The sequence below is a fragment of the Erwinia persicina NBRC 102418 genome (assembly GCF_001571305.1).
Taxonomy (GTDB): domain Bacteria; phylum Pseudomonadota; class Gammaproteobacteria; order Enterobacterales; family Enterobacteriaceae; genus Erwinia; species Erwinia persicina.
Window position 1 is genome coordinate 113917 of record NZ_BCTN01000011.1, and the last position, 45637, is coordinate 159553.

38 protein-coding genes and 1 pseudogene (1 of these 39 cut by a window edge) are annotated in these 45637 nt (G+C 57.5%); 22 read left to right on the top strand and 17 right to left on the bottom strand.

Translation table 11 applies throughout. The features are described 5' to 3' along the window. Positions 1 to 130, top strand: partial view of a hypothetical protein gene (locus EPE01S_RS23480; protein WP_157076020.1) — the 3' portion only. It extends 89 nt beyond the left edge of the window; 130 of the gene's 219 nt are visible here — the last part of the coding sequence; the start codon falls outside the window, past its left edge; it ends in the stop codon at positions 128 to 130. Here the strand turns inward: EPE01S_RS23480 and lldD are convergent. The 4 genes from lldD to EPE01S_RS13680 all read right to left on the bottom strand — a co-directional run bounded on the left by lldD (position 101) and on the right by EPE01S_RS13680 (position 6360). Then, positions 101 to 1246 carry an FMN-dependent L-lactate dehydrogenase LldD gene (gene lldD / locus EPE01S_RS13665; RefSeq protein WP_062746020.1) on the bottom strand — a complete coding sequence of 382 codons (1146 nt, stop codon included), beginning with the start codon at positions 1244 to 1246 and terminating at the stop codon, positions 101 to 103. The genes EPE01S_RS23480 and lldD overlap by 30 nt on opposite strands. Continuing rightward, positions 1243 to 2013, bottom strand: coding sequence for a transcriptional regulator LldR (gene lldR / locus EPE01S_RS13670; protein ID WP_062746022.1), 771 nt, complete (start codon positions 2011 to 2013; stop codon positions 1243 to 1245). The genes lldD and lldR overlap by 4 nt, the downstream gene beginning before the upstream one ends. Beyond that, entirely contained in the window at positions 2010 to 3662 is a 1653-nt protein-coding gene (gene lldP / locus EPE01S_RS13675) for an L-lactate permease (protein WP_062746024.1), read from the bottom strand. The genes lldR and lldP overlap by 4 nt, the downstream gene beginning before the upstream one ends. A 499-nt stretch (positions 3663 to 4161) precedes the next feature. Next, positions 4162 to 6360 carry a TonB-dependent siderophore receptor gene (locus EPE01S_RS13680; RefSeq protein ID WP_062746026.1) on the bottom strand — a complete coding sequence of 733 codons (2199 nt, stop codon included), beginning with the start codon at positions 6358 to 6360 and terminating at the stop codon, positions 4162 to 4164. A 346-nt stretch (positions 6361 to 6706) separates the two neighbouring features. Here EPE01S_RS13680 and EPE01S_RS13685 point away from each other — a divergent pair, with 346 nt between their 5' ends. The 8 genes from EPE01S_RS13685 (at position 6707) to EPE01S_RS13720 (ending at position 15272) form a co-directional block, all read left to right on the top strand. Continuing rightward, a complete protein-coding gene (locus tag EPE01S_RS13685; protein ID WP_062746030.1) occupies positions 6707 to 7648 on the top strand; it encodes a siderophore ABC transporter substrate-binding protein in 942 nt (313 codons plus the stop codon). Further along, a complete protein-coding gene (locus EPE01S_RS13690) occupies positions 7649 to 8608 on the top strand; it encodes an ABC transporter permease (protein ID WP_062746032.1) in 960 nt (319 codons plus the stop codon). It abuts the gene before it with no gap. Beyond that, positions 8598 to 9563, top strand: a complete 966-nt coding sequence (locus EPE01S_RS13695) for an iron chelate uptake ABC transporter family permease subunit (RefSeq protein ID WP_062746034.1) — start codon at positions 8598 to 8600, stop codon at positions 9561 to 9563. Before EPE01S_RS13690 ends, EPE01S_RS13695 begins: the two co-directional genes overlap by 11 nt. Then, entirely contained in the window at positions 9560 to 10318 is a 759-nt protein-coding gene (locus EPE01S_RS13700; RefSeq protein WP_062746037.1) for an iron ABC transporter ATP-binding protein, read from the top strand. The genes EPE01S_RS13695 and EPE01S_RS13700 overlap by 4 nt, the downstream gene beginning before the upstream one ends. A gap of 304 nt (positions 10319 to 10622) precedes the next feature. Beyond that, on the top strand, positions 10623 to 12122 hold the full coding sequence (locus tag EPE01S_RS13705) for a sodium:solute symporter family protein (RefSeq protein WP_255210147.1): 1500 nt from the start codon (positions 10623 to 10625) through the stop codon (positions 12120 to 12122). A gap of 17 nt (positions 12123 to 12139) precedes the next feature. Continuing rightward, complete coding sequence (locus EPE01S_RS13710; RefSeq protein ID WP_062746043.1) at positions 12140 to 12916, top strand: glucosamine-6-phosphate deaminase; 777 nt, start codon at positions 12140 to 12142, stop codon at positions 12914 to 12916. Continuing rightward, positions 12909 to 14069: an N-acetylglucosamine-6-phosphate deacetylase gene (locus EPE01S_RS13715; protein ID WP_062746046.1), complete on the top strand. Its 1161-nt coding sequence runs from the start codon at positions 12909 to 12911 to the stop codon at positions 14067 to 14069. Before EPE01S_RS13710 ends, EPE01S_RS13715 begins: the two co-directional genes overlap by 8 nt. 66 nt (positions 14070 to 14135) lie before the next feature. Then, complete coding sequence (locus EPE01S_RS13720) at positions 14136 to 15272, top strand: ROK family transcriptional regulator (protein WP_062746048.1); 1137 nt, start codon at positions 14136 to 14138, stop codon at positions 15270 to 15272. Between the two features lie 296 nt (positions 15273 to 15568). Here the strand turns inward: EPE01S_RS13720 and yddG are convergent, their stop codons facing one another. The 5 genes from yddG to EPE01S_RS13740 all read right to left on the bottom strand — a co-directional run bounded on the left by yddG (position 15569) and on the right by EPE01S_RS13740 (position 18622). After that, positions 15569 to 16477, bottom strand: a complete 909-nt coding sequence (gene yddG, locus EPE01S_RS13725; RefSeq protein ID WP_062746050.1) for an aromatic amino acid DMT transporter YddG — start codon at positions 16475 to 16477, stop codon at positions 15569 to 15571. Positions 16478 to 16602: 125 nt separating this feature from the next. Continuing rightward, the gene (gene mdtI / locus EPE01S_RS13730) at positions 16603 to 16932 is read right to left on the bottom strand and encodes a multidrug/spermidine efflux SMR transporter subunit MdtI (RefSeq protein ID WP_062746052.1); all 330 of its coding nucleotides are present in this window, start codon (positions 16930 to 16932) and stop codon (positions 16603 to 16605) included. Then, positions 16919 to 17263, bottom strand: a complete 345-nt coding sequence (gene mdtJ / locus EPE01S_RS13735; RefSeq protein WP_062746054.1) for a multidrug/spermidine efflux SMR transporter subunit MdtJ — start codon at positions 17261 to 17263, stop codon at positions 16919 to 16921. The genes mdtI and mdtJ overlap by 14 nt, the downstream gene beginning before the upstream one ends. 90 nt (positions 17264 to 17353) lie before the next feature. Beyond that, positions 17354 to 17449: a protein YdgV gene (locus tag EPE01S_RS24220; protein WP_478279649.1), complete on the bottom strand. Its 96-nt coding sequence runs from the start codon at positions 17447 to 17449 to the stop codon at positions 17354 to 17356. Positions 17450 to 17815: 366 nt separating this feature from the next. Then, the gene (locus tag EPE01S_RS13740) at positions 17816 to 18622 is read right to left on the bottom strand and encodes a LacI family DNA-binding transcriptional regulator (RefSeq protein WP_306304611.1); all 807 of its coding nucleotides are present in this window, start codon (positions 18620 to 18622) and stop codon (positions 17816 to 17818) included. A gap of 151 nt (positions 18623 to 18773) precedes the next feature. Here EPE01S_RS13740 and EPE01S_RS13745 point away from each other — a divergent pair, with 151 nt between their 5' ends. The 5 genes from EPE01S_RS13745 (at position 18774) to btsR (ending at position 24359) form a co-directional block, all read left to right on the top strand. Next, the gene (locus EPE01S_RS13745; RefSeq protein WP_084344205.1) at positions 18774 to 19892 is read left to right on the top strand and encodes an ABC transporter substrate-binding protein; all 1119 of its coding nucleotides are present in this window, start codon (positions 18774 to 18776) and stop codon (positions 19890 to 19892) included. A 79-nt stretch (positions 19893 to 19971) separates the two neighbouring features. Further along, positions 19972 to 21024 (top strand): FecCD family ABC transporter permease, encoded by a 1053-nt coding sequence (locus EPE01S_RS13750; RefSeq protein ID WP_062746056.1) that lies wholly within the window; start codon positions 19972 to 19974, stop codon positions 21022 to 21024. Then, positions 21021 to 21809 carry an ABC transporter ATP-binding protein gene (locus EPE01S_RS13755; protein WP_062746059.1) on the top strand — a complete coding sequence of 263 codons (789 nt, stop codon included), beginning with the start codon at positions 21021 to 21023 and terminating at the stop codon, positions 21807 to 21809. Before EPE01S_RS13750 ends, EPE01S_RS13755 begins: the two co-directional genes overlap by 4 nt. A 148-nt stretch (positions 21810 to 21957) precedes the next feature. Further along, positions 21958 to 23643 carry a sensor histidine kinase gene (locus EPE01S_RS13760; RefSeq protein ID WP_062746062.1) on the top strand — a complete coding sequence of 562 codons (1686 nt, stop codon included), beginning with the start codon at positions 21958 to 21960 and terminating at the stop codon, positions 23641 to 23643. Further along, a complete protein-coding gene (btsR, locus tag EPE01S_RS13765; protein ID WP_062746066.1) occupies positions 23640 to 24359 on the top strand; it encodes a two-component system response regulator BtsR in 720 nt (239 codons plus the stop codon). The genes EPE01S_RS13760 and btsR overlap by 4 nt, the downstream gene beginning before the upstream one ends. Before the next feature lies 1 nt (position 24360). Here btsR and yjiA read toward each other — a convergent pair whose 3' ends face one another. The 3 genes from yjiA to EPE01S_RS13780 are packed head-to-tail and all read right to left on the bottom strand — an operon-like array spanning position 24361 to position 27748. Further along, on the bottom strand, positions 24361 to 25320 hold the full coding sequence (yjiA, locus tag EPE01S_RS13770) for a GTPase (protein ID WP_062746069.1): 960 nt from the start codon (positions 25318 to 25320) through the stop codon (positions 24361 to 24363). A gap of 13 nt (positions 25321 to 25333) precedes the next feature. Beyond that, positions 25334 to 25537, bottom strand: coding sequence for a YbdD/YjiX family protein (locus tag EPE01S_RS13775; RefSeq protein WP_062746071.1), 204 nt, complete (start codon positions 25535 to 25537; stop codon positions 25334 to 25336). Between the two features lie 57 nt (positions 25538 to 25594). Next, entirely contained in the window at positions 25595 to 27748 is a 2154-nt protein-coding gene (locus tag EPE01S_RS13780; protein ID WP_062746073.1) for a carbon starvation CstA family protein, read from the bottom strand. A gap of 427 nt (positions 27749 to 28175) precedes the next feature. On the opposite strand from EPE01S_RS13780, the gene EPE01S_RS13785 reads away from it, so the two are divergent. The 3 genes from EPE01S_RS13785 to EPE01S_RS13795 all read left to right on the top strand — a co-directional run bounded on the left by EPE01S_RS13785 (position 28176) and on the right by EPE01S_RS13795 (position 33307). Then, positions 28176 to 30251 carry a DUF4034 domain-containing protein gene (locus EPE01S_RS13785; RefSeq protein WP_062746075.1) on the top strand — a complete coding sequence of 692 codons (2076 nt, stop codon included), beginning with the start codon at positions 28176 to 28178 and terminating at the stop codon, positions 30249 to 30251. Between the two features lie 155 nt (positions 30252 to 30406). Beyond that, on the top strand, positions 30407 to 31687 hold the full coding sequence (locus EPE01S_RS23945) for a lysozyme inhibitor LprI family protein (protein ID WP_255210148.1): 1281 nt from the start codon (positions 30407 to 30409) through the stop codon (positions 31685 to 31687). A 276-nt stretch (positions 31688 to 31963) separates the two neighbouring features. Then, the gene (locus tag EPE01S_RS13795; RefSeq protein WP_062746077.1) at positions 31964 to 33307 is read left to right on the top strand and encodes an EAL domain-containing protein; all 1344 of its coding nucleotides are present in this window, start codon (positions 31964 to 31966) and stop codon (positions 33305 to 33307) included. Positions 33308 to 33332: 25 nt separating this feature from the next. On the opposite strand, the gene EPE01S_RS13800 is transcribed toward EPE01S_RS13795, so the two are convergent. The 3 genes from EPE01S_RS13800 to EPE01S_RS13810 all read right to left on the bottom strand — a co-directional run bounded on the left by EPE01S_RS13800 (position 33333) and on the right by EPE01S_RS13810 (position 38210). Next, complete coding sequence (locus EPE01S_RS13800; RefSeq protein WP_062746079.1) at positions 33333 to 36422, bottom strand: efflux RND transporter permease subunit; 3090 nt, start codon at positions 36420 to 36422, stop codon at positions 33333 to 33335. Next, complete coding sequence (locus tag EPE01S_RS13805) at positions 36419 to 37522, bottom strand: efflux RND transporter periplasmic adaptor subunit (protein WP_062746081.1); 1104 nt, start codon at positions 37520 to 37522, stop codon at positions 36419 to 36421. Before EPE01S_RS13805 ends, EPE01S_RS13800 begins: the two co-directional genes overlap by 4 nt. A 73-nt stretch (positions 37523 to 37595) precedes the next feature. After that, positions 37596 to 38210, bottom strand: coding sequence for a TetR/AcrR family transcriptional regulator (locus tag EPE01S_RS13810; protein ID WP_062746083.1), 615 nt, complete (start codon positions 38208 to 38210; stop codon positions 37596 to 37598). Between the two features lie 90 nt (positions 38211 to 38300). Here EPE01S_RS13810 and EPE01S_RS13815 point away from each other — a divergent pair, with 90 nt between their 5' ends. The 3 genes from EPE01S_RS13815 (at position 38301) to EPE01S_RS13825 (ending at position 42883) form a co-directional block, all read left to right on the top strand. After that, positions 38301 to 39809 carry an efflux transporter outer membrane subunit gene (locus tag EPE01S_RS13815; RefSeq protein ID WP_062746085.1) on the top strand — a complete coding sequence of 503 codons (1509 nt, stop codon included), beginning with the start codon at positions 38301 to 38303 and terminating at the stop codon, positions 39807 to 39809. Continuing rightward, on the top strand, positions 39806 to 41014 hold the full coding sequence (locus EPE01S_RS13820; RefSeq protein WP_062746087.1) for a multidrug effflux MFS transporter: 1209 nt from the start codon (positions 39806 to 39808) through the stop codon (positions 41012 to 41014). Before EPE01S_RS13815 ends, EPE01S_RS13820 begins: the two co-directional genes overlap by 4 nt. Positions 41015 to 41296: 282 nt before the next feature. Continuing rightward, positions 41297 to 42883: a methyl-accepting chemotaxis protein gene (locus EPE01S_RS13825; RefSeq protein ID WP_062746090.1), complete on the top strand. Its 1587-nt coding sequence runs from the start codon at positions 41297 to 41299 to the stop codon at positions 42881 to 42883. A gap of 49 nt (positions 42884 to 42932) precedes the next feature. Here EPE01S_RS13825 and EPE01S_RS13830 read toward each other — a convergent pair whose 3' ends face one another. Beyond that, positions 42933 to 43733 (bottom strand): isocitrate lyase/PEP mutase family protein, encoded by an 801-nt coding sequence (locus EPE01S_RS13830; protein ID WP_062746092.1) that lies wholly within the window; start codon positions 43731 to 43733, stop codon positions 42933 to 42935. Positions 43734 to 43824: 91 nt separating this feature from the next. Here EPE01S_RS13830 and EPE01S_RS13835 point away from each other — a divergent pair, with 91 nt between their 5' ends. Then, complete coding sequence (locus EPE01S_RS13835) at positions 43825 to 44715, top strand: LysR family transcriptional regulator (protein WP_062746094.1); 891 nt, start codon at positions 43825 to 43827, stop codon at positions 44713 to 44715. A 598-nt stretch (positions 44716 to 45313) separates the two neighbouring features. Then, positions 45314 to 45453, top strand: a pseudogene (locus tag EPE01S_RS23950) (IS5/IS1182 family transposase); the annotation flags it as partial. Here EPE01S_RS23950 and EPE01S_RS23815 read toward each other — a convergent pair. Further along, positions 45450 to 45637: hypothetical protein (locus tag EPE01S_RS23815; protein ID WP_218007820.1), on the bottom strand; the 188-nt coding region annotated here is incomplete at its 5' end. The pseudogene EPE01S_RS23950 and the gene EPE01S_RS23815 sit on opposite strands and share 4 nt — an antisense overlap.

The following is a 45637-nucleotide window of genomic DNA, read 5'->3' on the forward strand; positions in this document are numbered from 1 at the left end:
TGAACAGCGGCGGCTGCCAGCCGGATCTGCCATCACTATCCCGCTGCGGTGTCAGTGCGAACGTGCCGACGACGGTGCCTGTCGCCAGGCGATTTTTGGCTTAAGCCAGCCCGTTCTCCACCAGTGCTGAACGCGATATCTCCGCGACGGACTTCATCCCGGTCAGCGTCATCGCCACCCGCATCTCTTTTTCAATCAGCGTCAGCAGGTTTTCGACGCCAGCCTGACCGGCCGTTGCCAGCGCATAAAGGTAAGCACGGCCTAACAGCACGGTGTCTGCGCCCAGTGCAATCATACGCACCACGTCCAGACCGTTGCGGATGCCGCTGTCGGCCAGGATGGCAATATCGCCTTTTACCGCATCGGCAATGGCGGGCAGCGCACGGGCGGTAGAGAGCACGCCGTCTAACTGGCGACCACCGTGGTTGGACACCACAATGCCGTCGGCCCCGAAGCGCACGGCATCGCGCGCATCGTCAGGATCGAGGATGCCTTTAATGATCATCGGGCCGTCCCAGAACTCACGGATCCACTCCAGATCGCTCCAGCTTATAGAGGGATCGAAGTTATTCGCCAGCCAGCCAATATAATCTTCCAGCCCGGTGGGCTTGCCGAGGTAGGCGGAGATATTGCCCAGGTCATGCGGCCTGCCGTGCAGCCCGACGTCCCACGCCCATTGCGGGTGGGTCACGGCCTGGCCGTAGCGGCGCAGGGCGGCATTCGCCCCGCTCATCCCCGAATGCGCATCACGGTAGCGCGCGCCGGGGGTGGGCATATCCACGGTAAACACCAGCGTGGAGCAGCCTGCGGCTTTCGCGCGTTCCAGCGCGTTACGCATAAACCCGCGATCTTTCAGTACATAGAGCTGGAACCACATCGGGCGGGTGATGGCCGGGGCCACCTCTTCAATCGGGCAGACCGATACGGTGGAGAGCGTAAACGGAATGCCCTTTGCCGCTGCGGCCTTCGCTGCCTGCACTTCACCCCGACGGGCGTACATGCCGCACAGCCCGACCGGGGCCAGCGCCACCGGCATCGACAGCGTTTCGTTAAACAGCGTGGTGTGCAGGCTCAGGTCGGACATATTGTTCAGCACCCGCTGCTTTAGCGCGATGCTGGCCAGGTCCTCAACATTACGCCGCAGCGTATGTTCGGCATAGGCTCCGCCATCAATGTAGTGAAACAGAAACGGTGGCAGGATGCGTTTGGCTGCGGCGCGGTAGTCGGTTCCGGCTGAAATAATCATCGATTTTCGTCCCTTGTGATATCGGTATCGTCATCCGGCAGGCGGGTGCTGCGCCGCTGCCGGGCTTCATTTTCATGCAGGTTTTTCAGGGTGGTCTGCACAAAACCAAGGTGGTGTCTGGCCGCCTGACTCGCCCGCTCCGGGTCCCCGGCAAGGATCGCCAGCAGCAGCGCCTCATGCTGCTCTGTCAGCCGGGCAAAAATGGTCGGGGCGGTGTACATACGTTCACGGCTGTGGGCCACGGAGGATTGCAGCAGATCGAAGAAGCCGCGCATGGTCTGTAACAGCACCACGTTGTGTGAGGCTTCGGCAATCGCCAGGTGAAAGCGCACATCGGCCTGGGTGGCCATCTCCGGCGACAGGCTCTCCTGCTGCTGGATGGCGTCAAAGCAGCTTTGCAGCTTCTCTTTGTCGGCGTCGGTGGCGCGCAGTGCGGCATACCAGGCGGTGCTGGCTTCAATGGCGTGGCGGGCTTCCAGAATATCATTGCGATAGTCCGGATCGTCGGCCACCAGCGCCTTCAGCGGCTGGACGATGCGCTGTTCTGACCACGGTGGCGGCGCATCGCACAGGTAGTAGCCGCCGCCGTGACGGCTGTACAGGATGCCTTCCCCCACCAGTTTCTGCAGCGCTTCGCGCAGCGACGATCGCGACACAGCCAGTTCTTCGGCCAGCTTACGTTCAGCAGGCAGCCGGGCGCCTGCCGCCAGCTGGCGTGCGGCAATCAGCGCACGAATACGTTCGACAAGCTGGACGGAGGCGGTCATGGGATCATCCAGGTGAGGACGTAGGCCTGCAGCGTGGTGATCACCCCGACCATGCAGGTGAATATCAGGCTGTGCTTCACGGTAAAGCGGAACAGATCCGACTCTTTCCCGACCAGCCCCACTGCCGCACAGGCAATGGCAATCGACTGCGGGGAGATCATCTTGCCGGTCACGCCGCCGGTGGTATTCGCCGCCACCAGCAGCAGGTCGGACACGCCAATCTGCTGTGCGGTGGTGGCCTGCAGCGCGGCAAACAGCGCGTTAGAAGAGGTATCCGATCCGGTCAGGAACACCCCGAGCCAGCCGAGGAACGGCGAGAAGAAGGTGAAAGCAGGGCCGGTATGGGCCAGCGCCAGTGCCAGCGTGGCCGACAGTCCGGAGTAGTTAGAAATAAAGGCGAAGGCCAGCACCATCCCGATAGAGTAGATGGGCAATGCCAGTTCTTTCAGCGTGCTGCGAAAGGTCGACAGGGCATCGGCAGGCTTCATCTTCAGATAGACGATGGCGATCAGCGCCGCCACGATGATCGCGGTGCCGGTGGCCGACAGCCAGTCAAATTTAAACACCGCCGCGTAAGGCGTGACAGCGCTGACCACTGGCGGCATTTTCGCCACCAGTTTATCAAGGAACGGGATCGGGATATTCACCACCAGGTCGTACAGCGCGCCACCCGGGGCAAACAGCGCCTTGAACGGCGGGATGCTCCACAGCGTAACGGTGGCGGTCAGAAACAGGAACGGCATCCAGGCACGGATAATCTGGCCCGTGCGGTATTTCTCCACCACCAGCGGCTGTTCAGCCGCGTTATCCGCCGGTTTAAAGCGGAAGATGCGCACCGGTTTCCAGACGCGCAGGAACAGCGTCAGGCATACCAGTGACACCAGGGAGGAGATAATATCCGGCAGTTCGGGGCCGAGGAAGTTGGAACTGAGATACTGAGCGAGGGCAAAGGATCCGCCAGCGACGATCACCGCAGGCCAGGTCTCTTTGATCCCACGCCAGCCGTCCATGATCGCCATGATCCAGAACAGCACGATCATCGTCAGGAAGGGCAGCTGACGGCCCACCATCTGGCCAATTTCAAAGCTGTCCAGCCCTGTGACCTGGCCGGCCACAATAATCGGGATGCCCATCGCGCCAAAGGCCACCGGGGCGGTGTTGACGATCAGGCACAGACCCGCCGCATACAGTGGATTGAAGCCCAGACCCACCAGCAACGCCGCGGTGATCGCCACCGGCGCACCGAACCCGGCTGCGCCTTCAAGGAACGCGCCGAACGAGAAACCGACAATCAGCATCTGCAGGCGCTGATCGGGGGTGATCGACAAAATTGAGGCACGAATAATATCGAACTGCCCGGTTTTCACCGAAATTTTATAAACGAAGACAGCGGCAATAATAATCCAGGCGATAGGCCATAGCCCGTAGAAGAAGCCATACACCACCGAAGCCAGTGCGCGATCGACCGGCATGCGGTAAAGAAACAGCGCCACCATCAGCGCCAGCACCACGGTGATGGTCGCGGCAAGGTAGCCCTTCAGCTTGAGCTTAATCAGCGCGAAGAAGAAGAACAGGATCGGAATGGCGGCGATCAGGCTGGATAGCCAGATATTGTCCAGCGGGTCATACACTTGTTGCCAGGGCTGCATACAGGTTTCTCCAGAGTTTTTCTCACCCCCCTGCTGATTACGGTCCTACCAATTCAGCTATCTGGGGTTAACAGCTGCTGATAGTTAATATTTTGTTAGTTAAATACAATGATTGTTGTTTGAATTTTGCTTTTTTGTGGGGGTGATTCATCTTTTTTCGGAATTGGTAGGACCACTGGAAAGGGGAGGGAGGAAACACCTGCGATTAGCGTCAGGGAATGACCCCGGAGATATTCTCAGTCATTCAATGGGTGGATGAACAGCCCCTCACACAATCGTGCCCGCTGTGGGTTTGAAAACAGCCACGTCGGAGGCTGCGGGTAAAGGAGGAAGGGCTGATTGCAGCAGGCTGCCGGCCAGGGAAGGCCGGCCGCCAGGCCACAGGGATGTGTTTATGCCGTTGCAGCAAGCAGCCCTTCCTCCGTAGACCTGGTACTGCGCCTCCCGCGATAAAGACCTGGCCATGTTGCCTGAGTGATTCCAGTGGCGGGGCAGGGGATCAGAATGACATAGTGACGCCCGCATAGTAGGCGCGGCCCGGTTCGTTATAGGTGGAAGCCCCGTCGTTTTCACGGTAAATCTGCTTATCAAACAGATTACTGACGCCGCCTTTCACACTCAGATCTTTGGTGAACTTATAGTTCATATTCAGACCCACAATGGAATACGCACCAATTTCTCTGTTTGACAGCCCGGTGGTGCCCTCAAGGCGGCTTTCAACAAACTCACGCGGTTTCTGGCGTCCGTACAATGTCCAGTTCAGCTCGGTGGAGAACTTATCGGTAACCTGATAATCCAGCATCGAGTTGATGGTGTACTTAGGGATGATCGACAGCGGGTTGCCGGTTTTCTTGTCTTTCGACTCCAGCATATAGGTGGCATTGGTACGCCAGTCGAGCACATCACTTACCACCGGGATCGTCAGGCTGGCTTCCAGACCTTCCACCAGCGCTTTGCCGCCATTTTCCCACTGCAGGATGTTATAACCGTTGGAGGCCTGCCCGAGCAGGTCAGTGCCGGAGACGATTTTGTTTTTATAGTCGTTGCGGAACCACGTCACACCCGCGGCATAACCGTCGGCAGCAAACTCCAGCCCCAGCTCTTTATTCACGCTGACTTCCGCGTCCAGATTAGGGTTGCCTAACAGATAGCAGCTGCCGCTGGCAACCGTCGTCGGGCAGCCATTACCCCGGGTGGCCAGCAGATAGCCTTCGCTTGACTGGTAGAGGTTCGGGGCTTTAAACACCCGAGCAATACCGGCTTTCAGTTTGAACCTTTCACCCAGATCCTGAGAGAAGTTGAAACTCGGGCTGAAGTTACTGCCAAATTCACTGTGGTGATCAAAACGCAGGCCCGGGATCAGGAAGGTGCCTTCCCATGGCTGGATATTATCTTCGACGTAGAGTGCGGCCGTGGTCGCGCTGTTCTTGCTGCTGCGACTGGCGGGATCCCCCGACATATCGCCGATGATCACGCCGCTGGCATCGGTGGCTGACATGGAGGCGCTGTCGTCCAGCTTTTCGTGATTCCACTCAGCGCCGAGGGTCACAGTCTGCTCAATCCAGCGATCCAGCGGCATATTGGCTTCCGCGCTGGCTCGGTAATTTTCCAGTCGGCTGGTGCTGTACTCATCGCTGTTAATCATCCCTTCCACGCGGCCGGTCGAGCCCTCTTTCATACGCGTGTTATTGGTTTTTTCGTAATTAAAGGCGAGCTTAGAGTCACCCCATTCCCAGAAGCCGTTATGGGTCAGCCCGTAAGACTGGCGATACAGGCGGTTGGTCTCGGAACCGTACAGCGAATCAACCAGGCCACCGGGGCTGATATTGCCGTTACTGTACTGGGTATCGCCGGCATAGATATTCCCCTGGCGGCTGTAGCCGTAGCTGAAATCCACGATCTGCGAGGGGGTCATTTTCCACGACACCAGCGCATTAATATCCTTGTTACGCACCCCTTCACGGCCCGCGGCATAAGATCCGTTTTGCGCCTGGTTGATATCGGCGGCATCGGCATCGGTTTTGTTGAGGTTACCGTAGAGACGCATGGTCAGCGCGTCACCCGCCAGCGGGCCGCTCAGGCTGAAGTTGGCCCGTTTAGTGTCACCTTCTTTGCTGTTTTCCGGCTGGTTGGTAAACAGTGACAGGGAGCCGTGCCAGTCTTTGGTCGGGCGTTTGGTGTGGATATTGATTACGCCGCCGGCAGCCCCTGAACCGTAACGGGCAGCGGCCGGGCCACGCAGTACTTCAATGCGTTCGACCATCTCTGCCGGTACCCAGTTGCTGTCGCCGCGGGTATCACGCTCGCCTTTCCAGCTGTAACGCACGGCATTCCGCGAGGTGGTGGGAACGCCATCAATCAGGATCAGCGTGTTTTCCGGGCCCATGCCGCGAATGTCGATTTGGCGGTTATTGCCCCGGCTGCCGTTAGCGCTGTTGCCGGTCAGGTTCACGCCGGGCATTTTGCGGATGATGTCGGATAAATCGTTAACGGGCGGATTCTTCGCGATATCCTCTGCCGTGATGATAGAGACCCCAGGCTGTTGTTTTAACTCCTGTTCTGCTGTTTTCTGTACCAGCAGTACATCCTCCACTTCACTGGCGGCGGCGGTATCGTCATCGGCGCTGGCCGTCCCGGCCAGCGTGGCAGTCAGTAAAAGTGCCAGAGGGTGTAATCGAAAGCGTCCGTTCCTGTTCATTGCATCATCTCAAAGTGTTTGGTGTTGTAAGAGAATGTGCATGATAACGATAATTGTTATCATTTCTATGGCGGAAGCAACGAATCCTTAAAATCTCCACAATTGGCCACTTTTGTCAGAAAAAGTCAGCGCTCAGATTTTAGTTGATATTATACAATGTTTTAGGTTTTCCATATTTACTTCACAATCTGCTTATTTGGCACCGATTGTGAAAGCTGGATGTTTTATGAACACTCTGTGCCATGTTCTGTCTACCCATCCCGCCGCTCAGTCGTTATTATCCCGCAACAAAATCAAACGCGAATCGTTCTCATTTTTGCTACTTATCTGATTCTCAGGAGAGAAAATGCGCTTCCCTCAGGCTTTCGCTTTAACGCTGTGTTCCGCTCTGCTGGCCATGACCCCCGCGGCCTTTGCAGCAGAGGCGTCCGTGCTGTCAATCGTTCATGCGCAGGGCACCACGGAAGTGCCGAAAAATCCGCAGCGTGTGGTGATCCTCAGCCCGGCCACGCTGGATATTGCTGATGCCCTGGGGATTAACCCGATGGGTGTGCCACAAACCAGCGCGCACTATCCGCAGCATCTGGCGAAGTACAACGGCAAGGCGTATCTGAATGCCGGCACGCTGTTCGAACCCAACTTTGAAGCCCTGAGCAATGCCAGACCCGATCTGATTCTGGCCGGTGCCCGCGCCCACGATGCCTATAGCAAGCTGAGTGAAATTGCCCCGACAGTCTCGCTGGATCTCGACCCGAAACATTTTGTGCAGAGTCTGACTGAACGCACGGAGCAGTTAGGTAAGCTGTTCGGTAAAGAAGAAAAAGCCCGGCAGGTTTTGGCGGCGTTTAACGCGCAGATAGCCGACGTGCGTAAGGAGTCAGCCACTGCCGGTAGCGCCATGATGCTGATGATCAACGGCGGTAAGATTAGCGCCCATTCGCCAGGTTCGCGCTTTGGTTTTATCTATGACGTGCTGGGCTTTAAACCCGCTACCGCTTTCCCGGAAACGGGCAAACACGGTAACGCCGTGTCGCCTGAATTCATTATGGAAGCTAACCCGGACTGGCTGTTTGTGCTGGATCGTGACAGCGCGATTGGCCGCAAAGAGGGCGAGTCAGCGCAGCAGGTGCTGGATAACCCGCTGGTGCGTAAAACCAACGCCTGGAAAAAACAGCAGGTGGTGTACCTGGATTCCGGTTCGCTGTATATCGCCGGTGGCATTCAGAGTTACAGCAATCTGATGACTCAGGTGAAGCAGGTGCTGGATAAAACGAAAACACAGCCGTAAATGAAATCTGTTGCCTTTGTTGCAGGCCTGGCATTGCTGCTGGGCCTGATGGCGTGCAGCCTGTTTGTTGGCGTCAGCCGCGTCACGCTGGCCAGCCTGTGGTCGGACCCGGAGATGCGCGAGATCCTGATGATCAGCCGCTTTCCGCGTACCGCTGCGCTGCTGCTGGCGGGCAGTGCGATGAGCGTGGCGGGGCTGATGATGCAGATGCTGACGCAGAACCGTTTTGTTGAGCCTTCGGTGGTCGGCACCACGCAGTCTGCCAGCCTGGGACTGTTGCTGGTGATGATCGTCAGCCCGGCGGCGCCGATCATGCTGAAAATGGGCGTTGCCACGCTGTTCGCCCTCGGCGGTACCGCACTCTTTATGCTGCTGATCCAGCGTATCCGCATGAAATCCTCTCTGATGGTCCCGCTGGCCGGCATTATGCTGGGGGCGGTGTTCAGCTCGGTCACCACTTTCCTTGCGATGAAATTTGACCTGCTACAGTCGCTGGGCGGCTGGGAGTCCGGCGATTTTTCCAGCGTGATGCAGGGGCGCTATGAACTGCTGTGGGGCGTGGGGGCGATTACGCTGCTGGCGGCAGTGATTGCCGACCGCTTTACGGTCGCGGGAATGGGGCGTGACTTTTCGGTTAACGTCGGGCTGCGCTATCACCGCGTGATGCTCACCGGTATGGCGATGATCGCCATGATCAGCGGCGTAGTGATTGTGGTGGTCGGCGTGCTGCCTTTCCTTGGCCTGATCGTGCCCAACATTGTCAGCCTGGCGCTGGGCGATAACCTGCGCCGTACCGTGCCGTGGGTGGCGCTGGTGGGCGCAGTGCTGGTGATCGCCTGCGATATCGCCGGCCGTCTGATTATTCATCCGTTTGAGATCCCCGTCAGCGCGCTGCTTGGTGTGATGGGGGCGGCGATCTTCCTGGTGCTGATTGTGAGGTCGAAACGCCATGCGCACTGATCTGTCACTGTCGCCGGGTCAGCGTCTGCTGCTGCTTGCCGGGCTGCTGCTGGCGCTGATGACGCTGTTTATGACCCTCGATCTGCACGGGAATATCGCCTATATCCTGCGGCATCGCGGGCAGATCCTCGCCACCATGATGCTGGTCGGCTTTGCTGCCGGCATCAGTACTTTGCTGTTCCAGACCCTGACCCGTAACCGCATACTGACCCCGTCGGTGATGGGGCTGGAGTCGCTGTTTGTGCTGATGCAGACGCTGCTGATCTTTGCGCTGGATGTCGGCGGGCTGAATATGCTGGGCAGCGTGGGACGCTTTGTGGCAGAAAGTACGCTGCTGGTACTGTTTGCCACGCTGCTGTACCGCTGGCTGCTGGGCGGAGCCGGGCTGGATCTGCACCGGGTGCTGCTGATTGGTCTGGTGTGCGGCACGCTGTTCCGTAGTGTTTCCGGGCTGATGCAGCGGCTGATGGAACCCGGCGAGTTTGCCGTGTTGCAGAGCCGGATTTTTGCCACCTTTACCCGCGCCGACAGTGATGTGCTGCTGATCTCGTCGCTGGTGATTGCGCTGGTGACGTTGCTGGTGTGGCGACTGCGCCACCGTCTGGATGTGATGGCGCTGGGGCCGGACAGCGCCATTGCGCTCGGCATTGCCTGGCAGCGCCACGTGACCGGTCTGCTGCTGCTGATTTCGCTGCTGGTGGCGGTATCGACCGCACTGGTGGGGCCGATGATGTTCCTCGGTCTGCTGATCGTTAACCTCGCTTATCCGCTGATTGGCTCGTGGCGTCACGGCTACCTGCTGCCCGGCTGCGTGCTGATCGGCATGATTACGCTGGTGGGCGGGCAGCTGATCCTCGAACGGCTGCTGAATATGGCCGGTACTCTGTCGGTGGTGATTGAGTTCAGCGGCGGCGCATTGTTCATCTGGTTACTGCTGAGAAAGGGCGCAAAGTGATTGAAATTAAGCACGTTAGCAAAGGCTATGATAACCAGCCGGTATTGCAGGATATCTGCGAAACACTGCCATCGTCGGGTATCACCTCGATTATCGGGCCGAACGGCGCGGGAAAATCCACGCTGCTGTCGGTGATCAGCCGCCTGTTAAAAGCGGACAGCGGTGAGGTGAAGGTCGATGCGCTGGACGTCAGTGAGGCCAACAGTGAGAAGCTGGCGAAAGTGCTGTCGGTGCTGCGCCAGGAGAACCACTTTACCAGCCGCCTGACGGTGTGGGACCTGGTGAGCTTTGGCCGCTATCCCTACAGCAAAGGCCGCCTGACGGAACAGGATCGCCAGCATATTGAGCAGTCGCTGGCGTTCCTGGCGCTGGTGCCGTTGCGCAACCGCTACCTCGATGAACTGTCCGGCGGGCAGCGTCAGCGCGCGTTTGTGGCAATGGTGCTGTGTCAGGATACTCAGTATGTGCTGCTGGACGAGCCGCTGAACAATCTGGATATGAAGCACAGTGTGGCAATGATGAAGCAGCTCAGACGCGCCGCCGATCAGTTGGAGAAGTCGATTGTGCTGGTGATCCACGATATTAACTTTGCCTCGGCGTACTCCGACCATATTCTGGCGATGAAGGACGGCAGGGTTGTGTTTCGCGGCACGCCGGAGCAGGTAATGGTGCCGGAGGTGATTGAACAGATCTTCGATCTGCCGGTGACCGTTGAGCAGGTCAATGGCCAGCGTATAGCGATGTATTACCGCTAAAAAGCAGGAAACGGTTTGGAATGACCCAATACGGCAAGCCTTGCTGATATCCGCCCCTGTTGCTGCACTAAAAACTGAGTTACAAGATATTACCCCTATCACATTCATAACAAAGTCCTATGAGCAGTGAGGGGGTAAATAAAAAGCTTCGTGATCCTGTTCGCATATTGTTGCCCTTTTACCGTGCTAGGCTTTTATTAGTCCTTAGTTAGGACTAAATAGGTGACCGGCAGCTTTCCCGCCGGACTTCGACCATGCAGCCTTGCTTCCGGAGTTAACGATGAACGGGATAGACTATTTTGTCATGGCGCTGTATGCGCTTATGATTGTTATGATCACGCTGTGGTCCATGCGTAAAGTAGGAAGTACGAAAGATTTCTTTGCTGCCGGAGGAAAGATGCCCTGGTGGCTTTCCGGTATCTCACACCATATGTCCGGCTATAGCGCGGCGGTATTTGTGGCCTATGCCGCAGTTGCTTACAAGTTTGGGCTGACCATCTATTTCTGGTGGGCGCTGCCCATTTCTATTGCCGTATTTATTGGTTCGGTTATTTTTGCACCGCGCTGGGCGCGTCTGCGTATCCATATGAATATCGAATCACCGATGGAATATCTTGCAACGCGTTATAACGTGCCAACCCAGCAAGTTCTGGCCTGGAGTGGCGTGCTGCTAAAGACCTTCGATGTCGGCGCTAAGTGGGCCGCTATCGCCATTATTATCAATGTATTTACCGGGCTTGATCCTGTCGTGGGTATTGCTGTTTCCGGCTTGTTGTGCCTGTTTTATACCGTTCTCGGCGGGCTATGGGCCGATGCTTGTAACGATTTTGGCCAGTTTATTGTCCAGTTTATTGCCGCCACTGTCATGGTGGCCGCCGTCGCATTTCATCTTGGTGGTTTCAGTAACCTGCTGACTATCTGGGACCGATTACCGGCAGGGCATACCGATATTATTGTTGAACCCTATTCAACGGGATTTATTCTGGCTTACTTTGTTATTTACACTCTGAGTTATAATGGCGGCACCTGGAATCTGGCGCAGCGATTTATTGCTTCGCCCCGTGGTAAAGATGCCCGCAAAGCCGCATTGCTTTCATCTGTTTTGTATCTTGTCTGGCCGCTGATTCTTTTTTATCCCATGTGGGCAGCACCACTGTTGTTCCCGGATATCCCTGACCCTTCGCAGTCTTATTCCATCATGGCCATGCAGTTACTGCCAAACGGTCTGATTGGCCTGGTGTTGGTGGCGATGTTTACACACACCTTATCGATGACGTCCTCGGACTCTAATGCCATTACTGCTGTGGTAACCCGCGATATTCTGCCGATACTGTTGCCGAAAAAATTTGGTAACGGGCAGTCTTCACTTCTGGTCGCGCGGATAACTATTGTGTTGTTTATTCTGATCACGCTGCTGATTGCCGCCAACGCCAGCCGCTTTGGTGGAGTCCTGTCATTATTAATTGTCTGGTTTGGCGGGCTTGTCGGGCCGATATCTATTCCGATGTTACTTGGCCTGCTGCCGTGGTTCCGTAAATGCAACTCGACGGCGGCAATATCCTCATGGGTATTCGGTGTCACTGCCTTTTTCCTGGTGAAGTTTGTAATTCCAGATATGAGCACAGCTCAGGTCGTGGCTATTCCGGTATTGCTGTCATTGGCTGTCTATACGCTTGGGGGGTTCCTCCGTCGCAGCCCGGTAAGTGCAGAGGTGGATAATTTGCTAAATGCATTAAATCAGGATCAGGCCGATGATTTCTCTGCGCTAAAAAATAAACCCATTTATCAACACGAGTCCAAATGAATACAGGATGTAATGCTATGACAACACCTGGCTATATTAAACATGTTGAGCATCTGACCGTTGAAGTTTTCGCTACCCGGCAACAAATGGGGCAAGCCGCCGCTGCGGCTGCGGCACAACATTTAAGGCAACTACTTAGTCAGCAAAATAATGTGCGAATTGTTTTTGCCGCTGCGCCATCACAAAATGCGTTTCTGGCACATCTGTCACGAGCAGAGGGGATCGACTGGCGTCGGGTTGTGGCTTTCCATATGGACGAATATATTGGGTTACCTGAACATTCGCCGGCACTGTTTCGCCACTACCTGGCGCATCATTTATTTGATACGGTGCGGCCAGGTAGGGTGTATTACATTCCTGCATCTGGCGATCCTCAACGGGTGTGTGAGCAGTACGCCATGCTGTTGCAACAGGCACCTGTTGATATGGTCTGCCTGGGTATTGGCGAAAATGGTCACCTGGCATTTAACGATCCACCGGTGGCTGATTTTAACGACAGGGAGGCGATGAAAGTCGTTGAACTGGATTTATCATGCCGTCAGCAGCAGGTAAACGATGGCTGTTTTGCTTCGCTGGATGAAGTGCCTGTCCATGCTTTAACTCTCACGATTCCAACCCTGATGGCAGCCCGGCGTTTGTTTTGTATCGTACCCGGTAAAAATAAGCGTAATGCCATTGTTCAAACGCTGAACTCACCCCAGTCTGTGGCTTGCCCTGCCACCATTTTACGCAGCCATCCTGCCTGTACGCTATATACCGATATTGCGGGTTATGGGGAATTGCCACATGAGTGAAATGATAGTGCGTGCCAGAGACTATCGCGATCGGCAACCGGTTGAGATTATCGCCCATAATGGTGTGATCAGTGAGATCCGCCCTGTAGCCGATGGAGAGCAATATCTGCCGCTGATAGCACCGGGATTAGTTGATTTGCAGGTTAATGGATACAACGGCGCGGATTTCAACTGTTTTCCTTTTGCCGAAGAGTCTGTAGAGCTGGTGACACGTGCGCTATGGCAACAAGGGGTAACGACGTTTTTACCCACTATTATCACGAATGGCGAAGATGAAATTGAACAGATGATGGCAACGCTGGCGAGGGCCTGCCAGCATTTTCCGCTAGTCGGCCAGTCTGTTGCAGGTATTCATCTGGAAGGCCCCTTTTTATCAACACAGGACGGACCACGCGGTGCCCATAACCTCGAGCATATAAAAGCCCCTGACTGGTCGCTGTTTCAGCGCTGGCAGGATGCCGCCCAGGGGCGTATCCGCCTGGTGACGTTATCCCCGGAATGGAAACACGCTGATGATTTTATCCGTCACTGTGTTGCTGAAGATGTGGTGGTTTCTATCGGGCATACGGCTGCCAGCGCAGAACAAGTTGCCTCTGCGGTTAACGCGGGTGCACGGATGTCTACCCATCTTGGTAACGGAACGCACCTGATGTTGCCACGCCATCCTAACTACTTGTGGGAACAACTGGCACAGGACAGTCTCTGGTGCGCAATGATTGCTGATGGCGAACATTTACCACTGTCGGTACTGAAAGTATTTATTTGTGCTAAAGGCGAGCGGGCTATGCTGGTCAGCGATGTTACCTGCCATGCAGGGATGCCAGCGGGCCGTTATCGTTCGCATATTGGTGGTGAGGTAATATTGAGCGCAGAAGGGCGGTTGTCGATGGCAGAGAACCCGGCGTTGTTGGCCGGATCAGCACAGGGATTATTGCACGGCATTAACACGCTGGTAAAAAATGATCTGGTTTCGGTAGCAGAGGCTATTGAGATGGGATCAAGGCGGCCTGCGCAGTGCCTTAGGTTACCGGTGCAACAAGGACTGGCCGTTGGCGCACCGATGGATGCTATTTTGTTACGACAGGAGGGGGATAAAACGCTCCAGCTGCTGGCGACATATAAAAAGGGGACGGAAGTATGGCGTGTTGAATAGTTTGGTCAGTAAATCTTCTCTCATGCCATAATACCTGACAGGCTGTAGCGAACGGAAGATCATGAGATGAAAGAGCCAGGCAAAGGACCGGCGCTGCTGCGCCAGTATAATGAGAAACGTGTGCTGGCGTATCTGCGCCAACATAAAATCAGTTCTCGCCTGGATATTTCGCGTGCGCTGTCATTAAGCAAAAATACGATTTCACTGATAATCGACGGCTTGCTTGCGCAGGGGTTTGTTGAGGAACAGGGCGCAGCGCAAACTAGCAGCATTGGGCGCCCTAAAATTTATATAGCAGCCAGACCTGCGGCGATAAAAACGGCTGGTATCATGATTGAGCGCCAGCGTATTCACTGGGTGGTTTGTGACTTTTTCTCTCAAATTATTGATGAAAAAAATATCCTGCTTGATACTGCCAATCCGCAAGAGGTGTTGGTAGCGATAATGGATAACTGCCAACAGTTGCAGCAATCCTATCCGGATTTGGTCGGCATAGGCATAGGCTTTCCCGGTATTGTCGATCAACAAAAAGGCATGTTGCATGTTTCCGCCCACCTTGGCTGGGGGGCGGTTTCCTTGCAGCCTTTACTGTCCTGCACGAACGCTATTCCGGTGAGTCTGTGGAATAACGTTAAAGCTGCGGCGCTGATTGCCCGGCAGGGAGAAATAGCGGGAGGAAACGGGGCCTGTTTTTATCTGCGTATTGGCGAAGGTATTGGCGGTGCATTACTGACCGAACACGGAGTATATTCCGGCGGCAGCTGGACGGCGGGTGAAGTGGGGCATTTAGCGGTGTTCCCTGGGGGACCGCTATGTTCATGCGGGCAGAACGGCTGCCTGGAATCGCTGATTGGTTTCCTGGCGATTAATAAGCAGTTAGAACAGATGCAGCCGGGCCTCAACTGGGATAACCGACATCAGGCAGTCGCGTTGGTCGATGAGGTAATGGTGAATGCCGGAAAGCTGTTAGGCAGGGCGCTCAGTCAAATAATTCATTTGTTAAACCCGAAAATATTGCTGATAGACGGCCCTTACAACAGTCATCCATCATTTGTGGAAAATACGCTGGCAGTGGCCAGGCAAAGTACGCTGGCGTTTCCTTTTAGCAGCACACAGATTGTTTTTGTTAGCGAAAGGCTCAACCCTGCGAGAGGGCTGGCGTTGGCGATGTTGCAAGATTTTGAGCAAATGTCACTGACATAAACCACGGCTTTCAGCGTGGTACTTCTGGTGGTAACGCTTATTTCGTGTGGATGTCTTCTCTGTCTTTTGAATATATTGACGGCAAAGAGGGAGGGGGGCTGTCCGTGGCAATGAATCGTTCTGAATACGGGGATACGCTAAAAACGCCTGGTATCAGGCCTGCTGCGGTACGTAACCAATTGATCCACAGCAGAGAGCCTTTCCCGGATACGAAAGTTGTTATCTGCTGTCAGGCTGGCAAGTCGCAGGTTAATGATAACGATCCGGTGCACGTGAAATGTATCGGCGTATCCTTATCATGTCTGGCTGGAGGCTTTTGTCAGTGTTTTAGTGCGCGTTGACCACCAGCAGAGCAGCGACCCCAGGCTGACCATGCCGGCCCCCTGCCAGAAGTTCACCGACAGGCTGGCGTTGAGCAGACCGGCAGCCAGCACCGCAGAAATAACGGGAATAAAATAAGAGGCGGCGGCCAGTATCGTCACGTTGCCGTGCAGGATGCCAGTGTTCCAGGCGGCATAGCCAAAACCCATCGCCATCGCGGCCAGCCCCAGGCTGACCACGACCCGCACAGTAAAGATCATCTCCGGCTGCGGCCCGGCAAAAAATTTCAGCCACAGTGCCAGTGCGGTAAGAATAAAAAACAGCGTAATGCCGTTACTGCCACGGGCGATCTGGCGGGTGACCACGCAGTAAACCGACCAGATCACCGCACCGCTGAAGGCCAGACCGTAGCTGAGTGGGTTGGACGCGATATTATGGCCGATCTCCAGCAGGGAAAAGGCGCTGTCGCCCGCCAGAACCCGACCAATACCGGCGACGGAGATCACCAGGCCCGGGATCAGCAGCAGGCTGCATTTCTGTCGGGTGACCAGTACTGAGAGCACCACGGTCATCGCGGGCCACAGATAGTTGACCATACCGACCTCTATCGCCTGCGTGCGGGTGGTGGCAAAGCCCAGCGACAGCGACAGGCAGAGTTCGTAGCAGACAAACAGCAGGCTGCCGGTTATCAGATAAGCCCGGGGGAATTTTTTAACATCCGGAAAGCCCACCGTCAGCAGCAGCAGCAGCGCGCTGAGTGAGTAGATCATCGCCGCCCCGCCTACTGCGCCCAGTCCTTCACTGACGGCGCGTATCAGTCCGACAATCGCGCTCCACAATACGATAGCAATCAGTCCGGTCAGTGTGGCTTTGTTGTGTGTCATGGTGCGCTCCCTGCGAGTCATGGTTATCGCCTGAGACTTTACAGGTCAGAACGCCAATGCGCACCGACTATTGTTGCCAGGAGAAGGCGGCGCAGGCAACGGACATCGCCTGCGCCGGGGTGGACTCAGGATAGCTTAATGATCACCATCCCGGCGAGCAGCAGAGCCACTCCCAGCCAGCCTTTACGATCCAGACGCTGGCCAAACAGGATCCAGCCTGCGGCAATGGTGGCGACCAGACCGAACCCGCCCCACAGGGCATAGGCGACAGACAGATCGATGCCCTTCACCGCCTGGGAAAGGGCGCTGAACGCGGCCAGCACCGCCAGCAATGACAGTAGCCCGTAGGTTTTACGCTTAAAGCCGTCTGACAGCTTAAGAAAGATATTGGCGGCAATCTCCAGCAGCGTTGCCGCGCACAGCCAGGCGGCATGGATCCACTCAAACGGCTGCATGTGACCTCCTGCTGCGGGTGCCTGACTTAATCAGGGCAATCCCCGCCACCAGCGTGGCCAGGCCAATCGCTTTTGCCAGCGAAACGGACTCGTCAAACAGCAGCACGCTGAACAGCGTAATAAACACGATGCCAATGCCTTCCCACATGGCATAAGCAACGCCGAGAGCAATTTTTTTAATGGAAACAGAGAGCGCGATATAGGAGAGGGCGATCATCATCAGCATCAGGAAATAGCCCAGTTGATTATCGCTGACGTTTGACCACTTCATCAATAGCGTACCGGTGATCTCAAGCGCGATCGCCAGGGCCAGTAACATCCAGTAAAACATGATTTTTTCTTCCAGATAATACGTCTACGCGCCAGCCTGAAGCGATTTCAGACGGCAATAAGTCACAGACAAATAAAATGAGGAAGGGGACTAAAGCGCGTTGCGCCAGTGTTGTTCGCCGGAAAGGGAATAATCAGAAGCGTTCAGAGAAGAGCGGTTATGCCAGGTCTTGCCGATATTATCCATAATATTTACAACTTATCCGCGTTGTTGCTTTTCGTCGGTGCGGAAAGGAAATTGTCCTCAGTAGTGATACACGCCTCTCTTTTACCCGATCATCATCGCTTTAGCTGGTGTATTTGCAATTCTTTACGCTGCTTTCAGGCCAAAAAGCAGTGACAGTCACTGCTTACAGATTATAAGGCGTGATGATGCTGACTTTTGAAAAGGGCGCCGGTTGGTCCGGTGGCGTCATGAAACCATGGAAAGCCAGAATGTGATGAAAAATACGCCGTGCATCCTGCTGAAGATCATGGTCAATGATCGCATCCAGCCTGCCGTCACTGAGCAACTGGCGATTTTCGCGGTCAAGATCGTGACCAAGGTATGCCTTCAGCGGCCGACCGGCATCGGAGAAGGCCCGCAGGATCGCCGTATTGCCCCCACCCGCGCAGTAGATCGCGCCCAGCAGGGGATGCGCCTCCAGCTGTTGTGACACCGCGCTGTAGGTGGGGGCATCAATGCCATAGCCTGCGCGAATGCGGCGCATTTCAGCGCCGGTGCCATCGTGGACATGGCCGCGCAAAATCCGTCTGCACGCGCCTCCTCCCCATGAAAATGCGGGCTGCCGGTCACCACGGCCACTTCCGGGCGGTGCTGGGCCAGCAGGTGAGACATCAGCCAGGCGGCGGTTTGTCCGGCGGCGTGATTGTCCATGCCGACGTAGCTAATGCGCTGGCTGTCAGGCAGGTCGGTCACCATCGTCACCACCGGTACGCGCTGTTTCAGCAATTCCCCGATAGTCTCCGTCAGTTCAGGGCTGCTTTCCGCCTTCAGCACAATGCCATAACTGTCGCTGGCGCAGCGCTGCATCAGCCGGGCGATCTGGTCTGCCGCGATCGCCTCAAAAATATGCAGGCGCAGCGTCAGCCGGAAGGGGGCAAAGCTACTCAACTCCTCCAGCAGTGCTGCGGTAACCAGCTGGCTGAAGCGGGCAGGGGTGTGCATGATGACGTCTATGGGCAGTGTCCTGCCGCTGGCCAGGCTCATACGCTGCTGCTGTTCCAGGTCGCTGATCGCCTGGGCGATGCGGCGTTCAGTGCGGGCATGAACCGCGCCGCGTTGGTGAAGCGCCCGGTCTACTGTGGCTTTGCTGACGCCCGCCTGCGCGGCAATCTGTTTAATGGAAAATTTCATCATTGAGGTTTTTCTGAGGTGATCCGTTTCGTTGAGAAATAATGTAGCGGCTAAATAAGTTGCAGGAAATGGTTAAATTGTGTAAAAAACCGTATCAAATCTAACTGATAATCATTTTTATTTGCCTTTAGTTTCTTACCGGGAACCTGCATCCATGACCAACTCTGCTTTTGCTCCACGTGCGCTGCTGTGCGCGCTCTCTTTTGCTGTACTGACGTTTACCTCTTCCGTATCGGCTAAGGTTCAGACCCTGACCGACGTGATCGGCCGGAAAGTGAACGTCGATCTGCCCGCAAAACGCGTGGTACTCGGGTTTTACTTTGAAGATTATATGGCGGTGGGCGGGGAGAAAGCTTATGACGCCGTGGCAGGGATTTCCCGTGAGGCCTGGGAAGGCTGGGTGCCAGCCAACTGGAACATGCACGTGGCGCACCGCCCCTCGCTGAAAACCATCCCGGACGTGGGGGAAGTGGAAGCACAGAGTTTCTCGGTGGAAAAAGTGCTCAGTCTGAACCCGGACCTGGTGATCCTCGCTGACTGGCAGTTCCAGGCGCTGGGCCAGGACGTGCTGCGCATCGAAAAGCAGGGCATCCCGGTGGTGGTCATTGACTTCAACGCCCAGACCGTTGAGCGCCACGTCGCTTCAACACGCGTTCTGGGAACGCTGACCGGGCAGGAAGCCCGTGCCAGTGAAATGGCAGCACTGTATGCCGGTGCGCTGAAGCAGGTCGCAGACCGCATTGCTGCGGCAGGCAAACCTCAGCCAAAAGTCTACGTGGAGTTTGGTAACAAAGGGCCGGAAGAGTACTCCTTTACCTACGGTAAAAATATGTGGGGCGCAATGGCGACAGCCGCGGGGGGCAATAACATTGCCACGCCGTTCGTCGAGTGGTGGGGGCCGCTGAATCCGGAGCAGGTGCTGGCCTCCAGGCCCGATGCTGTCTTTATCTCCGGGCGTGAAAACAATAAAAACCCGAACGCACTACCGATGGGGCAGGGCGTGAAGGTGGAAGAAGCCCGTGCGAAGCTGAAAGGGTTTATGCAGCGTCCGGGCTGGAATGAATTACCGGCCGTGAAAAACGGTAAAGTGTTCGGGGTTTATCAGGGCGCATCGCGAACGCTGTCAGACTTCGCGATGGTGCAGTACATGGCGAAACAGCTCTACCCGGATCTGTTTACGGATCTCGATCCGCTGGGTAACTACATGAACTTCTATAAAAAATACCTGCCGGTCACCCCGGAAGGGACATTTGTGGTCAGTGTGAAAGAGTGAGTTGATCCCCCTGCGGGCTGACTGGCAAAAGATCAGCCCCGCCGGATCGGCTTTTCCGCGTGATACCCAGGACCGCTAAATGAACACACCTCCCGACCATCGTATCGCCATTGCGGCACATCGCCTGCGTGAAGGAAAACGCTGGCGCTTTGTCATTCTCTTTATTCTGCTGACTGCCGTTTGCCTGGTGCTGGATATTGCGACCGGGCCGTCAATGCTGGCCCCGTCAGAGGTGATCCGTTCACTGACCGGCATCGGTGAACGGGCGTCGATGACCGATGCCATCGTGCGTGAGTTCCGTCTGCCAATGGCGCTGATGGCGCTGGTGGTTGGCGCAGCGCTGGGGGCCGGAGGAGCACAGATGCAGACCCTGCTGAATAATCCGATGGCCAGTCCCTACACGCTGGGGATGGCGGCGGCGGCCGGGTTCGGCGCGGCGTTAAGCCTGGCCTCCGGCGGTTTCGGGCTTCATCCGATGATCGCCGTGCCGGTGGGGGCGTTTCTTTTCTCCATGCTGGCCGCGCTGTTCCTGTTTATGCTGGCTTCGCTGCGGCGGGTGCGTACGGAAACCATTATTCTCGGCGGCATCGCTCTGTTGTTTCTGTTCCAGTCGATGCTGTCGCTGATCCAGTTTCTCTCCGCCCCGGAACTGTCGCAGCAGATTTTATTCTGGCTGTTTGGCAGCCTGACCAAAGCCACCTGGCCGACGCTGGCCCTGACGGCAGGGGTGACGCTGGTGTGCTGCCTGCTGCTGATGGCCGACGCGTGGAAGCTGGCCGCGCTGCGGATGGGCGAAATGCGCGCGCTCAGTCTGGGGGTGAACGTCCGGCGCCTGCGGATGAAGGTGCTGGTGATTGTTGCGGTGATGACCGCCACCGCCACCAGTTTTGTTGGGGTCATCGGCTTTATCGGGCTGGTCGCACCGCATATTGCCCGCATGCTGGTGGGAGAAGACCAACGCTTTTCCCTGCCGATGTCACTCCTGAGCGGCGCGCTGATGCTGTCTGCCGCCTCAGTGCTGTCAAAATCCATCGTGCCCGGTGCGCTGTTTCCGGTGGGGATTGTCACTGCCATTGTCGGCGTACCGTTCCTGCTCTGGCTGATATTTTCCCCGCGAAGGAGTGCGCTGTGATCCAGCTTGAAAATGTCTCTGTCCATCGTCAGGGGCGACCGGTCATCGACGGCGTCAGCGCCGGGCTGGAGGGCGGCAAAATCCACGTGATGATTGGCCCGAACGGCACCGGTAAAACCACGCTGCTGAACGCCCTGTTCGGTGAGCTGGCGCTGGCTTCCGGCCAGATTTCTTGCGGCGGGCAGCGGCTGGTGGCGGGAAAACCATCGGGCCGTTTGCTCCACACCTGGCGTGAGCGTTTTGCCTACCTTCCGCAGGACAGCACGGCTGATATTGGTCTGACGGTGCTGGAAGTGGTGGTGCTGGGGCGGCTGGGCCGGCTGTCGCTGCATATTGATGATGAGACGCTGGAAGCGGCAATGCAGCGTCTGGAGCAGGCGGGTATTGCCCATCTTGCCGGACGCGATATTGCCTCGTTAAGCGGCGGTCAGCGTCAGATGGCGCTGTTTGCGCAGGTGATGATGCGTGAACCGCAGGTGATGCTGCTGGATGAGCCGGTCAGCGCCCTGGATGTGAAGCATCAGCTGGCGCTCCTCGACCTTGTCCGGCGGGAAACCCGTGCCCGTGGCTGGGTCACGGTGATTGTGCTGCATGACCTGAATCTGGCCTGCCAGTATGCCGATAACCTGCTGGTGGTGGCGCAGGGGAAAATTCAGGCTGTCGGTCAACCGCGCGATGTGGTCACCGCTGAACTGATCGCCACCACCTACGGGGTCGACGTCGAGATCCTGCGCGATCGCGCCGGTAATCCGGTGATCCAGCCGTTCAGTCCGGCAGCCGGTTAATGCGCCAGGGAAGGGGCGTACCGCTGCCTTTCCTGACGTTTTGTCACTAAAAAAACTCTGTACCAGTTCGCATTTCAGGGATTGAGGTTGGGAAAGAACGCCCCGCCCGGTGTATGTTGCACGCACGGGAGAATGCGGATTGCAGGATATGTACGAATTTACGTTGATTTTACTGCTGTTACAGCAGATGTGTGTGTTTCTGGTTATTGCCTGGCTGATGAGTAAAACCCGTCTGTTTATTCCCCTGATGCAGGTGACTGTGCGCCTGCCGCATAAGCTGCTGTGCTACATCACCTTCTCTATTTTCTGCATCATGGGCACCTATTTCGGCCTGCATATTGAAGACTCGATTGCCAATACGCGCGCCATCGGTGCGGTGATGGGGGGGCTGTTGGGTGGGCCGGTGGTTGGCGGATTAGTCGGCCTGACCGGGGGGCTGCATCGCTATTCACTGGGGGGAATGACCGCCCTCAGCTGTATGGTTTCTACCATTGCCGAAGGGCTGCTGGGCGGCCTGATGCACAGCATTCTGATCAAACGCGGCCGCAGCGATAAAGTCTTCAGCCCGCTGACGGCGGGGGGCATTACCTTTGTGGCTGAACTGGTACAGATGGCGATCATTCTGCTGATTGCCCGTCCGTTTCAGGATGCCCTGCATCTGGTGCAGAACATTGCGGCCCCGATGATGGTCACCAATACCATCGGGGCCGCCATGTTTATGCGTATCCTGCTGGATAAGCGGGCGATGTTTGAGAAATACACCACCGCGTTTTCCACCACTGCACTGAAGGTGGCGGCATCGACTGAAGGAATACTGCGTCAGGGCTTTAACGAAGAGAACAGTATGAAGGTGGCACAGGTGCTTTATCAGGAGCTGGATATCGGCGCGGTGGCGATTACCGATCGTGAACGCTTACTGGCGTTTACCGGCACCGGGGACGATCATCACCTGCCGGGCAAACCGATCTCTTCCTCCTGTACCTGGCGCGCCATCGACAGCGGGGAGGTGGTGTATGCCGACGGTAATGAAGTCCCTTACCGCTGCTCGCTGCACCCGAACTGCAAGCTGGGATCCACGCTGGTGATCCCGCTCAGGGGCGAAAATCAGCGGGTGATCGGCACGATAAAACTGTACGAGGCGCGCAACCGGCTGTTCAGTTCGATTAACCGCACGCTGGGCGAAGGCATTGCGCAGCTGCTCTCCGCGCAGATACTGGCCGGGCAGTACGAGCGGCAGAAGGCGCTGCTGGCACAGTCGGAGATCAAGCTGCTGCACGCTCAGGTAAATCCGCATTTTCTGTTTAACGCACTGAATACGCTGATGGCCGTCATCCGTCAGGATAGCGAAAAAGCCGGGCAGCTGGTGCACTATCTCTCCACTTTTTTCCGCAAAAATCTGAAACGGCCTTCGGAGATAGTCACCCTGGCGAATGAGATTGAGCACGTTAATGCCTACCTGCAGATCGAGCAGGCACGTTTTCAGTCGCGACTGAGCATCCGGCTGCGGGTGCCGGAGGCGCTGGCGTATTACCGGCTTCCGGCATTTACCCTGCAACCGATTGTGGAAAATGCCATTAAGCACGGCACTTCGCAGCTGCTGGGCCGGGGGGAAATCACCCTTCAGGCCAGCCGCGACGGAGAGCATCTGGTGCTGGATATTGAAGATAACGCCGGGCTGTATCAGCCCAAAGAGAGCAGCGGTGGGCTGGGAATGAGCCTGGTGGATAAACGTTTGCGCGCGCGGTATGGCGATGCTTACGGCATCACTGTCACCTGTGAGAAGGATTGTCTCACCCGTATCACTCTGCGGTTGCCGTTGGAGGAAACAGTATGATTAGCGTATTGATAGTGGATGATGAGCCGCTGGCGCGCGAAAATTTGCGTATTTTGCTGCAGAAAGAAGCGGATATCGACATTGTTGGGGAGTGTGGCAATGCTGTCGAGGCCATCGGCATGGTGCATAAACTGCACCCCGACGTCCTGTTTCTCGATATTCAGATGCCGCGCATCAGCGGCCTGGAAATGGTCAGTATGCTCGACCCGGCGGAACGTCCGTGGATCGTGTTTCTCACCGCCTTCGATGAGTTTGCCGTGCAGGCGTTTGAAGAACATGCTTTTGATTACCTGCTGAAACCGGTCGAAGCATCGCGACTGAATAAAACGTTGATGCGACTGCGCCACGATCGCCACGGACAGGATGTTTCGGTGCTGCCGGACAGTCAGCAGGATCTGAAGTGTATTCCCTGCAGCGGCCTCAGCCGTATCTGGCTGCTGCAGATGGAAGAAGTGGTGTTTGTCAGCAGTCGCCTGAGCGGGGTGTATGTCACCAGCCAGGAGGGAAAAGAGGGTTTTACTGAGCTGACGTTACGCACGCTGGAAAACCGCACGCCGCTGGTGCGCTGCCACCGTCAGTTCCTGGTGAATATGACCCATCTGAAGGAGATCCGCCTGGAGGATAATGGCCAGGCGGAGCTGTTACTCAGCGGCGGCCACACTGTGCCGGTAAGTCGCCGCTATCTGAAAAGCCTGAAGGAGACCGTCGGGCTGTAGGTTACGATTTCAGCCCGGCAAAGGCCGCGCGGATTTCCGCTTCCGGTAGCTGAATGCCGATAAAGACCAGTGTGCTGGCAGGCTGTTCATCCGCCTGCCACTCGCGATCCCAGTCGGCACTGTACAGGCGTTGCACGCCCTGGAACAGCAGACGGCAGGGATGGCCGGCAATCCACAGCATTCCCTTGTAGCGCAGCAGCCTGTCGGCAAAACCAGCCAGCAGACCTTCCATGACGGCAGATACCGCCTCCAGCGCCAGCGGATAATCCAGCTCCACCACCACCGAGGTGATGGTGTTTTCCTGCGGCGCAATAAACTGGAAACGCGGTTTTGGCGTCACAATGGTTTCTTCCAGCATAAAGCCCCGGGTATCAAAGAGCTGCGCCAGGTCAATCTTGCCGTGGATCACCGGGTAGATCGGCGCACGGGCATTGATGCGCTGTAAACGTTCCAGCAGGGCCAGAGGCGTTCCGCAGACATCGGTTTTGGTCAGCAGGATCCGGTCAGCATAGCCCACCTGCGACTGGGCAAGCGTGAACTGATCCATCTGCTGCCCGGCATGGACTGCATCCACCAGGGCAATCACCCCATCCAGCAGATAGCGCTCGCAGAGGATGTCATGAGAGAAGAAGGTCTGAATGATTGGGCCGGGGTCGGCCATGCCGGTACATTCTATGATTAAGCGGTCGAAGGCCAGTTCGCCGCTGTCGCGACGTTCCAGCAGGTCGAGTAAGGCCGCTTCCAGCTCGCCGGAGCGGGTACAGCATATGCAGCCATTCGTCAGCGTGGTGATCTGCGTGGCGCTGTCACCCAGCAGCTGGTCATCGACGGCGACGGCACCAAATTCATTTTCAATGACCGCGATTTTGTAGTCCTGCTGTTCATGCAAAATATGGCGCAGCAGCGTGGTTTTGCCCGCGCCAAGAAAGCCGGTCAGTACCGTAACAGCAACAGGTGTCATCATTTTTTCCTTATCAACAGCAGCGCATTCCGCCTTTTCCATCTCCGCCATAACGTGCCTGCTGGCGCTCGCGGAAGAACTCTTTATAGGTCATCACCGGCTTATCCGGGTGATTATTCTGCATATGTTCGACGTAAGTGTCGTAATCAGGAATGCCGACCAGCATACGCGCGGCCTGCCCGAGATATTTTTTCGCGCTGTTCAGATTATCAAACATCAGGTACTCCCAACGACGAGCCCCGCCGCAGCGGGGCCGTGTTAACGCGGATCAGTGTCAGTGGCCGGAAGCGATTTTCACCCCTTCCTTCGGCACGGCCACATACGGGGTTTCAGTATCCGTCGGACCATCGGCCTGGCGTGCTTTCAGCCAGGCTTTAATGCCGTAGAAGATAATACTGTACACCACCACGAGGAACAGGATACTCAGACCGGCATTTGTGTAGTTGTTGATCACAATATGATTCATATTGCTCACCTGCTGTGCCGTCAGATCGGCTCCCCCGGCAGCGGCTTTGGCTTTGTACTCGCGGGCCATGTAGAAGAAACCTTCCATCTGCGGGTTGTTGCTGAACAGCTTAAGACCCAGCGCCCAGGTGGTGCAGATCAGCAGCCAGATGGCCGGCAGCATGGTCACCCAGATGTACTTCGTCCGCTTCATCTTAATCAGCACCACGCTTGCCAGCACCAGAGCGACGGCAGCCAGCATCTGGTTCGAAATTCCGAACAGTGGCCACAGGCTTTTCACGCCGCCCAGCGGGTCAACCACGCCCTGATACAGCAGATAGCCCCACAGCCCGACGCAGCCAGCGGTGCCTACCACGCCCGCCAGCAGCGAGTCGGTTTTTTTCAGGAACGGCACAAAGTTACCCAGCAGATCCTGCAGCATAAAGCGGCCGGAGCGGGTTCCTGCATCCAGGGCGGTGAGGATAAACAGCGCTTCAAACAGAATACCGAAGTGATACCAGAACCCCATATCGGCTATCGGCATAATTTTGTCGAACACATGGGCAATCCCGACGGCCAGCGTGGGGGCGCCCCCTGCACGGTTCAGCACCGACGGCTCACCGATATCCTTCGCGGTTTGCAGGATCGCGTCCGGGGAGATAACAAAGCCCCACGAGCTGACGGTGGCGGCCGCCTGAGCGGTCACGTCCTGCAGCTGCGCCATAATCAGTGGCGCGTTGGCACCTCCCAGTTCATGCAGGTTTGGCATCACGATGCCAAGGCCCGCCGGCGGTGTGTTCATGGCAAAGTAGAGACCGGGTTCAATAATCGATGCGGCCACCAGCGCCATCACGGCGACAAAGGACTCCATCAGCATCGCCCCGTAGCCGATAAAGCGGGCATCGGTTTCACAGGCCAGCAGCTTCGGCGTGGTGCCGGAGGCGATCAGCGCGTGGAAACCTGAGACTGCGCCGCAGGCGATGGTAATAAACAGGAACGGGAAGAGCGCCCCTTTCCACAGCGGGCCGGTGCCGTCGATATACTGCGTCAGCGCCGGCATTTTCAGTTCAGGATTGAGGATGACAATCCCGATAGCCAGACCGACGATGACGCCAATTTTCAGGAAAGTGGCCAGATAGTCACGCGGCGCCAGGATCAGCCACACCGGCAGCAGGGCGGAAACAAACGCGTAGCCGATCAGGGTATAGGTGATCGTGGTGTCTTTGAAGGTCAGTGCCGGACCCCAGTAAGGATCGTGGGCGATCACGCCGCCGAAGTAGATGGCGGCGATCAGCAGTATCACGCCGATAACCGAAATCTCACCCACCCGTCCGGGGCGGATAAAGCGCATGTAGATACCCATAAACAGCGCAATCGGCACCGTTGAGCAGACGGTAAATACGCCCCACGGGCTCTCTGCCAGTGCCTTCACCACGATCAGTGCCAGCACCGCCAGGATAATAATCATGATCAGGAAGCAACCGAACAGGGCGATGGTGCCGGGCACCGGGCCCATCTCATTTTTGATCATCTCACCGAGTGACGCCCCGTTACGTCGCTGCGAGATAAACAGCACCATAAAGTCCTGCACCGCCCCTGCCAGTACCACACCGGCCAGCAGCCACAGCACGCCGGGCAGGTAGCCCATCTGCGCCGCCAGTACCGGGCCGACCAGCGGGCCTGCACCGGCAATGGCCGCAAAGTGGTGACCAAACAGCACGTTACGATTGGTCGGGACGTAGTTCAGTCCGTCGTTGTTGATCACCGCCGGCGTGGCGCGGGTTGGATCCAGCCGCATCACTTTCTGTGCGATATAGAGGCTGTAGTAACGGTAGGCGACCAGATAGACCGAGACGCTGGCAACCACAATCCATAGCGCACTGATATGTTCACCGCGCCGTAGCGCGACGACGGCCAGACAGCACGCGCCGATAATCCCAAGGATCATCCAGGGTATGTGTTTGAATAGTTTATTTTTATTCATAGGGGACCTGGTTTTTTATCAAATGATAATGAGTCGGTTTGTCACATTTTCAGACCGGGTCTATGGTGGCGAATTTCAAGGGTTCCAGGGGGGATAATTCGTTGAGTGGCGCTATCGGGCGGGTAAGCGGTTGTTGAGTGGTATAAGCGGTTTTATCCACGAAGCCGGAGATGAAAATTTGTGACTGGTGTCTCATCGTGTCGGAGCAGGGAACAACCAGAGCGCGTGGCGAACAGGGAACGGGAAGGAAGAGGAGCCATCAGCGGAGGATTTCCGGGCGATATATTTTCTGAATCCTGCATTATTAACTGATATAACAACATATTCATACATTGTCTTATTTTTATCCCTTTATCAGCACAGACACCTTTTCGCCGCGTGTGGCCTGCCAGGGCTGGCGGACGAAAACTCAGGAAGAAGCCCTACTATGACGACGAATTTTGAATCTCTGGATACGATCCTCAGCCGCCGCGCGCACCTGCGGGCGCTGTTAGTCGGGCAGCAATTTGATGCCCTTGACGCGTTACTGGAACAGCAGTCCCGGCCCTGGTTGAACGGCATCAGTCAGGACTATGACTATGAGTGGAGCATCGAAATGCTCTTCGACCCGATCCAGCCCGCCACTGAACTGCTGTCCCTTCTGCAGGAATGGGTCAGACACTATCCGACTTCCTACCATGCACATCTGCTGCTGGGAGGCTACTGGGAGCGGGCCGCCGGGCGAATTCGTACCCAGGATGGCGGTGAGTTCGTCGCGGACGATCGCTGGATGGGGGCCGGGCTGGCACGGGATCTGGCCATTGCGTCCTACCTGCGTGCGCTACCTTTGCATCAGCAACCTGCCTTTGCGCTGTTTCGTATCTTCCGTCTGAGCTGCTATCTGGGGGAGCCGCAGTGGCTGACGGCGCTGGTTGCGGGCGTGGTGCCGGCGGACTATTCGCAGCGCGAGGCGGAGGTTGATCCGGCTCTCTGGGCCGCTGGTGTTCAGCGTCTGCGTGATGAAGGCGGCAGCGAACTGGCGATCATCCCTGCGGCATTACCGCCTTCGTTGCCGTTGCGCAGTGAGCAGGAGCAGCACAACAGTAAGCTTTACTGGCTGCAGTTAACCCTGGCCGCGCGTCCGGACTTCTACAGCATTCTCAGTTCATGGGTCTATTTCCTTTATCCTCGCTGGGGCGGAAGTCATCAGGAGATGTCGGCGTTTATCGCCAGCGACTGGTGCCGCGGACTGAGTGACATCGAACGCAATGGCCTGCGGATGACTCAGGCGTGGGATTATCTGGGCTACCTGGCCCTGATGCCGGACGCTGACGACAGCGAGCACATTGCCTTTTGTCTGCAGCAGTATGATGCGCTGCTGGCCCTCACCCTTGCCCCACGCCAGCATGCTGCGGTCCTGCGCAGCTATGCTAATTTTCTCAGCCACTATGCGCGTACGGAAAATGAAGAGGGCGTGCAGTGGGATCGGCCTGATATGCAGCGGGCTTATGATGCGCTGGTGCAGGCATGGCAGGTGGATCATCCGGCGGCCGATCCGGGGAGCAGCGATGCTTTCAGTACCTTGCTGCTCTGCCTGGATTTTGCCGGCATTGAGGACCATTTTGGCCTGCGCCCGCTGTGGCTGGAACGCAGCCAGCAGTGGGGGGACTGTCCGTACGAAGTGCTGATGGCGGGGCTGGCCAGCCGCTTCGGTTTTTACGGCATCGCACCGGGGCAGTTTGATCATGAAAGACTGATCGCACGGGGGCTGGCACTGCCGTCTGACTTCGATATCGGCCAGGCCGCGGCGAACCTGTTTGAATCGGTGTCGGAGGAGGCGGGTATTTATCTCGATCATGCCGCCGCCGGGGCCGGAAATGCGTCGGCCATGGCCGGTCTGTATGACCTTTACGCCGGCAGCCTGTCACGCCGCTACGGGCGCGACGCTTCGCCCTATGACGACCCGGCCCAGGCACAGCACTGGCTGGCGCGGGCGGCTGAGGCGGGCAGCGTGGTGTGCCAGTACAACCTCGGCTATGTGATTGCCCGGGAAAATGACATCGTCAATGCAGAGCAGTACCAGCGTGCGCGCGACCTGTTTATCGCGGTGATGCGAGCCCCTAACGTCGCTCTGGAGGTCTGGCAGCGTGCCACGCGCGAGCTGGCAGGGCTCATCCTTTTCAGTGAGTATGCCAGCTATGCGGATCGGAAGCTGGCGGTGGCGGAGGTCCTGGGTGAACTGTGGCGTGATGAGCGCCCGGAGAATCAGGAGTATGCCGCTGCCTATTATGCTTATGCCTTTTTCACCGGGACGGGCTGCGTGTCGAACCGCTATCTGGCAAAAGTGTGGGTCGACCGCGGTCTCGCGATCAATCCGCAGGATGCGTATCTGCGCGAACGGGCGGATGAGATTTACCAGCGTGGCGCTCTTTTTGGCGGGCTGCGGGCGTCAATGGCCTTCCGTCGCGATCGGAAACATATCGATGAACGTGGGCAGGCCATCACTTTTGATGAGGCAGAGTAAGTCTGCCGGTACGCTTTCATTTCTTTGTCGTACTTTTTGCTATTTTTTCCGGTAGATTATTCCTGCCTGACAGGCGGGCTTATGTCCCGCCACAATATACGTTTGAGCACCTGCTAATCAGCATGACATGATGGAAAGGGCGTAAGGAAATAAAAATGATAAAACTAAAATACGGTCTGGGGATTGCGCTGGCTTTGCTGGCGCAGAACGCGCTGGCCGCCGGTTTCGACTGCTCGCTAACCGGTCTGAACAAGACGGAACAAACCATCTGCAAAGATCCCTATCTTTCCGGTCTGGATAACGTCACCAATGGGTATTTCGTTAAAGCCATGGATAACAGCTTTGCGGTCGGCAGCCTGTCGCGTGAGCAGAGAAAATGGCTGGCAGAAAGAAATCGCTGCGGGGTGGATGCGGAGTGTATCAAGCAGCGTTATATCGAGCGCAATAAAACCCTGTCGCGAGCCGGAGTGTATCAAAAGATTAGCGATGTCTTTACCCGTCCGGGCGATAAGCTGGATAAACCCGTCGCTGCCGGATTAAAAAGTGAAGCCGGTTTTACCATTACCGAAGAGCCGTGGCGCGTCCGGCCGCTGATCACCTCCAGTGATGTCACCGATCTGACCGTGGGCACCAGCGGGCATTATCTCAGCCCGCTGACCTACCGCATCGTGAATAACGACCTGATGGTGTTTGTCGTTCTGTATGTTGAAAAAGACGACAAAAAGGGGGCGTTTCTCCTGAGCCTGAAAGACGGTGAGAAACCGCAGGTGCAGGCGGTGTATGAGGGCTATAACCTCGTACTGTCGCTGCTGGATAACGTCAGCACGGTGGAGGGCGACATTCGCTACACGGTGGCAGAATACCGCGCGCCGGGCGTGACGGTGAACAGCCAAAGCGACTTTGCCACGCCGCATGCCTATGCGCTGAACGTTTCCCCGAAAGCGCTGGGCGCCATCACTGAGCTGAGTGTGCCGCCGGACGAACCCGAGAAGAAAAAGTGGGTGGGGTACTGCGGAAGCAATGAGTGCAACAGCCGGCTGACGTCACCTGATGGCCAGTGGCGTCTGGCCTCTGCTGACCGCAGCAACAGCGAAGTTGATGAGGGGATGTACGTCTTCCCACATGACCGTCCGGATGCCGGTATGAACGTATTCCTGCCGCAGGCCGACACGGCCAAGGGCCCGGATTTCAGCTACAACCGCAATTATGTCTGGGGGCGTGATTCATCATTCTACTTCGACAATGAGGGCGGCTACGCCTGTATCTGGAAAACCGATCTCGCCGATAAAACCACTAAGCGAATTCTGCCGGTCGAAGCCTTCCTGCAGCCGCATTACGTGAACTACCGGGGTGAAGATATGATTATTGCCTCTTACAGCTACTATAATGAGGGGGGCGATTTCCACCTCGAAGAGATCTATCTTGCCAGAAAATAATTAAGTCGTTTTCCAGCGCAATAATAAGCCCGTCAACCGGGCTTATTATTGCTATTCACTCCCGTTAAATACGTTATCCCTTTTGACCTTCGGTGACTCAATTCTGGGTCTGACAGGCGCGCCGTCTTACGGTGATGCCTCCGCTGAATGTGAGCGTTTCAGGGCATCGATTATTTTACATAAGAGAGTGGTGTATCCAGAATGGGATGAAATCAATATTAAAATCAGGACCCTTTAATTGCGAACGGAGTGATTAACGCCATGCCGGGAAGAAGAATGCTGAAAACCCCTAATGAAGAACATCTTGAGTATATCTGCAGGATGGCTTTCCTTAGCGGTCTGGTCGTCACCGTTGGCTGGCTGGTGGTGTTTGCCATTATGCAGCAGTGGACGCTGGTGATCTCTCTGTTAATCATGGGGATGGCGGCCTTTTTCAGCTGGCGCATTGCCGCAGGGGGCTATTTCTCCACCGGGCTGATGCTGGCGCAGCTGGTCCATCTGATTTATGCCGTCCTGTTCTGTCTGCTGTATGACGTACCTGAAGCGGGTATCCCCAGAACCACACATCTCTACCTGCTGACGATTGCCCTGGTCGGTTATATCAACTATCAGCGCAGGCACACGCTGGCGCAGATGATGCTGATAGCGGTGACGCTGCTGGCGTTTATTATTTTCAGCAGTGCCGATCTGATCTATCCCTTTGCGCGACCGATACCTTACCGTCTTCACCTCTGTCTTCCGCTGATTAATGCCATGGCGGCCACCGTTATTTTATGCGGCGGTATTGCGGCCATGCATGTGGATTTTTCCCGCCACAGCGAGAAAATCAGGGCCATCCAGCATGCGCTGTATAACCATGAATTCGTTCTCTTTTATCAGCCGCTGCTCAATGCGGCCGGGCAGATTAGTGGGGCCGAAGCGCTGCTGCGCTGGCAGGAGCCGGGCAAGGAAATGGTCCCCCCCTCTGAGTTTATTCCTGATGCCCAGCGGGCAGGGTTGATGCCCGCCGTGGGGGAGTGGGTGATCGACAACGCCCTGAGCGCGCTGGCGGCATGGCAGCGCGATCCGGCGATGGCCCATCTGACCATCTCCGTCAATATTACCGTTGACCACCTGATGAAAGCGGATTTTGTCGAACGCCTGATCCACCTGGCTGACGTGCGTTCAGTGGCCCCGTCACGGGTGAAGCTTGAGCTGACAGAGAGTGTGTTTGCCTCGGATATTGAGACGGTGGTAGCGAAGATGCATGCGCTGGCTGCTGCGGGGTTCCGCTTCTCGCTCGACGATTTTGGTACTGGCTTTTCCTCGCTGAATTATCTGCGCCGTCTGCCGCTGGAGCAGATCAAAATCGATCGCAGCTTTATCTCTGGCGCAACGGAGGGGCCGAAAGGGGCAGTTATTGCCATGAATATTGCCCGCATGGGGCTGGAACTCAAGCTGGAGGTGCTGGCGGAAGGCATTGAAACCGCCGAGCAGTGGCTGCTGATGCAGGGATTTGGCTGCACGGCCTTTCAGGGGTTCTACTTTTCCCGCCCGCTCAGTTACAGCGATTTCCGCCTGTTTGCGCACAGGAACAGCCCCGGACAGCAGAACGGGGCCGCGGCTGAAGTCAGCCAGTAGTGCACTGAATTCAGCCGCGTCACGCTTATCTTTCGGCAGGCGTGCTGGGGCCTGACGCCGTCACCGGACGGATGCGGAACCAGATGGCGTACATCGCAGGCAGGAAGATCAGCGTCATTGCGGTTCCCCCAAGGGTTCCTCCAATCAGGGTGTAGGCCAGCGTCCCCCAGAACACCGAGTGGGTCAGGGGAATAAAGGCCAGCACCGCCGCCAGCGCGGTCAGCAGCACCGGACGGGCGCGCTGTACCGTGGCCTCAACCACCGCCTGGAACGGCGCTAATCCCTCCTGCTCGTTCTGATGAATCTGCCCAATCAGTATCAGCGTGTTACGCATCAGAATGCCCGACAGCGCGATCAGCCCGACCAGCGCATTGATACCGAACGGCTGCTGGAACAGCAGCAGCGTGGGCACCACGCCAATCAGCCCCAGCGGGGCGGTCAGGAACACCATCGCCATCGCCGACATTGAACGCACCTGCAGAATAATAATCAGCAGCGTCATGGCAATCATGATGGGGAACAGCGGCAGCATTGCCTGACTGGCTTTGCCGGACTCCTCAATCGAACCGGCCTGTTCAATACGGTATCCCGGTGGAAGCGCATCCACCACCGGCTGCAGGGACCGGCCAATCGCGACCGAGACATCCGGCGGTTGCAGGCCGTCGGCGATATCGCCGCGCACGGTGATCGTCGGGGTGCGATCGCGGCGTCGCAGCAGAGGCTCTTCCATACCAACGCTGACTTCCCCCACCTGAGACAGGGGAATGCGCTGCCCGGCGGCACCCACCAGCGTGAACGCAGAAATCTTAGCGGGATCGAGCCGGATGTCACCGGCGGCACGCCCCACCACCTGGACGGAACGGATATCTTCCCGCACGGCCGTAATCGGCACGCCGGCAAGCAGGAACTGCAACTGCTGCGCCACGGAACTGGAGGTCAGGCCTACGGCCTGCAGCCGGTCCTGATCCAGCGCAAAGTGCAGGACAGGTGTGCGTGGCCCCCAGTCGCTGTTGACCGTTCGCATCTGCGGGCTGGCCTGCAGGATGCCCTGAACCTTCGCGGCAATCGTGCGCAGTACCGCGGGGTCGGGACCCATTATCCGCCAGGCCACCGGGAACGGGGAGTAGGGCCCGAATACCAGCTGCGTGACCCTGACCCGGGCATCAGGCACCAGGCCATCGGCTGCCGCCTGACGCAGGCGGAGTTTCAGCGTATCGCGGTCCTGCTGGCTGTCGGTCAGCACGACAATCTTGGCAAAGGAGGGATCGGGTAGCTCCGGCGCCATGGCCAGATAGAAACGTGGCGCACCCTGCCCGATATAGGCGGTCACAATGCGCGTCTCTTTCTGTTTTTGCAGCCAGGCCTCTACCTTTGCACTGGCCGCGCTGGTCTGTTCTATCGACGTGCCGTAAGGCATCTGTACTTCAATCAGGACTTCCGGACGGTCGGACGCCGGGAAAAACTGTTTCTTCACCAGCCCCATACCGATAACCGCAGCGACAAACAGACCGATCACCGTGATCGCCACCAGCCATTTGCGGGCAATCACCTTGCCCAGCAGAGTGCGGAATCGGTTGTAATGACGGGTGTTATAGATGGCCGCATGACCGCCCGCCACCGGCTTGATCGCCGGCAGCATTTTCACCCCGAGGTAGGGGGTAAAGACCACCGCCACCACCCAGGAGGCAATAAGGGCGATGCCGACGATCCAGAACATATTGCTGGTGTACTCGCCTGCGGTGGACTGGGCAAAACCATTGGGCATAAAGCCAATGGCAGTCACCAGCGTCCCGGAGAGCATCGGTGCAGCCGTATGGCTCCAGGCATAGGCAGAGGCGGCGATGCGGTCATAACCCTCTTCCATTTTCACCACCATCATTTCAATGGCAATGATGGCGTCATCCACCAGCAGGCCCAGCGCCAGGATCAGCGAGCCCAGGGTAATACGGTCAAAGTTTTTTCCGCTGGCGGCCATCACCACAAACACTACAGCCAGCGTCAGGGGAACCGCTGCTGCCACCACCACGCCAACGCGCCAGCCCATGCTGACGAAACAGACCACCATCACCACCAGCAGCGCGACAAAGAATTTAACCATAAACTCGTCAACGGCCGAACTGATGTTCACCGCCTGATCGCTGACTTTGGTCAGCGACATCCCCAGCGGCATTCCGGCATTGATCTGTGCGGTTTCTTTGTCCAGCGCCTGGCCCAGATCGAGGCCATTCCAGCCGTCGCGCATAATCACGCCGAGCAGCAGCGCCTGTTCACCGTTGTTGCGCACGATAAAGGTGGCGGGATCTTCATAGCCCCGTTCGACGGTGGCCACATCGGACAGCTTGAGCGTGCGGCCCTGCACACTGATCGGGGTATTACGGATTTTATCCAGCTTGTCGAGCGCACCTTCAAGACGCAGGAAAATCTGCGGACCGTGCGTATCGATCGAACCGGCAGGGGTCAGCAGGTTCTGTCCGTTCAGGGCGTTAAAAATATCCTGCGGCATTACGCCCAGGGTGGCCAGCCTGTCATGAGAGAAGGAAACAAATATACGTTCAGGCTGCTCGCCGATGATATTGACCTTTTTCACCCCCGGCACATGCAGGATCCGCTGGCGCAACGCCTCGGCATCGCGCACCAGCTGACGCTGAGGTTCACCTCGCGCTTTCAGCGCGAACAGGGCAAAGGTCACGTCTGAAAACTCATCGTTGACCATCGGCCCGATCACGCCGGCGGGGAGATTCTGACTTTCGTCACTCAGCTTTTTACGCGCCTGGTAAAAGGACTCCTGAACCTCACCGGGGGGCGTGCTGTCGAGCAGGGAGACCATGGTGAATGCCATGCCCGGACGGGTATAGGTCTCGGTACGGTCATACCATTTCAGTTCCTGCAGGCGCTTTTCTAACGGGTCAGCCACCTGGTCCTGCATTTCCTGCGCCGTTGCGCCGGGCCAGGCGGTAATGACGGTCAGCTGCTTGACGGTAAAAGGGGGATCTTCTGCCCGTCCCAGTTGAAAGAACGCCAGGATCCCTGCGACGGCCACCAGCAGGATCAAAAACAGGGTCACGGAGCGTTCACGCACCGCGAGGGCGGAGAGGTTAAAGCGATGCGCACTCATGGCTGGGCTCCCGGGACATTTTGCACGGCCAGACGTACTTTTTCCCCGTCGTGAAGCAGATGGGCACCGAGTGCCACGACCTGCTCACCGCGCGCCAGCTTCCCCGTCACGCGGGCGGTATCATCACTCAGGCTGATAACCTGTACGGCGCGCCAGGTGACGGTCGCCGGCTTGCCCTTCACTACCCACACTCCTGGCCCCTGGCCTGCGTCGTACACGGCGGCGATCGGCACCTCCACGCCCGGACGGGCATCGGCGGTTTGTGGCAGGCGCAGCGTCACCGTAGCGCCAAGCGGGGCGCGGGCAAGGGCATCCTGCAGAACGTAGCGGGCTTCATAGGTGCGGGTCACGCTGTCAGCAGAGTCAGACAGCACCCGCAGGGTGGCCGCGACGGGCGCGTCTTTATTGCCGTACAGCGAGGCCCAGGCGAGAGAGTGAAGCGCAGGACGCAGGGTTTCAGGGAGTTGCACAACGGCTTCGCGTTGTCCTGCCCGGGCCACGCGCACCACGGCCTGTCCGGCGCTGACCACCTGGCCGGGTTCGGCCAGGGTTTCCATCACCACACCGTCTGCGTCGGCCCGCAGCACGGCATAGGTCGAGGCGTTACGCGAGACATCGGCCTGTGCCTGGGCGGCGTTCAGATCGGCCTTTGCCGCTTCTGCCGTGGCCTTAATCTGGCTGTAAGACGAGGCCGAGATGGCCCCGGCGGAGACCAGGCCCCGGTAACGGCGCTCGTCTTCCGTGGCCTGCACGGCGCGGGCGCGGGCGGCGGTCACCGCCTCCTGCTGGGCGCGAACCTGCAGCCCAAGATCAACCGGATCCAGACGCATCAGCGGCTGCCCCTTGCTGACACTTTGTCCGCTATCGACAAGGCGTTCCAGCACCTTACCCGATACCCGGAAGCCCAGATCGCTTTGAGTACGTGCGGCAACAACGCCGGTAAAGGTGCGTGAAGATGCGGCGGCATCCTGCACGCTGGCCACCCGCACCAGCGGAGGCTGATTGCGGGGATCCCCGGCCTCTGAGGGGGGATCGCCACAGGCGGCCAGGGTCAGTGGCAGCAGACAGACAGCAATGGTAACAGGTCGTAGCCGGAGCATGGGTTCCCTTACTTATTGAAAAGAGCAGAAACCGCATTCTGTAACTAGTGACCAATTATGTCAATGGTCACTTTCAGGGGGCGAGGCTGCGCAGGATCAGCGCCGCCAGCTGAACCGCCCCTTCCTCGGCAATTTCCAGATTAAATTGCAGCTGCACCGGATTCATATAAGGGCGGATCACCAGATAGATAGCGCTGGAGGCTTCGTCGAGCGGGGTCTTACGTTCAAACTCGCCCGACTCCCGGCCCTGATGCAAAATGTCCTGTATCAGCAGTCGCAGATGTTCTTCGTGCCCTTTGATCGACGGCCAGCGATCGCGAGCCGCTACGGCGGCAATGTCATACAGTTTACGATCGTGGAAAAACAGCTCTCTGCCGGTGTCGGACAGCGTGCGGAAGAGGCGGCGGAGCTTGTCGGAGGCGGTCGGGGCCTCCGCGATGGCACTGTCGACGCGCGCCATGATCATCGCCAGGCGGTTGGCACAGATCACTTCACCGATTGCCTGTTTCGAGTCGAAAAACTTATAGATATAGGCTTTTGAAAAACCGATGGCTTTGGCCAGATCGGACACGGTGGTTTTTTCGTAACCGTAATGACCGAAGTGTACGGTCGCCGCCTCGACGATCTGGTCGCGCACGCTGTGCTCGGAGGGCCCGCGTGACGTGGGCAGAGGGGTATTTTCAGTCATATTCACCACTTAGCTTGTAGAGCCTGATTGACAACTAGTGACCATTTGGTAATCTGGTCACTATCTTAACGCGTTTCCCAAGGAATCTCCATGTCTTCCCTGCGTTCCCTTGTTGTGGCTGTGAGCAGCACGTTGCTGTTCGGCTGTGCCGTTGGCCCGGACTATCACAGACCCGGGGTTCCATTACAAGCGCGTTACCTGAGCCAGCCTTCTGCGGGCGAACGCGCCGCACTACCGGTCACCTCGCTGGCTGTCTGGTGGCAGGGATTTAACGATCCTGTGATGACTCACCTGATTTCGCAAGCCCTGGCGCAGAATCTCGATCTGACGCAGGCCATCGCCCGTGTCGCTCAGACGCGCGCCGGACTGGGAACGGCGACTGCCGCACTGTTGCCTTCAGGTAATATCAGCGCCCAGGCCGGACGCGCCCGCGAATCGACGGAAACCCCGCTGGGGAGAGTTCTCAGTACCACTCCGGACTATGATCGCTACGGCAGTCGCTGGGAAACCAACCTGGGAGCCAGCTGGGAGCTGGACCTGGCGGGGGGACAGCGGCGTCAGCGTCAGGCCGCGCTGGCGGAATATCAGGCTGCGCAGGCGGATGTAGTGGCAACCCGACTGGCCGTCGCCGCACAAACGGCGGATCTCTATATTACCGTTCGCGGCCTGCAGATGCGGCTTGAGATTGCCCGTCAGCAGTCCGCAACGCAGCGGATGCTGCTGGAAAAAGTCAGACTGCGCCAGCGCGAGGGCATCGCGGCAGAATATCAGGTGCGCCAGACCGAAGGGGCGCTGTCACAGGTGGACGCTACGCTGCCGGTTCTGCGTAACGGGCTGGAGACGGCCATGAATGCGCTGGATGTGATGTTAGCCACGCCGCCCGGCACGCAGCGCCGCCTGCTGGAGGTGCCTGTGGGGCTGCCTGCGATCCCATCGATGAGCGATACCGGAACCCCCGGCGATCTGCTGAGGCGCAGGCCTGACCTGATTGTGGCAGAGCGTCGTCTGGCGGCGTCAAATGCGCGCATCGGGGTCGCTATCGCGGAGTATTACCCCAAATTTAGCCTCAGCGCCTTGCTGGGCAGTGCGACCTCGCTTTCCGACGGCCATCTGTTCAGCGGCCCCGCCAGCCAGTCGTCAGTGGGGCTTGGCCTGCAGTGGCGTTTGTTTGATTTTGGCCGTATCAATGCCGACATTGACCGTGCCAGGGGCCAGGAGGCTGAAGCGCTGGCTGCCTATCGTCAGTCGGTGCTGCGCGCAACAGAAGAGGTTGAAAATGCCTTTTCCGCGCTGATCAACCGGGAACAGCAGGCGAGGATTCTGGCGCAGGGAGAGGCGTCCCTGACCCAGGCCCGCGCCTCTTCATATGCCGCCTGGCAGAACGGTGCGGCCAGCCTGATTGACGTATTGCAGGCAGATGATACCCGGCTTCAGGCGTCGGATGGCCTTGTGATGGCACAAACGGCATCAGCCCGTGCCGCCGTTGCGGCATTTCTCGCCCTCGGGGGCGGATGGCAGCCGCCGGCGAGCGACGAAGCGGCCTCCGCCGCCACCGATCGCGCCGTCAGCCATGTCCGCTCCGCAGGAGTTCAACCGTGAGTTCCCCTGAGCAGGCCCCGGCTGTGCGCCCGCTGACAGGGAAGATCGTTGCGTTACTGGCCGGGTTAGCCGCCATTGGCATGCTGTCGACGAATATTATCCTGCCGGCCTTTCCGGAGATGGGCAGGGCGCTGGGCGTATCCACCCGCGAGCTTGGGCTGACACTGTCGGCATTCTTTATCACCTTCGCCTTTGGCCAGCTGGCAGTGGGCCCGCTGGCGGATCGCTTCGGACGGCAGAAACTGGTCCTGGGCGGGCTGGCGGTGTTTGTCACCGGCAGCGTGCTGGCGGGCTGTGCGGACAGCCTGGCGCAGATGATTACCGGCCGGGTGATTCAGGCGCTGGGGGTCTGCGCAACGTCGGTTCTGTCCCGGGCCATTGCCCGCGATCTTTACGAGGGGGATACGCTCGCCAGGGCGCTCTCGCTGACGATGATTGCCACGGCCGCCGCACCGGGTTTTTCGCCCCTGCTGGGCAGCCTGTTAACGCTGGCGTTCGGATGGCGGACCATGTTCCTGCTGGTGGGGCTGAGCGCCGTGGTGCTTGCCGTGTGCTACCGGTGGGGGATGGGAGAAACTCATCCCGCCGATCGGCGTGCACCGCATTCGGCCGGTACGGTGATCCGTGCCTACTGTCGGCTGCTCACTGACCAGCGTTTTATCCTGCCTGCGCTGTCGATGGCGCTGCTGATGAGCGGGCTGTTCGCCGCTTTCGCTGCGGCTCCGGCCATTCTGATGAATGGAATGGGGCTGTCCCCGCTCCAGGCCGGATATTTCTTTGCCTCGACGGTCTTTGTGGTCTTCTCGGCGGGACTGGCCGCGCCGCGTCTGGCCCGCCGTTTTGGCTCAGCCAGGGTAGCTGCCGCCGGGATCGCTATCGCCACTGTCGGAGGGCTGGTGCTCTTTTGGGGCCCCGCCCACCCCGGACCGGGGGCGTATGCGCTTTCGATGGTGCTGTTTCTTCTGGGAATGGGGCTGGCTAACCCGCTGGGGACGGCGCTGGCCATGGGGCCGTTTGGTCAGGAAGCGGGGCTGGCTTCCGCCCTGTTTGGCTTTCTGCAGATGGCCGCTGCGGCCCTGGCGACCTGGCTGGGGTCGGTACTGACCTTTGCCCCGGTAAGTACGCTCGGCGGCCTGCAGACCAGCGCCTGCCTGATGGCGTTGCTGCTGCTGATGATGCGCAACGCGGCGACGTCGCCACCCTGACGCCAGCCTTCCTCCGCGCGGTGATCTGCCGCCACTGACTAAATTTTCCGCTCTCGCGGCCGATAACATGATCGGTTTGTTAAACAACATCACAATGCCTGCTTTATCGTTGTGCATCCGGATCCTGATGGGCTGAAACAAAAAAACAGAGCCGGATTCACAGGATCCTGATGATTTTTTTGACTTACACACACTGATGCTGACTGCAATTATGCTGTTACGGAATGCCCGTATACGATTGTCAGAGAGCATGAAATTCCGACCCTGATGTAAGGTAAAAACATGCTCAGAATAAAAAATATGAAACTCAGCGTGATGCTGAGTCTGGCGTTTCTGGTGGTTATTGCCGGCGGCGTAATGGTCTCCGTTTTTGCGGGAATTAAACTGTCTGATGCCAACGATCAGCAGAAACTCACCAGCGCCCGGCTGGACGACCTGCAGATACTGCGGACGGTGAAGGATAACGCCACCCTGCAGTCAACGCTGATGCTGCGGGCACTGGCGACAGAAGAGGGTGCCGTTGCGCCTGACATGCTGGCGCAGATTGAACAGGCCCAGTCCGGTAATCAGGCCATCACCACACGCTTCCGTCAGCTGGTGGAAGGGGCGAAATCGCTGCCAGGCATTAATCTGCAGGAAGTCGAGGAAGCCTCGACGCTGCTGGCTGGCATCGAGCAGACGCAGCCGGCGTTCGTGGCGGCGATGACCCGTCTGCTACAGTTGAAAAGTAGCAACGATATGGCGGGCACCCGCGCGCTGATCACCGGGCCGTTAAAGGTGGCGCAGGATGCCTACCTGACGGCAATTGACGCCATGGTCAGTTACCAGAGTCGCGTGACCAAAGGCACGGCCGTACAGTCACAGGAGAGCCTCTCCGGGGTGTTCGTGACGCTGATCGTCCTGACGCTGGCGTCGGTGGCGCTGGGTCTGCTGATGAGTGGTTTGATTACCCGTCATATCAAGCGGCAGTTAGGGGGCGAACCGGTTCAGGCCCAGCGACTGGCCTCGGCCATCGCGGACGGCGACCTCAATACGCCGGTCGAACTGCGGGCAAAGGATACCACCAGCCTGCTGGCGTCTCTTGATGTGATGCAGACGCGCCTGCGGAGTCTGGTCACGCAGATCAAAGAGACGGCGGCATCGGTGTCGCTGGCGTCGGATGAGATTGCCCAGGGGAATACCGAGCTTTCTTCCCGTACGGAGCAGCAGGCGGCGGCCCTGCAGCAGACGGCGGCGAGCATGGAGCAACTGACGGCCACCATCAGAAATAACTCCCAGAGCGCCACGCAGACCGCCTCGTCTGCACGCGGTGCGGCGGTGCTGGCGCGCGAAGGTGAGGAGCATGTCCAGACCATGGGCAGCACGATGAAAGATATCGCGCAGAGTTCAGGTAAAATTCGTGATATTACCGGCGTGATCGAAGGCATCGCTTTCCAGACCAATATTCTGGCGCTGAACGCGGCCGTGGAAGCGGCGCGTGCCGGTGAGCAGGGGCGTGGGTTTGCCGTGGTGGCAGGTGAAGTGCGTATCCTTGCACAGCGCAGCGCCACCGCCGCCCGTGAGATCAAGGCGCTGATCGCGGAAGCGGTGGCCGAAGTGGAAAACGGCGTGACGGTGGCGGACAACACCGGACGCAGCATTGTGGCGGTGGTCAGCATGGTGAGTGAGCTTGCCGCGTCAATGGATGAAATCGCCCTGGCCTCCGGCGAGCAGATGCTGGGCATTTCCCAGATCAGCACCGCGGTCAGCCAGATGGATAATGTGACGCAGAGCAATGCGGCGCTGGTGGAAGAGTCTTCTACCGCGTCACAGTCGCTGGCAGAGCAGGTTCACAGCCTGCAGGCGATGACCGATACCTTCCGCGTATAATCTCCCTGCCGGGCGGGCCTGTTGCGGTCCGCCCGTATCCGTTGTCAGTCTAAAACAGCGCGTTAATATCTGCATAGGGTGTGGCTGTCGCCATCAGCGGTGCTGTCTCGTCCTGCGATAAAAAGCCCCGCACCAGCTGTTTGTTACTGGCCCACAGCGTCTGTGGCAGCCAGGAGCCAGCGCTGATGCGTCGCACGCCGCAGGCTGTCAGCGATGCCAGCGGCGGAAGTTGGGGCCAGACGCTGACGTTGAGCAGCAGATCGCTGCCTTTGGCGATCGCCTGCATCTCCTGCGCTTCCACTAATCCCAGCACAAACAGACCATCAGCCCCGGCGTGACGGTAGTTCTGTGCCCTCAGGATCACTTCGCCCGCCTTATCCCCGGCCGGGACCAGATTACGTGCGTAGACGTCAGTACGCACATTGATATACAGCTCAACGCCTGCGCTGATGCTGGCGGCTCTGATGGCCTCAACCTTACGGCAAAGTAACTGCGGATGGGCGCTGCCGTCTTCAATATTGATCCCCACCACGCCTACATCGATCATCTGTCTTACCGTGTCGGCTACGGTGGCTGGATGTTCATGATAACCCCCTTCGATATCGGCGCTGAGGGGGATGTTGATCACGCGGGCAATGGATGCGGCGCGGGCAACATACTCTGCGACCGGGAGCTGATTGCCATCGCGATAGCCCAGTGACCAGGCCACGCCCGCGCTGGTGGTGGCAATCGCCTGTGCGCCGAGCATTTCGATCTGGCGTGCGCTGCCTGCATCCCAGGCATTGGGCAGACGCAGGGGGAGGGGCTGGTGGTGCAGGGCGTGGAACCGGGCGGCAGAAGAGGTGTTCATCAGATGTTCTCCAAAAAAGAACGATTCTAATCATGCTTAATTTTCTTGATAATAGCTGCTAATAAGATTCATTCGTTTATTGAGAGCAATAATGTCTGCGCCGCCTCTGCACTTAGTGCAAACCTTTATCGCTGTGGTTGAACACAACAGTTTTGCCCGTGCGGCGGAAGCGCTGGCGATCACCCCTTCCTCCGTCAGTCGTTTTATCAAGATGCTGGAACACCATCTGGGCACCCAGTTGCTGAACCGCACCACGCGGGCGATGTCGCTGACCGACACCGGGCAGCGCTATTTTTCTGAATGCCAGCAGGCGTTAGGCCAGCTGCGCGATGCCGCCGATCGGGTGCGCGACGAACAGGTCAGGCCGCAGGGCAGGCTGGTGGTCAGCGCACCCGTAGCGTTTGGTCACACCCACGTGGTGCCCCATCTGGCGGGATTTCTGCGTGCCTTTCCGGATATACAGCTGGATTTACGCCTCAATGATGGCTATGTGGATCTGGTGGCGGAAGGGGTGATGCTGGCCCTGCGTATTGGCCAGATGAAGGACTCCTCACTGGTGGCGCACAAGCTGCTGGAGAACCGCCGTATTCTGGTGGCCTCTCCGGCCTATTTGGCATTAAGAGGCACGCCCACAACGATTGATCAGCTTGGGCAACACGCGTGTATTGTCTCTGCGGCCAGCCAGGATGGTCTGTCCTGGCGTCTGTTTTCTCAGGGTGAACAGCGCACGCTGGAACCCCGTGGGCGCGTTACCGTGGACAACGCAGATGCAGCCCGACGGCTGTGTGTCGACGGCATGGGGATCGCTTTTCATTCCGCGCTGACAATGAGCGCTGCCATTGCCGCCGGAGACCTGGTGCAGGTGCTGCCGCAGTGGACCGGCCGTGAAACCGGGTTGTACTGCGTACGACCCAACCGGCGCATTGGCCCGGCGGCACGGGCGTTTATTGAATTTTATTCAGCGTGCTGGTCGGTCGAATAAAAACGCCATCCAGACGGATGGCGCTAGATGAAGGGAGCTCACTCAATGCCGTATTTCTTGTCAGTGACAAATTTCGGTTCTTTCCAGTTTGGGCCTTTGACCACCTGCCCGTTCAGGTCCTGAAGCACGCCTTTCCGGAATAATTCGTCATAGGTCCTTGAAAGATCTCCGCTGGATATGACGTCATATCGGTTATAAGTGAACGGCTTATCCAGCTTTGTATAATCAGATGTAGGCCCCAGGAAGGTTAATACATCTTCTACACTTTCATTTTTTACTATTTCGGTTAAAGATATTATTTATCTCCTTTGAAAGCATCCTTCAACTCTTTTTCATATGCGGCTTGTAAGGCCGCATCGGTATAAAGAGTTTGCTCTTTTTCATTAATTTCATAATCTTCTAACGTTGCAGTAAGAGTATTATTCCATACTGATTTTTCTCTGGAATGCTTTCAGGTAACGTACCATCTTTAACCCCCAAGATTTCTGTACCGTTTCTAAAAAGGTTCGCGGAATAGTCGATCACCTTGAGGTAACTCAGTCGGGATTGAGCTACCGGTCACTCGCCTGATATCCCACATTATCCACAGGACAGGCTGAGACTTACCGGGAGCAATGCTTACTGGAAATGGAACACGGCTTATAACCTGTGGTCGCTGTCCGAAACGGCAATGTACCGGGTTAAACAGCTTTCGGTGGACACCTGACGCTGTGTGACTTCGATGCGCAGGTTAGTTAGGCGATGACCATAATTCGTATCTTAAACAAAATGACGCGTGCATGGATGCCATAAAGTTTGCGGATTGCCTGAGGAAGACAGAGACGGGAGCTGCTTTTATCTAAATCCGGTTTATTCAACAAAGGGGGGGCTGCGGGCTTAGAATGCAAAAACGGACCTCCGTGGAGATCCGTTGATATGAATA

Excerpts from the sequence above, each read along its gene's own strand:
- yddG (WP_062746050.1), bottom strand. The coding sequence starts at position 16,477 with ATGACACACAACAAAGCCACACTGACCGGACTGATTGCTATCGTATTG.
- lldD (WP_062746020.1), bottom strand. The coding sequence starts at position 1,246 with ATGATTATTTCAGCCGGAACCGACTACCGCGCCGCAGCCAAACGCATC.
- EPE01S_RS23945 (WP_255210148.1), top strand. The coding sequence starts at position 30,407 with ATGATAAAACTAAAATACGGTCTGGGGATTGCGCTGGCTTTGCTGGCG.
- EPE01S_RS13835 (WP_062746094.1), top strand. The coding sequence starts at position 43,825 with ATGTCTGCGCCGCCTCTGCACTTAGTGCAAACCTTTATCGCTGTGGTT.
- EPE01S_RS13745 (WP_084344205.1), top strand. The coding sequence starts at position 18,774 with ATGACCAACTCTGCTTTTGCTCCACGTGCGCTGCTGTGCGCGCTCTCT.
- EPE01S_RS13705 (WP_255210147.1), top strand. The coding sequence starts at position 10,623 with ATGGCGCTGTATGCGCTTATGATTGTTATGATCACGCTGTGGTCCATG.
- EPE01S_RS13715 (WP_062746046.1), top strand. The coding sequence starts at position 12,909 with ATGAGTGAAATGATAGTGCGTGCCAGAGACTATCGCGATCGGCAACCG.
- yjiA (WP_062746069.1), bottom strand. The coding sequence starts at position 25,320 with ATGACACCTGTTGCTGTTACGGTACTGACCGGCTTTCTTGGCGCGGGC.
- EPE01S_RS13830 (WP_062746092.1), bottom strand. The coding sequence starts at position 43,733 with ATGAACACCTCTTCTGCCGCCCGGTTCCACGCCCTGCACCACCAGCCC.
- EPE01S_RS13760 (WP_062746062.1), top strand. The coding sequence starts at position 21,958 with ATGTACGAATTTACGTTGATTTTACTGCTGTTACAGCAGATGTGTGTG.
- EPE01S_RS13810 (WP_062746083.1), bottom strand. The coding sequence starts at position 38,210 with ATGACTGAAAATACCCCTCTGCCCACGTCACGCGGGCCCTCCGAGCAC.
- EPE01S_RS13815 (WP_062746085.1), top strand. The coding sequence starts at position 38,301 with ATGTCTTCCCTGCGTTCCCTTGTTGTGGCTGTGAGCAGCACGTTGCTG.
- EPE01S_RS13800 (WP_062746079.1), bottom strand. The coding sequence starts at position 36,422 with ATGAGTGCGCATCGCTTTAACCTCTCCGCCCTCGCGGTGCGTGAACGC.
- mdtI (WP_062746052.1), bottom strand. The coding sequence starts at position 16,932 with ATGCAGCCGTTTGAGTGGATCCATGCCGCCTGGCTGTGCGCGGCAACG.
- mdtJ (WP_062746054.1), bottom strand. The coding sequence starts at position 17,263 with ATGTTTTACTGGATGTTACTGGCCCTGGCGATCGCGCTTGAGATCACC.
- EPE01S_RS13785 (WP_062746075.1), top strand. The coding sequence starts at position 28,176 with ATGACGACGAATTTTGAATCTCTGGATACGATCCTCAGCCGCCGCGCG.
- EPE01S_RS13685 (WP_062746030.1), top strand. The coding sequence starts at position 6,707 with ATGCGCTTCCCTCAGGCTTTCGCTTTAACGCTGTGTTCCGCTCTGCTG.
- EPE01S_RS13805 (WP_062746081.1), bottom strand. The coding sequence starts at position 37,522 with ATGCTCCGGCTACGACCTGTTACCATTGCTGTCTGTCTGCTGCCACTG.
- EPE01S_RS13720 (WP_062746048.1), top strand. The coding sequence starts at position 14,136 with ATGAAAGAGCCAGGCAAAGGACCGGCGCTGCTGCGCCAGTATAATGAG.
- EPE01S_RS13690 (WP_062746032.1), top strand. The coding sequence starts at position 7,649 with ATGAAATCTGTTGCCTTTGTTGCAGGCCTGGCATTGCTGCTGGGCCTG.
- btsR (WP_062746066.1), top strand. The coding sequence starts at position 23,640 with ATGATTAGCGTATTGATAGTGGATGATGAGCCGCTGGCGCGCGAAAAT.
- lldP (WP_062746024.1), bottom strand. The coding sequence starts at position 3,662 with ATGCAGCCCTGGCAACAAGTGTATGACCCGCTGGACAATATCTGGCTA.
- EPE01S_RS13710 (WP_062746043.1), top strand. The coding sequence starts at position 12,140 with ATGACAACACCTGGCTATATTAAACATGTTGAGCATCTGACCGTTGAA.
- EPE01S_RS13775 (WP_062746071.1), bottom strand. The coding sequence starts at position 25,537 with ATGTTTGATAATCTGAACAGCGCGAAAAAATATCTCGGGCAGGCCGCG.
- EPE01S_RS13750 (WP_062746056.1), top strand. The coding sequence starts at position 19,972 with ATGAACACACCTCCCGACCATCGTATCGCCATTGCGGCACATCGCCTG.
- EPE01S_RS24220 (WP_478279649.1), bottom strand. The coding sequence starts at position 17,449 with ATGGATAATATCGGCAAGACCTGGCATAACCGCTCTTCTCTGAACGCT.
- EPE01S_RS13740 (WP_306304611.1), bottom strand. The coding sequence starts at position 18,622 with ATGATGAAATTTTCCATTAAACAGATTGCCGCGCAGGCGGGCGTCAGC.
- EPE01S_RS13780 (WP_062746073.1), bottom strand. The coding sequence starts at position 27,748 with ATGAATAAAAATAAACTATTCAAACACATACCCTGGATGATCCTTGGG.
- EPE01S_RS13825 (WP_062746090.1), top strand. The coding sequence starts at position 41,297 with ATGCTCAGAATAAAAAATATGAAACTCAGCGTGATGCTGAGTCTGGCG.
- lldR (WP_062746022.1), bottom strand. The coding sequence starts at position 2,013 with ATGACCGCCTCCGTCCAGCTTGTCGAACGTATTCGTGCGCTGATTGCC.
- EPE01S_RS13695 (WP_062746034.1), top strand. The coding sequence starts at position 8,598 with ATGCGCACTGATCTGTCACTGTCGCCGGGTCAGCGTCTGCTGCTGCTT.
- EPE01S_RS13680 (WP_062746026.1), bottom strand. The coding sequence starts at position 6,360 with ATGAACAGGAACGGACGCTTTCGATTACACCCTCTGGCACTTTTACTG.
- EPE01S_RS13795 (WP_062746077.1), top strand. The coding sequence starts at position 31,964 with ATGCTGAAAACCCCTAATGAAGAACATCTTGAGTATATCTGCAGGATG.